General features: G+C 71.4%; 54 protein-coding genes and 1 pseudogene (2 of these 55 cut by a window edge). 30 read left to right on the top strand and 25 right to left on the bottom strand.

Annotated elements, in window-relative coordinates; translation table 11 throughout:
• The 4 genes from OHA21_RS22120 to OHA21_RS22105 form a co-directional block, all read right to left on the bottom strand.
• Window positions 1-61 carry the start of a chemotaxis protein CheW gene (locus OHA21_RS22120; protein ID WP_328476528.1) on the bottom strand. Its footprint begins 476 nt before the window's first position, so the window shows 61 of its 537 coding nt (coding positions 1-61); the start codon lies at window positions 59-61; its stop codon lies off the left edge, out of view.
• Entirely contained in the window at window positions 58-1455 is a 1398-nt protein-coding gene (locus OHA21_RS22115) for a CheR family methyltransferase (RefSeq protein ID WP_328476526.1), read from the bottom strand. Before OHA21_RS22115 ends, OHA21_RS22120 begins: the two co-directional genes overlap by 4 nt.
• Window positions 1452-1949, bottom strand: a complete 498-nt coding sequence (locus OHA21_RS22110; protein WP_328476524.1) for a chemotaxis protein CheW — start codon at window positions 1947-1949, stop codon at window positions 1452-1454. The genes OHA21_RS22115 and OHA21_RS22110 overlap by 4 nt, the downstream gene beginning before the upstream one ends.
• Before the next feature lie 120 nt (window positions 1950-2069).
• On the bottom strand, window positions 2070-3368 hold the full coding sequence (locus OHA21_RS22105) for an acyltransferase family protein (RefSeq protein ID WP_328476522.1): 1299 nt from the start codon (window positions 3366-3368) through the stop codon (window positions 2070-2072).
• Between the two features lie 303 nt (window positions 3369-3671).
• Here OHA21_RS22105 and OHA21_RS22100 point away from each other — a divergent pair, with 303 nt between their 5' ends.
• The 6 genes and pseudogenes from OHA21_RS22100 to OHA21_RS22075 all read left to right on the top strand — a co-directional run bounded on the left by OHA21_RS22100 (window position 3672) and on the right by OHA21_RS22075 (window position 9816).
• Complete coding sequence (locus OHA21_RS22100; protein ID WP_328476520.1) at window positions 3672-4529, top strand: CAP domain-containing protein; 858 nt, start codon at window positions 3672-3674, stop codon at window positions 4527-4529.
• Between the two features lie 185 nt (window positions 4530-4714).
• Window positions 4715-5428 (top strand): L,D-transpeptidase family protein, encoded by a 714-nt coding sequence (locus tag OHA21_RS22095; RefSeq protein WP_328478484.1) that lies wholly within the window; start codon window positions 4715-4717, stop codon window positions 5426-5428.
• A gap of 75 nt (window positions 5429-5503) precedes the next feature.
• Entirely contained in the window at window positions 5504-6838 is a 1335-nt protein-coding gene (locus OHA21_RS22090; protein WP_328476518.1) for an efflux RND transporter periplasmic adaptor subunit, read from the top strand.
• A pseudogene (locus tag OHA21_RS22085) lies at window positions 6835-7503 on the top strand (ABC transporter ATP-binding protein); the annotation flags it as partial. The gene OHA21_RS22090 and the pseudogene OHA21_RS22085, both read left to right, overlap by 4 nt.
• Before the next feature lie 20 nt (window positions 7504-7523).
• On the top strand, window positions 7524-8708 hold the full coding sequence (locus OHA21_RS22080; protein ID WP_328476514.1) for an ABC transporter permease: 1185 nt from the start codon (window positions 7524-7526) through the stop codon (window positions 8706-8708).
• Between the two features lie 76 nt (window positions 8709-8784).
• Window positions 8785-9816, top strand: a complete 1032-nt coding sequence (locus tag OHA21_RS22075; RefSeq protein WP_328476512.1) for a GGDEF domain-containing protein — start codon at window positions 8785-8787, stop codon at window positions 9814-9816.
• Window positions 9817-10170: 354 nt separating this feature from the next.
• On the opposite strand, the gene OHA21_RS22070 is transcribed toward OHA21_RS22075, so the two are convergent.
• Window positions 10171-10803, bottom strand: a complete 633-nt coding sequence (locus OHA21_RS22070) for a tetratricopeptide repeat protein (RefSeq protein WP_328476510.1) — start codon at window positions 10801-10803, stop codon at window positions 10171-10173.
• Window positions 10804-13343: 2540 nt separating this feature from the next.
• Window positions 13344-13586: a hypothetical protein gene (locus OHA21_RS22065; protein WP_328476508.1), complete on the bottom strand. Its 243-nt coding sequence runs from the start codon at window positions 13584-13586 to the stop codon at window positions 13344-13346.
• Window positions 13587-14130: 544 nt separating this feature from the next.
• Here OHA21_RS22065 and OHA21_RS22060 point away from each other — a divergent pair.
• Window positions 14131-14949: a hypothetical protein gene (locus tag OHA21_RS22060; RefSeq protein WP_328476506.1), complete on the top strand. Its 819-nt coding sequence runs from the start codon at window positions 14131-14133 to the stop codon at window positions 14947-14949.
• Window positions 14950-16786: 1837 nt separating this feature from the next.
• On the opposite strand, the gene OHA21_RS22055 is transcribed toward OHA21_RS22060, so the two are convergent.
• The 5 genes from OHA21_RS22055 to OHA21_RS22035 all read right to left on the bottom strand — a co-directional run bounded on the left by OHA21_RS22055 (window position 16787) and on the right by OHA21_RS22035 (window position 20424).
• Window positions 16787-17197, bottom strand: coding sequence for a hypothetical protein (locus OHA21_RS22055; RefSeq protein ID WP_328476504.1), 411 nt, complete (start codon window positions 17195-17197; stop codon window positions 16787-16789).
• Window positions 17198-17261: 64 nt separating this feature from the next.
• Window positions 17262-17669 carry a DUF6292 family protein gene (locus tag OHA21_RS22050; protein WP_328476502.1) on the bottom strand — a complete coding sequence of 136 codons (408 nt, stop codon included), beginning with the start codon at window positions 17667-17669 and terminating at the stop codon, window positions 17262-17264.
• Window positions 17670-17678: 9 nt separating this feature from the next.
• A complete protein-coding gene (locus tag OHA21_RS22045) occupies window positions 17679-18599 on the bottom strand; it encodes a pirin family protein (protein WP_328476500.1) in 921 nt (306 codons plus the stop codon).
• Window positions 18596-19006 carry a pyridoxamine 5'-phosphate oxidase family protein gene (locus OHA21_RS22040; protein ID WP_328476498.1) on the bottom strand — a complete coding sequence of 137 codons (411 nt, stop codon included), beginning with the start codon at window positions 19004-19006 and terminating at the stop codon, window positions 18596-18598. Before OHA21_RS22040 ends, OHA21_RS22045 begins: the two co-directional genes overlap by 4 nt.
• The gene (locus tag OHA21_RS22035) at window positions 19003-20424 is read right to left on the bottom strand and encodes a DUF2252 domain-containing protein (RefSeq protein ID WP_328476496.1); all 1422 of its coding nucleotides are present in this window, start codon (window positions 20422-20424) and stop codon (window positions 19003-19005) included. Before OHA21_RS22035 ends, OHA21_RS22040 begins: the two co-directional genes overlap by 4 nt.
• Window positions 20425-20593: 169 nt before the next feature.
• On the opposite strand from OHA21_RS22035, the gene OHA21_RS22030 reads away from it, so the two are divergent.
• The 6 genes from OHA21_RS22030 (at window position 20594) to mmsB (ending at window position 27527) form a co-directional block, all read left to right on the top strand.
• Window positions 20594-21577: a LacI family DNA-binding transcriptional regulator gene (locus tag OHA21_RS22030; protein WP_328478482.1), complete on the top strand. Its 984-nt coding sequence runs from the start codon at window positions 20594-20596 to the stop codon at window positions 21575-21577.
• A gap of 208 nt (window positions 21578-21785) precedes the next feature.
• Entirely contained in the window at window positions 21786-22004 is a 219-nt protein-coding gene (locus tag OHA21_RS22025) for a hypothetical protein (RefSeq protein ID WP_328476494.1), read from the top strand.
• A gap of 16 nt (window positions 22005-22020) precedes the next feature.
• Window positions 22021-23505, top strand: coding sequence for an L-arabinose isomerase (araA, locus tag OHA21_RS22020; protein WP_328476492.1), 1485 nt, complete (start codon window positions 22021-22023; stop codon window positions 23503-23505).
• Window positions 23506-23531: 26 nt separating this feature from the next.
• The gene (gene chvE / locus OHA21_RS22015; protein ID WP_442875117.1) at window positions 23532-24659 is read left to right on the top strand and encodes a multiple monosaccharide ABC transporter substrate-binding protein; all 1128 of its coding nucleotides are present in this window, start codon (window positions 23532-23534) and stop codon (window positions 24657-24659) included.
• Window positions 24660-24741: 82 nt separating this feature from the next.
• A complete protein-coding gene (gene mmsA, locus OHA21_RS22010; protein ID WP_328476490.1) occupies window positions 24742-26277 on the top strand; it encodes a multiple monosaccharide ABC transporter ATP-binding protein in 1536 nt (511 codons plus the stop codon).
• Window positions 26274-27527, top strand: coding sequence for a multiple monosaccharide ABC transporter permease (mmsB, locus tag OHA21_RS22005; RefSeq protein WP_328476488.1), 1254 nt, complete (start codon window positions 26274-26276; stop codon window positions 27525-27527). The genes mmsA and mmsB overlap by 4 nt, the downstream gene beginning before the upstream one ends.
• A gap of 86 nt (window positions 27528-27613) precedes the next feature.
• On the opposite strand, the gene OHA21_RS22000 is transcribed toward mmsB, so the two are convergent.
• The 3 genes from OHA21_RS22000 to OHA21_RS21990 form a co-directional block, all read right to left on the bottom strand.
• Window positions 27614-29170 (bottom strand): FkbM family methyltransferase, encoded by a 1557-nt coding sequence (locus tag OHA21_RS22000; protein WP_328476486.1) that lies wholly within the window; start codon window positions 29168-29170, stop codon window positions 27614-27616.
• Window positions 29171-29483: 313 nt separating this feature from the next.
• Window positions 29484-30686 carry a DUF1501 domain-containing protein gene (locus OHA21_RS21995; protein WP_328476484.1) on the bottom strand — a complete coding sequence of 401 codons (1203 nt, stop codon included), beginning with the start codon at window positions 30684-30686 and terminating at the stop codon, window positions 29484-29486.
• Between the two features lie 3 nt (window positions 30687-30689).
• Window positions 30690-32195 carry a DUF1800 domain-containing protein gene (locus tag OHA21_RS21990; protein WP_328476482.1) on the bottom strand — a complete coding sequence of 502 codons (1506 nt, stop codon included), beginning with the start codon at window positions 32193-32195 and terminating at the stop codon, window positions 30690-30692.
• 115 nt (window positions 32196-32310) lie between these two features.
• Here OHA21_RS21990 and OHA21_RS21985 point away from each other — a divergent pair, with 115 nt between their 5' ends.
• The gene (locus OHA21_RS21985; RefSeq protein ID WP_328476480.1) at window positions 32311-33360 is read left to right on the top strand and encodes an ROK family protein; all 1050 of its coding nucleotides are present in this window, start codon (window positions 32311-32313) and stop codon (window positions 33358-33360) included.
• Here OHA21_RS21985 and OHA21_RS21980 read toward each other — a convergent pair.
• Together OHA21_RS21980 and zwf are read right to left on the bottom strand one after the other, a co-directional pair.
• A complete protein-coding gene (locus OHA21_RS21980; RefSeq protein WP_328476478.1) occupies window positions 33357-33692 on the bottom strand; it encodes an STAS domain-containing protein in 336 nt (111 codons plus the stop codon). The genes OHA21_RS21985 and OHA21_RS21980 overlap by 4 nt on opposite strands.
• Before the next feature lie 82 nt (window positions 33693-33774).
• Entirely contained in the window at window positions 33775-35268 is a 1494-nt protein-coding gene (gene zwf, locus OHA21_RS21975) for a glucose-6-phosphate dehydrogenase (protein WP_328476476.1), read from the bottom strand.
• A 188-nt stretch (window positions 35269-35456) separates the two neighbouring features.
• Between zwf and OHA21_RS21970 the strand changes: the two genes are divergently transcribed.
• A complete protein-coding gene (locus OHA21_RS21970; RefSeq protein ID WP_328476474.1) occupies window positions 35457-36401 on the top strand; it encodes an exopolyphosphatase in 945 nt (314 codons plus the stop codon).
• Between the two features lie 257 nt (window positions 36402-36658).
• Here OHA21_RS21970 and OHA21_RS21965 read toward each other — a convergent pair whose 3' ends face one another.
• Complete coding sequence (locus OHA21_RS21965) at window positions 36659-37444, bottom strand: DUF1775 domain-containing protein (protein ID WP_328476472.1); 786 nt, start codon at window positions 37442-37444, stop codon at window positions 36659-36661.
• A gap of 91 nt (window positions 37445-37535) precedes the next feature.
• Here OHA21_RS21965 and OHA21_RS21960 point away from each other — a divergent pair, with 91 nt between their 5' ends.
• From OHA21_RS21960 to OHA21_RS21950, 3 genes are all read left to right on the top strand, one after another.
• Entirely contained in the window at window positions 37536-37748 is a 213-nt protein-coding gene (locus tag OHA21_RS21960) for an RNA-binding S4 domain-containing protein (protein WP_328476470.1), read from the top strand.
• Window positions 37749-37818: 70 nt separating this feature from the next.
• Window positions 37819-38691: a hypothetical protein gene (locus OHA21_RS21955; RefSeq protein WP_328476468.1), complete on the top strand. Its 873-nt coding sequence runs from the start codon at window positions 37819-37821 to the stop codon at window positions 38689-38691.
• The gene (locus tag OHA21_RS21950; RefSeq protein WP_328476466.1) at window positions 38688-38852 is read left to right on the top strand and encodes a hypothetical protein; all 165 of its coding nucleotides are present in this window, start codon (window positions 38688-38690) and stop codon (window positions 38850-38852) included. The genes OHA21_RS21955 and OHA21_RS21950 overlap by 4 nt, the downstream gene beginning before the upstream one ends.
• A gap of 130 nt (window positions 38853-38982) precedes the next feature.
• Here OHA21_RS21950 and OHA21_RS21945 read toward each other — a convergent pair whose 3' ends face one another.
• Entirely contained in the window at window positions 38983-39513 is a 531-nt protein-coding gene (locus OHA21_RS21945; protein WP_328476464.1) for a GNAT family N-acetyltransferase, read from the bottom strand.
• Window positions 39514-39674: 161 nt separating this feature from the next.
• Here OHA21_RS21945 and OHA21_RS21940 point away from each other — a divergent pair, with 161 nt between their 5' ends.
• From OHA21_RS21940 to OHA21_RS21920, 5 genes are all read left to right on the top strand, one after another.
• On the top strand, window positions 39675-40061 hold the full coding sequence (locus OHA21_RS21940; RefSeq protein ID WP_328476462.1) for a hypothetical protein: 387 nt from the start codon (window positions 39675-39677) through the stop codon (window positions 40059-40061).
• A gap of 291 nt (window positions 40062-40352) precedes the next feature.
• Entirely contained in the window at window positions 40353-42023 is a 1671-nt protein-coding gene (locus tag OHA21_RS21935; RefSeq protein WP_442875064.1) for an ISAzo13 family transposase, read from the top strand.
• A gap of 228 nt (window positions 42024-42251) precedes the next feature.
• Entirely contained in the window at window positions 42252-42596 is a 345-nt protein-coding gene (locus OHA21_RS21930) for a PadR family transcriptional regulator (RefSeq protein WP_328476460.1), read from the top strand.
• Window positions 42593-43303, top strand: coding sequence for a hypothetical protein (locus OHA21_RS21925; protein ID WP_328476458.1), 711 nt, complete (start codon window positions 42593-42595; stop codon window positions 43301-43303). The genes OHA21_RS21930 and OHA21_RS21925 overlap by 4 nt, the downstream gene beginning before the upstream one ends.
• Before the next feature lie 190 nt (window positions 43304-43493).
• The gene (locus OHA21_RS21920) at window positions 43494-44159 is read left to right on the top strand and encodes a hypothetical protein (protein WP_328476456.1); all 666 of its coding nucleotides are present in this window, start codon (window positions 43494-43496) and stop codon (window positions 44157-44159) included.
• Window positions 44160-44178: 19 nt separating this feature from the next.
• Here the strand turns inward: OHA21_RS21920 and OHA21_RS21915 are convergent, their stop codons facing one another.
• The 3 genes from OHA21_RS21915 to OHA21_RS21905 all read right to left on the bottom strand — a co-directional run bounded on the left by OHA21_RS21915 (window position 44179) and on the right by OHA21_RS21905 (window position 45217).
• Window positions 44179-44499, bottom strand: coding sequence for a hypothetical protein (locus tag OHA21_RS21915; protein WP_328476454.1), 321 nt, complete (start codon window positions 44497-44499; stop codon window positions 44179-44181).
• Complete coding sequence (locus OHA21_RS21910) at window positions 44496-44765, bottom strand: hypothetical protein (protein ID WP_328476452.1); 270 nt, start codon at window positions 44763-44765, stop codon at window positions 44496-44498. The genes OHA21_RS21915 and OHA21_RS21910 overlap by 4 nt, the downstream gene beginning before the upstream one ends.
• 83 nt (window positions 44766-44848) lie before the next feature.
• Window positions 44849-45217 carry an FKBP-type peptidyl-prolyl cis-trans isomerase gene (locus tag OHA21_RS21905; protein WP_328476450.1) on the bottom strand — a complete coding sequence of 123 codons (369 nt, stop codon included), beginning with the start codon at window positions 45215-45217 and terminating at the stop codon, window positions 44849-44851.
• 136 nt (window positions 45218-45353) lie between these two features.
• On the opposite strand from OHA21_RS21905, the gene OHA21_RS21900 reads away from it, so the two are divergent.
• The 4 genes from OHA21_RS21900 to OHA21_RS21885 all read left to right on the top strand — a co-directional run bounded on the left by OHA21_RS21900 (window position 45354) and on the right by OHA21_RS21885 (window position 48399).
• Window positions 45354-46247, top strand: a complete 894-nt coding sequence (locus OHA21_RS21900; RefSeq protein ID WP_328476448.1) for a lytic polysaccharide monooxygenase — start codon at window positions 45354-45356, stop codon at window positions 46245-46247.
• 92 nt (window positions 46248-46339) lie between these two features.
• Window positions 46340-46615, top strand: coding sequence for a hypothetical protein (locus OHA21_RS21895; RefSeq protein ID WP_328476446.1), 276 nt, complete (start codon window positions 46340-46342; stop codon window positions 46613-46615).
• A gap of 18 nt (window positions 46616-46633) precedes the next feature.
• Window positions 46634-48028 (top strand): DUF4331 domain-containing protein, encoded by a 1395-nt coding sequence (locus OHA21_RS21890; protein ID WP_328476444.1) that lies wholly within the window; start codon window positions 46634-46636, stop codon window positions 48026-48028.
• Window positions 48025-48399, top strand: a complete 375-nt coding sequence (locus OHA21_RS21885; RefSeq protein WP_328476442.1) for a phospholipase — start codon at window positions 48025-48027, stop codon at window positions 48397-48399. Before OHA21_RS21890 ends, OHA21_RS21885 begins: the two co-directional genes overlap by 4 nt.
• Window positions 48400-48442: 43 nt before the next feature.
• Here the strand turns inward: OHA21_RS21885 and OHA21_RS21880 are convergent, their stop codons facing one another.
• A complete protein-coding gene (locus OHA21_RS21880; RefSeq protein ID WP_328476440.1) occupies window positions 48443-49540 on the bottom strand; it encodes a LamG-like jellyroll fold domain-containing protein in 1098 nt (365 codons plus the stop codon).
• A 70-nt stretch (window positions 49541-49610) separates the two neighbouring features.
• On the opposite strand from OHA21_RS21880, the gene OHA21_RS21875 reads away from it, so the two are divergent.
• A complete protein-coding gene (locus OHA21_RS21875; protein WP_328476438.1) occupies window positions 49611-50624 on the top strand; it encodes an AraC family transcriptional regulator in 1014 nt (337 codons plus the stop codon).
• An 11-nt stretch (window positions 50625-50635) separates the two neighbouring features.
• On the opposite strand, the gene OHA21_RS21870 is transcribed toward OHA21_RS21875, so the two are convergent.
• The 3 genes from OHA21_RS21870 to OHA21_RS21860 all read right to left on the bottom strand — a co-directional run bounded on the left by OHA21_RS21870 (window position 50636) and on the right by OHA21_RS21860 (window position 54949).
• Complete coding sequence (locus tag OHA21_RS21870; RefSeq protein ID WP_328476436.1) at window positions 50636-51937, bottom strand: hypothetical protein; 1302 nt, start codon at window positions 51935-51937, stop codon at window positions 50636-50638.
• A gap of 93 nt (window positions 51938-52030) precedes the next feature.
• On the bottom strand, window positions 52031-53263 hold the full coding sequence (gene glgC / locus OHA21_RS21865; protein ID WP_328476434.1) for a glucose-1-phosphate adenylyltransferase: 1233 nt from the start codon (window positions 53261-53263) through the stop codon (window positions 52031-52033).
• A gap of 162 nt (window positions 53264-53425) precedes the next feature.
• The gene (locus OHA21_RS21860; RefSeq protein ID WP_328476432.1) at window positions 53426-54949 is read right to left on the bottom strand and encodes a GGDEF domain-containing protein; all 1524 of its coding nucleotides are present in this window, start codon (window positions 54947-54949) and stop codon (window positions 53426-53428) included.
• A 68-nt stretch (window positions 54950-55017) separates the two neighbouring features.
• Between OHA21_RS21860 and glgA the strand changes: the two genes are divergently transcribed.
• Together glgA and OHA21_RS21850 are read left to right on the top strand one after the other, a co-directional pair.
• Window positions 55018-56223: a glycogen synthase gene (glgA, locus tag OHA21_RS21855; RefSeq protein ID WP_328476430.1), complete on the top strand. Its 1206-nt coding sequence runs from the start codon at window positions 55018-55020 to the stop codon at window positions 56221-56223.
• Between the two features lie 47 nt (window positions 56224-56270).
• Window positions 56271-56785: the beginning of a glycoside hydrolase family 10 protein gene (locus OHA21_RS21850; protein ID WP_328476428.1), read on the top strand. The gene runs 1051 nt beyond the window's last position; only the first 515 of its 1566 coding nucleotides appear in the window; it begins with the start codon at window positions 56271-56273; its stop codon lies beyond the right edge, outside the window.

The following is a 56785-nucleotide window of genomic DNA, read 5'->3' as shown; positions in this document are numbered from 1 at the left end:
ACGAGCGGTCGAAGTCCGCGCGCAGCCGGGCCACCCGCTCGGCGACGTTGCGCCCGCTCACCGGTGCACCCCACAGGCCTCCAGCTCGGTGCGGCACAGGGTGGTCAGGGCCAGCCGCCCGAAGCCGCCGCCGAACAGCGTGATCCGCTCGTCGTCCTCGCGGTGCAGCAGCTCCAGGGCCGGCTCCAGGTGGGCCGCGGCGCCCCGGTGGTCGCCGCGGCGCCGGGCCAGCAGGCCCATCCGCAGCCGGGGCATCGCGAACGCCGGGTCCAGGTACGCCGCCAGCCGGTACTGCCCGGCCGCCTGCTCCGCGCAGTCCAGCTCGTGGCAGACGCCCAGCAGGTGATGGGCGTCCGGGTGCGGCCCGCCGATGTCCATCAGCCGGTGGGCCGCGGCCCGGGCCTCGGCGAGCCGGCCGACCTGGGCCAGCAGCACCCCGCGTACCAGCAGGTCCCGGGTGCCGGTCAGGCCGTGCCCGGCGAGCAGGTCCAGGGCGTCGGCGAACCGGTCCTCCTGCATCAGACCCAGCGCCCGCCCGCGGACCTCGGCGCCGTTCACGAGCGGGGCGGCGCTGTGCGTGAGCGGGCGGGAGTGCGGCGCCGGACGGGGTGCGGGCCGCGGCGGTGGGGCCGGCCGGGAGTCCGGGCGGCGGTAGTAGACGGTGCCGGCGTCGTACTGGATCTCCAGGCCCTCCGGCCGGCTGCCGAGCGAGTCGGTGTGCCCGAGGAACAGGTAGCCGCCGGGCGCCAGCGCCCGGGTCATCCGGCTGACCAGACCGGCCGCGGTCTCGCCGGTCAGGTACATCAGGAGGTTCCGGCAGAAGATCACGTCGTAGCGGCCGGCGTGCCACAGCTGCGGATCCTCCACGGCGACGTTGTGCTCGGCGAACCGCACCGACCGCACCACCTCGCCGGCCACGGTGAACCCGTCCGCGGTCTCGGTGAACCAGCCGCGCCGTGTCTCCGGCGGGGTCTCCCGCAGCGACCACGCCGAGTAGGTCGCGGTGTGCGCCCTGGCCAGCATCTGCCGGTTCGCGTCGACGCCGAGCACCGAGACGATCCAGTCCGCCGACGGGCGGGCCCGGTGGGCGACGATCGCCAGCGAGTACGCCTCCTCACCGGACGAGCAGCCCACCGACAGCAGCCGCAGCACCCGCTGCCCGGCCCGCGCGGCGATCCGCTCCGGCAGCACCCGGTCGGTCAGCACCCGGAACTGATCGCCGTGCCGGAAGAAGTACGTCTCCGTGATGCTGAGCGCCTCGGCCAGCTCCGCGGTCTCGGTGGCCCAGCGCCGCCCGCCCAGCCGGTCCAGGTAGTCGCGCACGGTCAGCCCGTGCGCCGCCGCCCGCTCGTCCAGCACGGTCATCGTCTGCCCGCCGTCGGAGTCGGCGAACGTCCAGCCCAGCCGCCGTTGCAGCAGCTCCCGGAACCGGATCAGCTCACCGCCGCTGATCATGCGGCAGCCTCGGTGGTGGAGTTGCCGGCCGCTTCCCAGACCTCGTCGGGGACGGCACGGATGCTGCGCAACAGCAGCAGCGGGTCGGTGCCGACCGTGCCGACCGCCGCGATCAGCGCCTTGGTCGCCCCGGTGAACAGCGCCGCCGGCCCCTCGGGCGGGGCCACCTCGATCCGCTGAACGCCGAGTACCGGACCGGTGGCGCAGGCGATCGGCCCGCGCCCGGCCCGCACCGCCACGTACCGGGCGATCTCGCCGTCCACCCCGGTGAGCAGCCGGGTCACGTCGATGACCGGGGCCGGAGCGCCGCGCAGGATAGTCAGCCCGCGGACGTACGGCGGGGTGCCGGCGAGCGGTCGGGTCGGCAGCGGCCGCATCGTCTCGACGACCTCGTCCAGGGGTAGCGCGCAGTACAGCGGGCCGGCCCGGAACACGAGCGCGACGACCCCGGCGTCGGACGCCGGAGCCAGAAGATCGTCGTACTGCCCCCCCACGCGCTCAGGCTAGCTAGGATTCGTCCCGGTTTCATGAGCTTCGCTCAACTCTGTGCCGGGTCCGCCGCAGGGGCCGGCCCCGGCGCGCGGCCGCCCATCCGCGCGCCGGGACCCGCCTGTTCAGTAGTGCTCGTTGCGCCCCGGCAGCGGGGCGGGTTCGTGTCCGGACCAGGGCACACCTTCGTACCCGGACCGCTGCTGGCCCGGCTGGTATCCGGCGCGCGGCGGGGGCGCGTACCCGGGCACCGGCCGCCCGGCCACCGGCAGGTCCGAGTCGCCCGGCGGGCCGGGGTCCGCGTCGCGAGGCGTCTCCGGCCAGCCGGCCGGGATCGGGCCGACCCAGTCCACCGCGGGTTTCACCGGCTCCGGCGCCGTCGCGGGCTCGCTGCCGGCCGGCCACAGCCGGGGCCGGCGCCGTGCGGCCAGGTCCTCGGCCCAGCCGAACATCAGCACCGAGACGGCGACCAGCGCGAACGTCACCGCCAGCGTGAGCGGGCCCTCGAGCTCGCCGAGGTCGTCCAGCCCGGTGCGTTCCAGGACCGGCCAGACCGCGGCGATCGCCACGCCGTGCCACAGATAGACGGTCACCGCCCGGGCGTTGAGCAGGGTGATCAGCCGGTGCACCGGCGCGATCCGCTCGATCCGGTCCATCGGCGGCTGCCAGCGCAGGAAGAGCAGCACGAAAGCGAGCGAGTACACCGCCTGCGCCTCGGAGACCTCGTTGAAGTCCCAGCCGGTCTCCGCGTGGTGCTGCCACAGCCAGTACAGCCCGGCGCCGGCCAGCGCGGCGAAGGCCAGGCCGGCCACCGCCGGATGCAGCCGGCCGAGGCGGCCGTCCCGGTGGGCGAAGCCGGCCAGCCAGCACGCACCATAGGTCGCCAGGTCCCAGAGCGCGGACTCGGCGCTCGCCGGCATGCCGAAGTCACCGTGTTCCAAGATCAACATCATCAGCAGGGGTACGCCGAGCAGCGGCCAGCCGACCCGCCGGAACAGCGGATACAGCAGCGGGGAGAGCAGCACGAACCACAGGTAGGTGCGCACGTACCAGAGGGCGTCCCAGACGAACGCCGCCTCGTCGCTGCCGGGCGGGTCGCCGAGCGGCAGCACCCAGAAGAGCAGCGCCGCCGGCCGGAACGGGTGCTGGCCGTCGGTCTCGGCCGCCCAGCCGAAGTAGAGCATCGCCGGCACGGTGATCAGCCCGAACAGCCAGACCGGGGGCAGCAGCCGCCGCATCCGGGACACCACCACCTGCCCGGCCGGGCGCCGCTGCAGGGAAGCCGCGGTGAGTGACCCGGCGACGGCGAACATGACGCCCATGGCCGGGAACACGATGGACAGCCAGGGCCATCCGAAGTGGTGGTAGACGATCACCCGGATGATGGCTGCGGCACGAAGCAGGTCCAGGTATCGATTACGCACCGCGAAACCGTAGCGACGGTGTCCCCGATGCCGGGACCGCCGGATCGGTCGGCAAAGTCCGGCTCGCCGGATTACCCCGGCCGGGGGAACCAGACGGATTTCCCGTGCGATTGTGCGACGTCCGTGCGTACCCGGAAAAGGTGTTCGCGCAGCTCAGCGCGTACCGGAAAGAGATCGTCGCCGTGACCGGGGGTGACGCCGGGCCCGGCGGCGAAGTGACCCGGTCTCCACTCGCGACGTTGGTCAACTCGCGAGCGCTCCGGAACGGCCGGGGCGCGCGGACCGATGGGAGAACGACCGGGCATGCGGAAACCTCTGGTAGCGCTCTGTGCGGCGACCGCGGTGCTGGCGGCGGGCGGTGTCACCGCGACCGCGCTGGCGCAGGAGTCACCGGACGGCGCGGATGCGTCGGACATCTGGATCTTCGAGGATCCGGTGGGGGAGGACCTGCTCGGCCCGTTCCCCGACGTGGACGAATGGGCCGGCGAACCGATGGTGGACCCGCCGACGCGACATCCCTCCGCTTCGCCCTCGCCCTCGCAGTCCGCCTCGCAGTCCGCCTCGCCTTCCGCGCTGCCGTCCGCATCGTCGGCCGTGCCCGCGCCGTCACGGTCGGTTCCGGCGCGGCGGACGCCGGTCCGGGAGACGCCCGACCGGGAAGCGCCCCGGCAGCGCCTGAACCGGCAACTGCCCGGTTTCGCCCGGCCGCAGGCCGACCCGTTCGCCGGCGCCCGCAGCGCGGTGTCCCCGTCCTCGATCTCGTCCAGCCCGTACGCCCCGGTGCAGCAGCAGGTGCTCGCCCTGGTCAACCGCAACCGCCGCAACCACGGCTGCGGGCCGCTGTCCGTGGACCGGCGGCTGATCGAGGCGGCCAACCGGCACGCGGCGGACATGGCCCGGCGCGGCTACTTCGCGCACGAGGGGCCGCGCGGCGACCGGGCCGGGCACCGGGTGGCCCGGGCCGGGTACGCGTGGCAGCGTTACGGCGAGAACATCGCCCGCGGCCAGGCCACCCCGTACGAGGTGGTGACCGACTGGATGAACAGCCCGCAGCACCGGGAGAACATCCTGGACTGCCGCCTCGACGAGGTCGGTGTCGGATTGGCGATCGCGCGCGACGACACCACGTACTGGGTGCAGGACTTCGCTACTCCCCGTTGACCCTGCGCTGACTCCCCGGAACCTCATGTCGACGACTGGGATGCCGATGGCATCCCAGTTTCGTGTCACTGTCCTTCCCTGCGCATCACTGGTGGGACGGCTGTGCTTCGATGTGCGGACCAACATTCCTGGGGAGGAAGACTTTGGCAGGGAGACGGGTTTCCGCCCGCCTCGCCGGCGCCGTCATGGCGGTGCTGGTGGGTGGCGGTCTCGGTGCGTTCGCGCTGACACCGGCGAGCGCCGGTGCGGCCGCGCCGGTGACCGCGGCCGTGGCCACCACGGTGGTCACCAAGGCGGCTGCCGCGTCGTGCGCGACCGGCAAGTATCAGAAGCAGGTCGAGGGTTACCTCAAACAACTGGGCGGCTACGGGACGGTTACGGTCGACGGCAAGCAGTCCGCCGCCGACTGCGCCGCGATCGTGAAGTTCCAGAAGCGGTTCGGCATCCAGCCGGCCAAGGGCCTGGCCGGCCCGACGACCTTCGACGTCGCCAAGCGACTGGCGGGGACGAAGACGTCGGCCTGCAAGGCCAAGAAGTCGGGCATCACCTTCTGCGTCAACCTGACCCTTCAGACGACCTGGGTGATGAAGAACGGGAAGGTGCACGTCAAGCCGACGGTCACCCGCACCGGGTACAAGGGTTACCGGACCCCGGCCGGCACCTTCAAGATCAACAAGCGGACGAAGAAAGAGTGGTCCGACCCGTACGAGGTGTGGCTGCCGTACTGGCAGCGCTTCATCGGCGGGCGCGGCTTCCACGAGACCACGACCTACATCCACGACAAGTGGCGCGGCTCGCACGGTTGCGTGAACCTGCTCCACCAGGACGCGAAGAAGTTCTACAGCATCGGCAAGATCGGCATGACGGTGAAGGTCTTCGGGCGCCGGCCCGGCACCTGATCCGCACGCTGTCGACGGGCCGCCTCCGACTCGCGGGGGCGGCCCTTCGTGATTTCGCGGCATAGAGTGGCGTCTGTGAAGCGCACGGTGATCATCGCGGCCGGTCTCCTGGTGCTGTTCGGAATGACCGCGGCCTCCTGTGACGACGAACCCACCGGGGTGCGGCTCGGCACCGCCACCATCGGCACGGTCGACGAGATCGTCGAGGCGCCCGGGACGGTCACCGCGCGTACTGCCGCGACCCTGACCGCACCGGCCGCCGGCACCGTCACCGACCTGCTGGTCGCCTCCGGCGACAAGGTCGCCGAGGGTGAGGTGCTCGCCGTCATCGAGTCACCCGAGCTGGAACGCCGCCGCGACGCCGCGAAGGACGCGCTCGACCAGGCGCCCTCCGGCGGCGGCCTGCCGTCCGGCGGCACCGCCGGGTTCACCGAGGTCCGCCACCGCACCGACAAGCAGGCGGCGAAAGCCTTCGACCAGGCCCGTGAGGCCGCCGGACAGATCGCCGACCCGCAGGTGAAGAAGACACTGAGCCACCAGATCGACGCGGCCGAGGAACAGTACGCGGCGGCCTCCTCCGCTGCCGCTGCCGCGGTGCGGCAGGTCCAGCAGGGCGTCGCGTCGCTGGGCCGGGCGATGGGCGCGCTGTCGGAAGCCCAGAGGTTGCAGGCCGAGCAGGCGTACGAGCTGGCCGACGCCGCCGTGGACGCGCTGACCCTGCGTGCCCCGGTGGCCGGGGTGGTGCAGCTCGGCGGCACCGCCCCGTCCGGTGGCGGCTCCCTCACCGACCTGCTGCAGAGCGGCGGCTCCGCACCGGCCAACATCACCGGCGCGAGCGGGACGGCCGGGGTGGACAGCGCCGTGCCCGAGGGCGGCTACGTGGCCGCCGGCACCCCGGTGCTGACCGTGGTCGACGTCAGCCGGCTCGGGCTGGCCGCCGAGGTCGACGAGACCGACGTGCTGCTGGTCGAGCCGGGTGTCCGGGCCGTGGCCGAGCTGGACGCCGCGCCCGGCGCCACCTATCCGGCCACGGTCCGCGCGGCCGACCTGCTGCCCACCACCTCCGCCCGGGGCGGCATCTCCTACCGGGTGCGGCTGGACCTGGGCGCGGGCACGTTCGCCGACGGCGGCGAGACCGCGCCCACCCCACGGCCCGGGATGAGCGCGGTGATCCGGCTGAACGTCCGGCAGGCCACCGACGCGGTCACCGTGCCCGCCTCGGCCGTGGTCAGCGCCGACGGCAAGGACACCGTCTGGACCGTGCAGGACGGGCGGTACGAGGCCGCACAGGTGCGCCTCGGGGTGCAGGGCGAGGACACCGTACAGGTGCTGTCCGGGGTCGAGGCCGGCCAGCAGATCGTGGTGGCCGGCGCCGACCAGGTGGAGGCCGGCGCCGAGGCGCCGCAATGACCGGTGCCGCGATCGTGGCGACCGACGTGTCGCGGACCTATGAGCTCGACGGGGTGTCGGTGCCCGCCCTGCGCGGCGTCTCGCTCACCGTCGGCGAGGGGGACTACGTCGCCATCGTCGGCACCTCCGGCTCCGGCAAGTCCACGCTGATGCACCTGCTCGGCGGGCTGGACCGGCCCACCGGCGGCACCCTGGTGATCGGCGGCCGCGACGTCGCCACGCTCAGCCCCAACGAGCTGGCCGAGCTGCGCAACACCACGATCGGTTTCGTCTTCCAGTCGTTCCACCTGCTGGCCCGCACGACCGCGCAGGACAACGTCGGCCTGCCGCTGGTCTACCGCGGCATCGGCCGCCGCGAACGCCGGGAGCGGGCCACCGCGATGCTGGAGCGGGTCGGCCTGGCCCACCGGATCGGGCACCGCCCCAACCAGATGTCCGGCGGCGAACAGCAGCGGGTCGCGATCGCCCGGGCCCTGGTCACCGGACCGTCGGTGCTGCTCGCCGACGAGCCGACCGGCAACCTCGACTCGGCGACCGGCCAGTCCGTGCTCGCCCTGCTCGAGTCGCTCAACGCCGACGGGGTGGCCGTCGTGCTGGTCACCCACGACCGGGAGGTGGCGGCCCGCGCCCGGCGGCAGATCGTGATGAAGGACGGCCTGATCGTCCTCGGCGGCGAGGAAAGCGGATGAGGCTCGCGGAAGCCTGGCGGGTCGCCCTGGACGCGCTGCGCGCCAACCGGCTGCGCAGCATGCTCACCATGCTCGGCGTGATCATCGGGGTGGCCGCGGTGGTCGCCCTGGTCGCGATCGGCACCGGCACCAAGGAACAGATCGAACGGCAGGTCGAAGGGCTCGGCTCCAACCTGCTGATCGTCGTACCCGGCCGGCTCGAAGCGGGCGCCGCGCCGACGTCGTCGCCACTCACCCTCGACGACGTCGAGGCGGTCGGGCGCATCGTCGGGGACCGGTCCCGGGTCGCGGTCACGGTCAGTTCGGGGGAGACCGTCCGGGCCGGCCAGCGGTCCGGATTCGCCAGCATGCAGGGGGTCACCGAGAGCACCCCGACCGTTTTCGTACGCCGGCTCGACCGCGGCGCCTACCTGACGCGCACCGACGTGAGCACCGGGCGGCGGGTCGCGGTCCTCGGCGCCGGGGTGGCCCGTGACCTGTTCGGCGAACGGGACCCGATCGGGCGGCAGCTGACCATCGGCGGGGTGCGGTTCCGGGTGATCGGCACGTTCGAGGCGCTCGGGCAGAGCCTCGGCGTGGACCGGGACGGCGAGGTACACGTACCGGTCACCGCCGCGCAGCGGCTGCTCGGCACCAACCGCATCGACGGCCTGGCCATCCGCGCCCCCGACCGGGACCGGATCGACCAGCTCAGCACGGACGTGGTCGCCGCGCTCAGCGAACGCCACCCGGACACCGACTTCAGCGCGGTCACCCAGGAACAGATCCTCGGCGTGCTCGGCGACATCCTCGGCGTGCTCACCGGCGTCCTGGCCGCCATCGCCGGGATCAGCCTGCTGGTCGGCGGTGTCGGCGTCTCCAACATCATGCTCGTCTCGGTACGCGAGCGGACCAAGGAGATCGGCCTGCGCAAGGCGGTCGGCGCCCGGCCCCGCGACATCGGCGTGCAGTTCCTGCTCGAGGCAGTGCTGCTGACCACCACCGGCGGGGTGCTCGGCATGCTCCTGGGCGGGTCGGCGGCGTTGCTCGTCGACCGGCTCAGCCCGGTGCCGGCCGCGCTGACCTGGTGGTCGATGGCGCTCGCGTTCGGGGTGTCGGCCGCGGTCGGCATCGTCTTCGGCGTGGTCCCCGCGCAGCGGGCCGGACGGCTCGACCCGGTGGTGGCGTTGCGTACCGAGTGAGGCGGCCCGCCGGGGCCAACCGCTCAGAAGGTCAGACGGCGAGCCGAAGAAGAGACGGACCCCGGAGGAGGGCGCTTTGCCGTTTCAGATACGCGACCAGCACGGTGCCGCCCGTGCCGTCGCCTACCTGATGCTGGCCGCCGGCGTCTACAACCTGGTCACCGGCGTACTCATGAAGATCGGCGCGCCGATCCTCGAACTCGTCGCCCTCGGCGTCGCCTCCGTCGCCTTCCTGATCATCGGCTGGGTCTGCCTGCGCCGCCCCGGCTCGCTGCCCCGGCCGTTCTGGCTGTCCGTGCCGTTCCTCTCGGCCGCCGTGGTCACCGGCCTCAACCTGGTCACCAAGGACACCACCACCGGCGCCCAGCTGTTCTACCTGTGGCCGCTGCTCTACGCCGCCTCCTTCCTCAGCCGCCCGATGATCATCGCGACGGTCCTGTCGATCTCCGCCGGGCACGCCGGCGTGGCCTTCAGCTACATGGAGACCGGCCCCGCGGTGAACGACTGGATCGCGATCACGGTGGCCATGGCGATGACCGCGATCGTCGTGGCCTCCCTGGTCGAACGCAACGACCGGCTGCGCGAGGTTCTGCAGGTCCAGGCAGCGTCCGACTCGTTGACCGGCGTCGCCAACCGGCGGGCGTTCGACGAGCGGCTCGCCCGTACCGTCGCGGCCGGCACCGGCCAGTTCGCCCTGATCATGATCGACGTCGACCACTTCAAAACCATCAACGACACCTGGGGCCACGCCACCGGCGACCGCGCGCTGCGCACGGTCGCCGACGCGCTGCGCGCCGCCGCCCCCGCCGGCGACCACCTGGTGGCCAGGCTGGGCGGCGACGAATTCGCGGTGCTGTTGCAGGCCGGGCCCTTGACCGCTCTGGGGTACGCCGAACAGGCCCGCAACCTCGTCCTGGCCACCGAGGACCTGCCCTCCGGCCCACCCCAGCTCAGCATCGGCATCGCCGTGCTGCCCGACCACGCCACCACAGCGGAAGACCTCCAGCGGGTCGCCGACGCCGCCCTCTACCAGGCCAAGGCCGACGGTCGTGGCCGCAGCCACTTGGCCGCCCACCCCAGCCCGCACAACGTGGGCGCCCTCTACTGAGGGCCTACCACCCGGCCACCTCACCCAGCTCCGGCCAACCCCCTCAGTCCGCCGGCCACCGCGCGCCGGCCTCGCCCGGCTTCCGCCCACCCATGCCCTTGCGGCAGCGCGCGGGAAACGCTTCTCCCGCCGACCGTCCCTACTCGGTCGCCCGCGCGCGTGAGCCGCCCTCCTCCGGCGTCTGCCGACCAAGCCCTTACCGCCCGCCCTTTCCCGTCCGGCTGACGCTGAGCGTCGTTTCCGGGCGTCTGAGGGTGTTCTGGCTGTCAGCCGGGCACCTCCGGCTGACAGCCAGTGTTGCTTCCGGGCCGTTGAGGGGTGTTCTGGGCGTCAGCCGGCGAAGATCGATCGCTGCTATTGGCGGGGGTGGACGACCGGCTGTTCGGCGGTGGGTTCGTCGATGCCACTCGGGTTCCGACTGCCGTCGGGTTCCGCATCGTCGGTGGCACGCTCGCTCAGCAGGCCGAGAATCTCCGGGGACCGCCTCGGGTACGGGCCCCAGCCGTCCCGCAGCACGTGGATGTAGACCGACTCCAGGCAAACCCCGATCCGCTCCACCAGGTCGGTGTCCTCCGGATCCCCGAGCCTGATCGCCCGGGCGAAGTGATCCAGGGCCTCCATGTGCCGCCCCTGGTCGTAGCAGCTCCGCCCGGCGTTCTCGTGCACCACGCTGCGCACCGCCGCCGGCACCTCCGCGTCCACCGCCCGCTGGAACAGCCGGTCCGCCTCCAGGTAGTCCCCACGCAGCCGCAGCACGTGCGCCAACTCCGCCTGAGCGATCACCATCGACTGCAGATCCTGCGCCGACTCAGCGTGCGCCAGAGCCAGCCGGCTGGCCGCCGCGGCCATCCCCAGCTCGCCGAGCAGACGGTAGACCTCCGCGCGTACGCTGAGCAGCCCCGCTTTGACGATATTGTCAGCCTCGTCCGCGAGGGGCCCGTCGAGCCGCTCACCCAACTCGCGAAGCGCGTCCCGGTTGTCGACCACCTCACGCAGCGACGCACCATCCAGCCGCCACCGAATCGCCGAAAGGTCCGCCGCCGTGAGCGGCAGATGCGGCGCCAGCTCCGGCCCCGGCTGCGCCTCCGCGCCACCCGTCCGCTTCCCGTCCGCGGCCGCCCCGGCATCCGCCTGCGACCCGGCACCAGCCTTGTCAAGCGGCCCGGCACCAGCCTGGTTTCCTGCGTGCGACCCGGCACCAGCCTGGTTTCCTGCGTGCGACCCGGCACCAGCCTGAGCTTCTATGTGGGACCCGGCACCATTCTGAGCTTCTGCGTGCGATCCGGTACCAGCCTGAGATCCTGCATACGACTCAGCACCGGCCTGAGCCCATGCTTCCGACCCGGTGCTGGCTTGAACTGCTTGCGTCCCAGTTCCAGCTTGAGCTTCCGCCCGCGACCCGGCGCCGGCTTTGTCGCCCGCGGTCGCCGCCTCGCCGGTCTGTGATCCAGCCGCGGCCTGATCCACCTGCGGTCCGGCATCGCCCGTTCCATCGGCTTTCGGCCCGGCTCCGCCGTTCTCGCCGGCTTGGTGCCCGGCACCAGCCCGGTCGCCCGGCTGCGGCTCACCCGGTCGCGCCACCGCGCTGCCGTCCGTCGTCAGTCCCGCCGCGCTGGCCCCGGCCGAGCCGCCCTCATCAGGCTGAGACGCTGCCGCCGGCGTCTTCGTGACAAACCACCCGCTGCCCAGCGCCGTATCGGAGTATCGGCGCGGCTCCGGATCCGGCCCAACCACGTCCAGCCGCGCGACAGGCCGCAGGTTGTGCCAGACACCCTCCGCATCCTGGTACGGCGCGTCCGCACCCGGCCGCGCCACCGGCATACCGATCTGCTCGCGCCCCGCAGCCCCACCGGCAGCCGGCTGCTGCCCGCCGCTCGACGAAGGGGAGCCGGAACCCGCCGCTGGCGGCCCGCTGACCTGCGTCGGCCCGCCGGCTGAGCCCGGCTGACCGACCGAACCCGGCTGAGTGGCTGAACCCAACCCACCGGCCGATCCCGCCTGACCAGCTGAGGCTGCCCGACCGGCCGATCCCGGCTGGCCGTCGAATCCCGGCTGGGTGGCTGAAGCCGGTCCGTCGGCCGCACCAGGCCCACCGGGCGAACCCGGCTGCATGCCCGAACTCGGCTGACCGAGTACCCCCGGCCAGTCAGCCTGTGCCGGCATACCTGCCGGCGGCGTCGGTGCCGCCCACGAGTTGCCTGGGTCGTCCGCGAGCGAACGTGCGTCCGACCGACCTGAGTGGCTTCCGGGCACCTCTCCGCGCGGGGCCGCCGGAACGGAGATCCGTTCGGCATCGCCGTTCGCAGGCACATCCGAACCGGTCCAGCCCTCCCCGCGCGGCGTCACCGACTCCGCCGACCGGCCTTCGGCCGAATGCCGCGGAGTCGGCGGCTGCACCGGTACCGGGACTACGGCCGGCGGCTGAGCTGCGGCCGGAACCGAAGGTGGCTGAGCGGGCGCCGAAAGCACCCCCGCCGGGAGCGCCGCCGGAGGTTGGACCGCGCCCGGCGCCGAATGAGATACCGGCGACTGCGGCCCGGCAGGCTGGCTGGCAGGCTGTGGCCCGGCAGGCGGCTGGCTGGCAGGCTGTGGCCCGGCAGGCGGCTGGCTGGCAGGCTGCGGCCCAGCAGGCGGCGAAGCCGGAGACGACGGCTGAAGCCCCACCGGCGGCGGCACCGCGGCAGGGGGCCGGGCCCCGGCAGACGGCGAAACCGGCGCCAACGGCTGGAGCCCTGCCGCAGCGGATGCTGACGGCTGCAGCCCGGCTGGTGGCGGGATCGGAGATGACGGCTGGAGCCCTACGGGCGGCGGAACCGCAGCAGGCGGTCGGGGCGCGGCCGGCGGGTTCACCGGCGTCCTCTGCTGGACCGGCGTAGGCACCGACCGCGAAGCGGCCGGCGAAACCGGCTGTGCCGACTCGGTCATCGACGGCTGTGCCGACGACGCTGTCGGAACCGGCTGCGCGGACGCGGCCGGTGAGATGGCCCCGGGCTGCTGAACCGCCTCGACCGGCTGTGCCGGCGCGATCGCCTGATACGCCGCAGGCGACTGTCCCGGCTGGGCCGTTGGCTGAACCGGCTGAACTGGCGGCTGGACCAGTTGCCCCGGCTGGACCGGCGGCTGAGCCGGCTGACCTGGCGGCTGGACCTGCGGAATGGCCGCAGGCTGCTGAACCGGCGCAGGCGGCCAAGCAGTCGCCGCTGCCGGCTGTCCGGAATCGGTCGCCACTACAGGCGGCGCCGGCGGCTGACCAGCCGGCGGCCAAGCCGCGGCCGGTGCCGGGCGTGCTCCCGCCGGATCCTGCGACGTGGGCGCCCAGCCAGGCGGAACCGGCGGCCGCGCCGGCGAAACCGGGCGAGCGCCGGCCGGCGGGTTGGCATCCGGGACCATCGCCCACGGACCATCGCCTTCGGCGAGAAAGACATGCGCGGTACGCGGTGAACGCCGCGACCGCTGCTGCGGCACATCAGGCCCGTAACCGGCGTTCTCTCCCGGGTAGCGGTTCCCGTCCGTACGGATCTCACCGGTCACGTGCGGCGCAGGAACAGTCGGACGCCCGGCAGCAGACTGCGGACCATCCGGCCGAGACGACCCGACATCCCGCTGACCCGGCGCACCCGCGTACCCACCGGCCGGCGCCCAGGGGCCACCCTGCCCAGCGCCTCCGACGACGGGAGGTAGGCCGGAAGCGCCCTGCTGTCCGGCTGCGGCAGGTGCTTGCCCGGGAACACCTGGCTGGCCGCCGGGGAGGGACTGCGGTCGCCCGTCATCGGGGCCGGCGAGGGACTGTGACCGTCCGTCATGGGGGCCGGCGAGGGACTGCGGCTGCCCGTCTCGGGGGCCAGCGGCGGGGGATTGCGGCCGGACGTCCTGAACCCCGTCCACCGGTGCCTGCGGGCCTCCAGCGATGCCGGCGGTCGGGTTGACCGGCACGCCTGGGCGACCGTCGGCAGGCGCGAGAGGACCGCCGGAGCGCCCGTCAACCGGGGTCGCCTGGCCGCCGGAGGCACTGGCCGCGGGAGCAACGGGCCGGCCATCAACCGGAACTGGAACGCTGGTCCGGCCGTCGGCCGGGACAGGAACGGCGGAGCGGCCGTCCGCGGGGGCCGCTGGGCCGCCGGGGTGACCGGCAGCGGGAGGAATGGGGGCGCCGGAGCGCCCGGAGGCGGGAGGGACGGGGGTGCCGGAGCGCCCGGAAGTGGGAGGGACGGGGGCGCCGGAGCGCCCGGAAGCAGGGGAGACCGGCCGGATCTCGCGGGAGCCCTCGCCTGCGCCGGGCTGGCCCATCGGCCGGACTTCGAGGGTGGCTTCCGCGTGCGCAGCAGGCTTCGCGCCCGAACGCTGGGGTCCGCCGATCACCCGCGCCGGAGGGACCGGCGCCGGGGCAGCGACTACGCGCGGCGTGACCGGCGGGTCGGCCTTGATGACGCGCGGCTGCGGTGGCGGGTCGGCACGCCTGACAACCTTCGGGGGTACGGGAGCGTCAGCGCGCCGCAGCACCCGAGGCCCCTGGTCGCCGGTGCGGTTCCCCGGCTCGGCCTCGGGCGCACGGGTCTCGCCGGGCGTGCCGTCCTCGGCGGTCTCCGGCTGCCGGGCAGTCTGGTCACCAGCACCGGTGTCCCGGGCAGCCCATCCGCCGGTCCCGGCGACCCGCTCGTTCGAGTCGACAGCGCCGGCACCGGCGTCCTGCGGAGCAGCCCATTCGTCCTGCCGGGCAGCGAGCTCGTCGGGACGCGGGCGACCCGCAGGCTCTGCCGGTCCGGCCGCGATCGCGGCGGCATCCCCGGGCTGGCCGCCCGCCGCGGGCGGACCGTCCAGGGCGCGCTCGTCCTCCCAGCGCTCACCGTCCCAGCCCCGAGCCGGCGCGACCGGGCGGCCGTCCTCCGGGAATCCAGCGGCTGTGCGGCTGTCCTCCGGGAATCCAGCGGCTGTGCGGCTGTCCTCCGGGAACCCAGAAGCCGAGCGATCGTCCGCCGGGAAGCCGGCGGCCGGGCGGCGGTCCGTGCCGCGCTGGCCACGTTCAAGTTCCGGGTAGTCGCGGTACTGACCGTAGGAGCCGGGCTCGTCGTAGGAGTCGGGCTGGGCCGGGACCTGGGCACGCCCGGCCACCGACCGGTCGTCGCGGCGGAGTGAAGCCGGACGGCGGGATTCGGCCTCGTCGCGGCGGGTGCGGCGGCCGCCCGGCGGGCGGATCGGGCCGAAGTCCTCGTCCTCCCAGGCCGGTTCGCGGCCGCGGAGGTCGCGTTCGTCGTCGTAGCGGACCACCTCGTCGCGCCGGGACGGGCCGCGGCCACGACGGCGGTCGGCGGGCTCCTCCCAGTACTCGTCGGAGCGCAGTTCGATGGTGCGGCCGGTAGGGGGCACGCGGCGGTCGTCGTCGTCCCAGTGATCGTCGGCGCGGATCTCGGCCGGGTGGCGGCGGCCGGTGTCGCGTTCGTCCTCCCAGCGCTCCTCAGCCGGACGGCGGCCCCGGCGGTCGTCCGGCCGGCGACCGGGCGAATCACCGTAACGGACAGAAGCCACATCCCGGTCCGAAGAAGGACGGTCCGAAGAAGGACGGTCCGAAGATGGGCGGCCCGACGAAGAACGGTCCGACGAAAAACGGTCCGAGGAACGGTCGGAAGAGAACCGGTCCGGGGAGGGGCGATCCGAGGAAGAGCGGCCCGCCGAGGAACGGCCCGACGACGGACGATCCGAAGAAGGGCGGCCAGACGACGAACGTCCGGACGAGGAACGACCAGAAGAGGAACGACCAGAAGACGAAGGACGGCGCAACTCAGGCCGGAACGCCGGATCATCAATCGGAAAGTCCGGTTTGTCGAAGTCGACCCCGAGCTCCGGCCGGTTGAAGTCCACGTCGTCGAAGTCGTCGCCGGCGAGGTTCGGCGCCGACGTGTCGATCGGCACGAAGTCGGGGTCGTCCAGCCAGCTGGGCCGCTGCGAGTCGAAGGCAGCCCGGCGTGCAGCGAGCTCGTCGGCGTCGGGGGAGCCGGAGCGGCGCCGGGTCGGGATGACCGGGTCCGGAGCGGTACGCCGTTCGTAGTGCCTTTCCTGGATGACCGCGGACTGCGGCATGAACGAGTACTCGCTGTACTCGTCCTCCCAGTACTCGTCGTCCTCGTAGCTCATGAGGCGGCCCCGAGCCGGCTGGGGGTGTACCCGCTGCCCCGTCGCCGCATCCGTGCCACCGTCCTCACCCCTGTTCCACCTCCGCGCACCGGTGCCCGCCCCTCGCGCTCCGGTCGATCCCTGCCACGTGGTGGATGTGGAAGGTTAATCACGGATTTGCGTAGTGCGCCACCGTCCCGCGGAGCCCTGCCACCGGTCTCGCGGTGGGCCCGCGAGGATCGGCCGTCCCGGTGCCGCAGCCCACCGGAGGTGGCCGATCAACCCGGTATACGTCTGGGTGGTGCCCCCGGTTCAATGCTGTACGCAGTCACTATGGCGGGGATCCGACAGTTCGCGCGGGCGCGCGGAACCGCCTGGTCCGATCAACGAGGGTCGTTCTCCGCAGGTGACGGCCCGGATGTCGACTTAAGAACCTTTTAAGCTTCTCTTCAGCGCAGCTAAGAACTTGTGGAGGACCCGGAAAGGGTGACGCCGGGAGTGTCGAAGGACACCCCGGACAACTGCGGATCAAGGTGTGAGGATCTGTCACGTTTGTTGTGCGCCAAGGTTCCGAAACAACGGAAGACCTCGGACTCCCCGGCAGGCGGCCACAGCCCCCCAGCTCCAGCGGCCGCCACACGCCAGAGACGATCCGCGGGGGACGACGCCCCCCGATGTTCCTTCGCGGATGATGTTCGGCGGCGTGATGCCGGGACGAGAGACGGCGGCGGGACTACCGTCCCGCCGCCGTTTCGCATCAGCGGCCAGCGGGCAGCCGCCAAAGGCAGCGGTCAGCCAGCAGCCGCCAAAAGGGCAGCGCCAGAGGGCAGCAGTCAAAAGGGCAGCGGCCAGAGGGCAGCAGTCAGAGCCGACCGTCCAGGGTGAAGTGGCCGATCCGGCCCGGCAGCACCAGCCCGGCCGCGGTCAGCGCGTTCAGCAACCCGGACAACTCGGTGCGGGTCAGCGACGAAGCCGCCGACGGATCCGGATGCGGAACACCCAGCGCGACCGCCGCCTCGATCGCCCGCGCGCCGATCGCCGCCTCCACCGCCCACACCCGGTGCGCGCAGAGCGCCGAGTGCGCGGAGACAGTCAGTTCACCGTGCAGGCGCAGCAGCCGGCGCAGGTCGGCGGCGAGTTTCTCGATCGGTGGGCCGACCGGGACCAGGCCGGGTTCGCGGCGGTCGCGGACGGCCGTCCAGCAGCGTGGCAGCACGGCGGCGGTGACGGCGGCCGCCGGCAGGGCGGCGGCGAGAAGGGTCCGGAGGGTCACGGCGACGCTCCTCACGGCGGGAGTGCGGTTCTAGCTTCGACCTTCCGCCGCGTCTCGCGGCACGTCAACCGAATTGCGCATAGCGCTGCAAAGCGGCCTCGAAGGCGGGTCCCGGGGCCGGGTCGAGGTCGGGGTGCGGTTCCGCGGCGTCCGGCACGGCGAGGCCGGCCAGCCGCGCCACCGCGCTGACCACAGTGCCGGGCGCGGCGACCGCCGCAACTTCAAGGTCCTTTTCGGTACGCACACCGCGTCCGGAAACCGTGAGCAGATGCCATCCCCGGTGCTCGTCCCATCCGAGCCCGGCCTGGTCGTGATCCCAGACCGGTCGTCCGTGCAGCCTCACCTGCCGGACGAGGTCGAACGGGATCCACCCGTCGCGCGGCGCCCGGTCGTCGGCCCGGCAGTCGGCGACCGGGATCCCGGCGGCTTCCAGGGCGGCGGCGACGGCTCTGAGGTAGGCGGCATGGCTCACCCCGTACCCCTAATAGGTCTTGCCGTGCCGGTCGCGCGCCTTCAGGCGCACAGTGGGCAGTTCTGGTGCCGGGAGTGGATCGGCCTGGCAGCCGGTGACCGCGCCGAATCGCTCGCCCGCCATCCACGCCGCGCGGGCCTCGACGATCTCCTGATGGGTACGGCCGACGAAGTTCCACCACATCACCAGCGGTTCGGTGAAGGGCTCGCCGCCCAGCAGGAAGAGCCGGGCCGGCCCGTCGGTCCGGACCGTGACGCTGGTGCGGTCGTTGCCCAGATAGAGCAGTGAGCCGGTCTCGAGGGTGGCGCCGGCGACCGTGGCGGTGCCGGACATGACGAGCAGGCCGTGTTCGAAGCCGGGGTCGAGGCTCAGCGTGTGGCTCGCGGCCGAGTCGGTGAGCAGTTCCGCGCCGAGCAGCGGGGTGTGCACCGTGGCGGGGGAGCGCAGCTCGCCGAGGCGTCCGACCACGACCGTGACGGTGAATGCGCCGTCCCGGTGGGCGGGCAGCTCGGCGTGGTGCTCGAAGCTCGCCGGGCCGTGCCGTGCGCTGTCCGGCAGGGCGACCCAGAGTTGCAGGCCGTGCATGCCGTCGGGATGCTCGGGCGGGGTGAACTCGGAGTGCGCGATGCCGTGCCCGGAGGTCATCAGGTTGAGCTGGCCGGGCGCGATCATCTGGTGGCTGCCGAGGCTGTCGCGGTGCTCGATGATCCCGTCGACCAGCCAGGTGACCGTCTGCAGGCCGGTGTGCGGGTGCGGCGGGACCCGCATGCCGGGCCGGCCGCTGACGTCGTCCGGGCCGAAGTGGTCGACGAAGCACCACGCGCCGATCATCCGGAGTTCCTTGTGCGGCAGCAGGCGCCGCACGGTGGTCCAGCGGCCGAGCGGCACGTCGTGGCCGGGGAGCAGCACGCTGTCCACGGTCTGCGTCATGCCGACGACTCTAGTGATGCCGAGCCCAGAACCTTGGTGATCGTGACCTCGATGACCACCCGTTGCGGGTTCGGGCGGGGGGTGCGGTACCGCTCGGCGTAGCGCCGTTCGGCCTCGGCGACCGGGCCGGGGTCGTCGCGGACCACGGCGAGGCCCTCCACGGTGCTCCAGCGGCGGCCGTCGACCTGGCAGATGGCGACCCGCTGCTGGCCCCGCCGGATGTGCCGGACGTGGGCCGAGCTCACCGAGGAGATCACCCGGGCCAGGCCGCCGGGCACGTCCAGGGAGGCGCCGACCGCGACGACGTGCGGCGAGCCGTCGGCGCGCAGCGTGGTCAGGGTGCAGAGATGCCGCTCGGTCCAGAACTCGAGGAGCGCTGCGGAGTGCAGCGGGATCAGGCCGCTCACGCCGGCTCCGCCGGCAGTTCGCCGCGGCGCACGGCTTGCAGCAGTTCAGCGTGGTCGCTCTCCACCTGATCCGCGTACGCGCGAGCGAACCGGCACAACGACTCGTCCAACTTGTCCCCGCTCCCTACATAGCCGGCGATCATCGAGGCGCCGCTGGTCCGCGCGTGCGACTTGGCGAGCAGGTAGCCGCAGATCCCGGCGTAGTCGGCGAGCGCCCCGGCGTTGATGTCCTCGACCAGGATCGCGCCCTTCATGTCGCGGAACTGGCGCACGTAATACTGCCGGGTGCCGACCGTGGTCCAGCCGAGCAGCGGGTCGCTGACCGTCTGCAGCGCCTGCTGGTACTCCACCACCCGCTGCCCCTGATGCCGGTGCCAGGCCAGCGCGCCGTGCTGATGTTTCGCGATGACCGACCGGCGGGCCTGCTTGAGCTGCAGGAACACCACATCGTCGGGGCTGCTGCCCTCGCACAGCGCGACGTACGCCCGCAGCCCCACCGATCCGACCCCGACCACCTTGTGTGCGATGTCGACGATCCGGTAGCCGCCGAGGATCCGGGCCCAGTGCGGTTTCAGGGTGTTCAGGTAGCCGTCGAGCGACTCGGCGAGCTGTTCACGTTCCTCGGCCGGCAGCCGGGTGATCAGCGGCGGCTCCTCGACCAGGCGGGCGGTGCCGTCGTGCCGTTCGGTGAAGCGGGGCAGCGCCCGGTCACTGGTCCGGCGGCGGGCCCGGCGGGCGGCGCGCTCGATCTCGTCGCGGAAACTGGCCCGGCTGGCGGCCGAGCGCATCGCCTGGACGTCGAGCTGGTCGAACGAGCGGGCCAGCAGCGGCTGCTCGGCCAGGTGGGCGATCTGCTCGCGGTACTCCTCGACGCAGTGCTGCACGGCGTCGGCGCACGCGCTCTCCCGGAACCCGTTCTGCCGGCCGGCGACGTGGACGCTGACCACCAGCCGGCGCAGGTCCCACTCCCACGGGCCGGGGTGCGCCTCGTCGAAGTCGTTGAGGTCGAAGACCAGCTCGCGTTCCGGCGAGGCGTAGAAGCCGAAGTTGCCGAGATGGGCGTCGCCGCAGATCACCGGGGTGATGCCGGTGCACGGCAGGGCCGCGAAGTCGTCGGCCATCAGGCCGGCGGTGCCGCGCAGGAACGCGTACGGCGAGGCGGTCATCCGGCCGATCCGGACCGGGATCAGGTGCTCGAGGCGGCCCTCGTGGGAGGCGGCGACCTGGCGTACCGGGTCGATGCGGTTCTCCGGCGCGCGCCAGTGCGCCATGTCCGAGCGGGGTGAGCGGTCGCGCAGCGATCGGCCGATCTCATAACGTTGCGCTCGCGGCGCGGCGGTACGGCGCAGCGAGGTGAAGCCCTCGTCGTTTAGGCTGCCGAACACGACGGGTCCGCTGATCGTGGGTGACGCTTCCATCGCTGCCGAGCGTACGTGTTCCGCGAGGGACCGCACGCGGGGCTTCTGGAATGCTGGTTGTTATCGATAACATTCCCGTTACGGGCGCCGGATCGGCTATCCGTCACGCTCCATCAGAACCGGACCGGACCGAGGTGCGCAAGTGGACAAGATAACCCGTAGCCCGGCGATGACCGATGTCGCCCGGCTGGCCGGCGTCTCGCACCAGACCGTCTCCCGGGTCCTCAACGATCATCCCAACGTCAAGGAGCAGACCCGCATCCGGGTCCGGGCCGCCATCGCCGAGCTCAACTACCGGCCCAACCGGGCCGCGCGGGCGCTGGTCACCGGCCGCTCCCAGCTGATCGGCGTGGTCGCCCGCAACAGCACGCTGTACGGGCCGGCCTCGATGCTGACCGAGTTCGAGCAGGCCGCCGCGGACGCCGGGTTCGCCGTCAGCGTCGGCAGCGTGCGCGAGCTCGATCGCTCCTCGATCGCCTCGGTGGTGGACCGGCACCTCGATCAGCGGGTGGCGGGCCTCGTGGTGATCGCCAACGTGGCGTCCGCGGCCGAGGCGCTCGCCGAGATCCCGGGCGACGTGCCGGTGGTCTTCATCGACGGCGACCCGGCCAGCGGCCGGCCGCTGGTGACGGTGGATCAGGTGGCCGGCGCGCGGGCCGCCACCCGGCACCTGCTGGACGCCGGCCACAAGACCGTCTGGCACGTCTCCGGGCCCACCGACTGGTTCGACTCGCAGGGACGCATCCAGGGCTGGCGGCAGACCCTCGAGGAGGCCGGTGCGGAGGTTCCGCCGCTGCTGTCCGCCGACTGGTCGGCCGCGGAAGGCTACCGGGCCGGGCAGATGCTGGCCCGGATGCCGGAGGTCACCGCGATCTTCACGGCGAACGATCACCTGGCGCTGGGGATCCTGCGCGCCCTGCATGAGCGGGATCGTCGGGTTCCGCACGACGTGAGTGTGGTCGGGTTCGACGACGTGCCCGAGGCGGCGTACTTCATTCCGCCGCTGACCACCGTGCGGCAGGCTTTCGGTGACGTCGCCCGGGCCGCGTTGACGCTGCTCCTGGGCCAGATGCGGGAGGAACCGGACAGCCCGGACCACATCGTGGTGCCGCCGCAGCTGGTGGTTCGGCAGAGTGTCGGGCGCCCCTCCTAGGGGGTGCTGTCGTGTGAACTTCCGTGGGGTTTAGTGTGCACCCGTGAGTGAACGGGTGTGCGCCTCGGTAACCCTGCTGGGTTGCGCGGCCGTTACCGCGTTGTTGCCGACGGCCGTTGACACGGCAATTGTTAGCGATAACACTGAACTTGCGACCGCCGGTGTGTGGCTGCCGCCACCCCTTCGGCCCCCCAGCGGAGGTACCCCCGTGACGTACGGCGACCATGCACCCGGAAACCGGCCGTTGATCGAGGTTCCGGCGTTCGGCGCACGTAAGATCATGGAGAATCGCCTGCTCTGCGCGGATATTTCCGACATGCCGTTGTCGCCGCCCGGTGCCGGGCGGAGGCCCAGCCGGCGTCGCGACTGCCGCACCACCACGGCGATGCGCAAGCCGCACGCGTTCCCGCGCCGCGCATCCGCTTGAGAACAGAGGAAACGAAATGACACCGCAGATCTGGTTCCTCACCGGTAGCCAGCATCTCTACGGCCCGGAGACCCTTCAGCAGGTCGCCGACCAGTCCGCCGAGATCCAGCGGACCCTGGCCGCAGGTCTGCCGTCCGCCGAGATCGTCGGCAAGCCGGTCCTGACCGACTCGGGCGCCATCAAGCGCCTGATGCAGGAGGCCAACGCCGACCCGGACTGCATCGGCATCATCGCCTGGATGCACACGTTCTCCCCGGCCAAGATGTGGATCGGCGGGCTGGACGCGCTGCGCAAGCCGCTGCTGCACCTGCACACCCAGCACAACGTGTCGCTGCCGTGGGAGTCCATCGACATGGACTTCATGAACCTCAACCAGGCCGCGCACGGCGACCGGGAGTTCGGGTTCATCCAGGCCCGGCTCGGCGTGCCGCGCAAGGTGGTCGCCGGGCACGTCTCCGACCCGGCGATCGTGTCCCGGATCGACGCCTGGGCGCGCGCCGCGACCGGCCTGCAGCATCTGCGCGGCCTGCGGCTCGCGCGGTTCGGCGACAACATGCGCGACGTGGCGGTCACCGAGGGCGACAAGGTCGAGGCCGAGCTGCGCTTCGGTGTCTCGGTGAATACGTACGGGGTGAACGACCTCGTCGCGGTCGTGGACCAGATCGCCGACGCCGAGATCGACAAGCTGGTCGCGGAGTACCAGGACGCCTACGAGATCGTGCCCGCCCTGCTCGGCGACCGGCTCGACTCGCTGCGATACGCCGCCCGGATCGAGGCCGGCATGCGGCAGTTCCTCACCGAGGGCGGATTCGGCGCGTTCACCACCAACTTCGAGGACCTCGGCGGGCTGCGCCAGCTGCCCGGCCTGGCCGTGCAGCGGCTGATGGCCGACGGCTACGGCTTCGGCGGCGAGGGCGACTGGAAGACCTCGGTGCTGGTCGCCACGGTGAAGGCGATGGGCGCGGGAACCGGACGCGGCACCTCATTCATGGAGGATTACACCTACCACTTCGGCCCGGGCGAGCCTAAGATCCTCGGCGCGCACATGCTCGAGGTCTGCCCGTCGATCGCGACGGCACGGCCGCGGGCCGAGATCCACCCGTTGGGCATCGGCGGCCGGGAGGACCCGGTCCGCCTGGTGTTCGACGCCGCTTCCGGCCCGGCCGTGGTCATGGGCATGGCCGACATGGGCGACCGGTTCCGGTTGGTGGCCAACGAGATCGAGGTGATCGCGCCGGACGAGCCGCTGCCGAACCTGCCGGTCGCCCGCGCGGTCTGGAAGCCGGCCCCCTCGCTGTCCACGTCCGCGGAGTGCTGGATCACCGCCGGTGGCCCCCACCACACGGTGCTCACCCAGGCTGTCGGCGCGGAAACTTTGCGCGATTTCGCCGAAATGGCGCAAACCGAGCTTCTAATGATCGATAACCGCACCACCCCGGCCGACTTCGCCGACCGGGTGCGCTGGAACCAGGCGTACTACCGCCTGGCCCGGCCTCTGTAGTACCGCTCTCGAAGAGGAGAAAGATCGTGAAATACCCCCGCCTCGCGGCGATTCTGACCGCCGCGTCCCTGGCCGCCACGATGGCTGCCTGCGGCTCGTCGGAGAAGACCACCGACAAGGAGGCCGCCAGCGGCGACAACGCCGGCGCCCTGGTCGGCATCACCATGCCGACCCGGTCCTCGGAGCGGTGGATCGCTGACGGCGACAACCTGAAGAAGCAGCTCGAGGGCCTGGGCTACAAGGTCGACCTGCAGTACGCCGAGGACAACATCCCGACGCAGACCCAGCAGCTGGACAACCAGATCACCAAGGGCGCCAAGCTGCTGATCATCGCCTCGATCGACGGCACCGCGATCACCACCCAGCTGGAGAACGCGAAGGCGAACAACATCCCGGTCATCGCCTACGACCGGCTCATCCGGGACAGCCCGAACGTGGACTACTACGCCACGTTCGACAACTTCAACGTCGGCGTGCAGCAGGCCACCTCGCTGCTGACCGGCCTGAAGGTGCTCAACGCGGACGGCAGCGAGGGCACCGCCAAGGGCCCGCTGAACGTCGAGCTGTTCGCCGGCTCGCCGGACGACAACAACGCCACGTTCTTCTTCAACGGCGCGATGAGCGTTCTGCAGCCGCAGATCGACAAGGGCACCATCGTGGTCAAGAGCGGCCAGACCAAGTTCGACACCGTGGCCACCCTGCGCTGGGACCCGGCCACCGCGCAGAAGCGCATGGAGAACCTGCTGACCTCGACCTACAAGAGCGGCACCAAGGTCGACGGCGTGCTGTCCCCGTACGACGGCATCTCGATCGGTATCCTCTCGGCGCTGAAGTCGGGTGGTTACGGCACCGGTTCGCAGCCGTACCCGATCGTCACCGGCCAGGACGCCGAGGTCGCGTCGGTCAAGTCGATCGTCGCGGGTGAGCAGTACTCCACCATCTACAAGGACACCCGCCAGCTGGCCAAGGTGACCGGCGAGATGGCCGACGCGGTGCTCAAGGGCCAGACCCCCACCACCAACAACAACAAGGACTACGACAACGGCGTGAAGGTCGTCCCGTCGCAGCTCCTCGAGTCGATCATCGTCGACAAGAGCAACTACCAGAAGGAGCTCGTCGACAGCGGCTACTACACGGCCGACCAGTTGAAGTGATCCAGGCTCCGCGCCCCGCCCGACCCCAGCGGGCGGGGCGCGGTCTCTGGCTCCAGTGCTTTACCGGCCCATAGGAGGGTCTATGACCGACACGATCCTGCGGATGAGCGGCATCACGAAGACGTTCCCAGGCGTCAAGGCGCTGCAGGACGTCAACCTGGAAGTTCGCAGGGGTGAGATCCACTCGATCTGCGGCGAGAACGGGGCCGGCAAGTCGACCCTGATGAAGGTGCTCTCGGGCGTTTACCCGCACGGCACCTACGAGGGCGACATCGAGTTCGAGGGGGAGCCCGGCAGGTTCGCGGGCATCCGAGACAGTGAGCACCGCGGCATCGTCATCATCCACCAGGAGCTGGCGCTGGCGCACAACCTTTCGATCGCCGAGAACATCTTTCTCGGCAACGAGCAGAGCAAGCGCGGCTGGATCGACTGGAACAAGACGAACCACGCGGCCGACGAGCTGCTGCGCCGGGTCGGCCTGGCGGAGAGCTCGGTCACCCCGGTCGTCGAGCTCGGTGTCGGCAAGCAGCAGCTCGTCGAGATCGCCAAGGCGCTCTCCAAGCAGGTCAAGCTGCTGATCCTGGACGAGCCCACCGCGGCGCTGAACGACGAGGACTCCGAGCACCTGCTGGGCCTGCTGCGCGGGCTGCGGGACGAGGGCATCACCTGCGTGATCATCTCGCACAAGCTCAACGAGGTCATGAGCATCTCGGACCGGGTCACCATCCTGCGCGACGGCAAGACGATCTGGACCGAGGACACCGCCGACCTGAGCGAGGACAAGATCATCTCGGGCATGGTGGGCCGCGACCTCGAGCACCGCTACCCGGAGCACGAGCCGACCATCGGCGAGGAGGCGCTGCGCATCGAGGACTGGACGGTGTACAGCCCGTCCCAGCCGGATCGCGCGCTGGTCCGCAAGGCCAACTTGACCCTGCGTCGCGGCGAGATCGTCGGCCTGGCCGGCCTGATGGGCGCCGGGCGCACCGAGCTCGCGATGAGCATCTTCGGCCGCTCGTACGGCGTGAACATCTCCGGGCGCCTGATCAAGGACGGCAAGGAGATCAAGGCGCGCACCGTGCGGGAGGCGATCGACCACGGCATCGCGTACGCCACCGAGGACCGCAAGCGGTACGGCCTGAACCTGATCGAGGACATCAAGCGCAACGTCTCGGCCGCCGCGCTCAGCAAGCTCGCCAAGGGCGGCTGGGTGAACGGCAACGAGGAGTTCAAGGTCGCCGACGAGTTCCGGGCGAGCATGAACATCAAGGCGCCGAGTGTCGAGGCGGTCACCGGCAAGCTGTCCGGCGGCAACCAGCAGAAGGTCGTGCTGTCCAAGTGGATCTTCACCGATCCGGACGTGCTGATCCTGGACGAGCCGACCCGCGGTATCGACGTCGGCGCGAAGTACGAGATCTACACGATCATCAACCGCCTGGCCGATGAGGGTAAGGCGATCCTGGTCATCAGCTCCGAGCTGCCCGAACTGCTCGGCATCTGTGACCGCATCTACACCCTGTCGGCGGGCCGGATCACCGGCGAGGTGCCGCGCGCCGAGGCCACGCAGGAAAGCCTGATGACCCTGATGACGAAGGAAGAACAGGAGGTCGCGCCGTGACGGTCGCACCCACCAACGCCGACCTTAGTGTCGGGGGCACCGGGCCGTCCGCGCCCAAGCCCGGCAAGGCCGGCTTCAAGCTGGGCTTCGACATGAAGTCGAGCGGCATCTACATCGCGTTCGCGCTGATCGTCCTGCTGTTCACGGTGCTGACCGGCGGCGACATGCTCCAGCCGCAGAACATCAGCAACATCATCGTCCAGAACTCGTACATCCTGGTTCTGGCGATCGGCATGATCCTGATCATCATCGCCGGGCACATCGACCTGTCGGTCGGCTCGGTGGTCGCCGCCTGTGGCGCGTTCGCCGCGGTCATGATGGTCAACTGGGACCTGGCCTGGCCGATCGCGCTGATCGCCACGCTGGCGTTCGGCGCGCTGATCGGGGCCTGGCAGGGCTACTGGGTGGCGTACTTCGGCATCCCCGCCTTCATCGTCACCCTGGCCGGCATGCTGCTGTTCCGCGCGATCACCCTGATGATCCTGGGCAACCAGGGCATCGGCCCGTTCCCGGAAGAGGTCCGCACCCTCGCGAACGGCTTCACCAACGGCTTCCTCGGCAACGTCGGCCTCGGCCCGCTCGGCGGCGCCGACCTGTTCAGCATCCTGGTCGGGCTGGCCGTGGTGGTCGGCATCGTGGTCGTGCAGTGGCGCGCCCGCGCCGGCCGGGTCCGCTACCAGCAGGCCGTCGACCCGATGTGGCTGTTCGTGCTGAAGGTCGCCGTCCCCGCCGTACTGGTCATGTTCGTGATCGTGCAGCTGGCCCGCTTCCGTAACCTGCCCTGGGTGCTGGTGCTGCTCGCGGTCCTGGTCGTCGGCTACACCCTGGTCACCAACCGGGCCGTCTTCGGCCGCCAGATCTACGCCGTCGGCGGCAACCTGCAGGCCGCGACGCTGTCCGGCGTCAAGGTCAAGTCCGTGGTGTTCTGGCTGTTCGTCAACATGGGCGTGCTCTCCGCCCTCGCCGGCATCATCTTCGCCGGCCGCCTCAACCAGGCCAACCCGACCGCCGGCAACAGCTTCGAGCTGGACGCCATCGCGGCCGCGTTCATCGGCGGCGCCGCCGTCCAGGGCGGTGTCGGCAAGGTCGTCGGCGCCATCACCGGCGGTCTGATCATGGGTGTCATCAACAACGGCATGAGCCTGATCGGCGCGCAGAGCGAAGAGGTCATGCTCGTCAAGGGCGCCGTCCTGCTCGCCGCGGTCGCCTTCGACGTCTGGTCCAAGCGCCGCACGTCGGCGGCTCGCTGAAAGACGTGTCGCCCTGGTCCAGGGCCTTGGCGGGGTGACACGAACGGGGCCGGTGCGCAAGCACCGGCCCCGTTCTTTCGTCTCGGTCAGGAAGGCGTGCACTGCTCCAGGTCGACGGTCCGGGTACGCACCGCGGCCCAGAACCGCTCGTCCGGCACCTCCGGCGTGAACAGCCACATCAGGTGCTCGTAGGTGCGGTCGCCCTCGATCTCGGTGCGTTCCTGGTACGGCACCTCGGAGGTGACGTGGAACCAGTGGTAGCCGAACTGGGCCATCACCGCGGCCAGCCGGTCCTCGCCGCGGCCGGCCAGCACCTCGCACAGGATCCACGGCCGGTGCTCGAGGATGGTCGCGGCGCCGCCGGCGAGCACGTCCGGCTCGGTGGTCTCGGTGTCGACCTTCATGACCGCCGGAACGACGCCGGTGCGTGCGGCGTACGAGTCGAGCGTCTCCACCGTGACCTGCAGCTGCTCGGACGACTCGCGGAAGCCCTCGGCGAGCGAGTTCGACGTGTCCGAGCTGTCGGACATGTAGAAGGTGGCCGTCCCGTTCTCCGCGCCCAGCGCCAGCGACTCGACCGTGTAGCCGAGGCTGTTGTCGGTGGCGACCTGCTGGGCCACCCCGGCCAGTTCCGGTGCCGGCTCGAACGCCCGCACCCTGCGGTTGGTCAGCGCGCTCGCCACGGCGGCGTAGATCCCCACGTTGGCCCCGATGTCGAGCACCTCGCCGGGGCCGGCGACGTCGAGCGCGGCCAGGAAGCAGGCCATGGCCGACGGCTCGTAGGCGGCGAGCCCGGACTCGGCCAGTTTGCGCGGGACCAGCATGCGGGCCGGCGCGGTCATGGTGATCCGCGCGGCGGCCTGCGCCCGGTCCGGTGAGGCCGACGGCAACGCGATGGGGACGACCCGCGGCTGCGGCGGGGCGGGCTTCGGCGGTGGCGGTTTCGGCTTGGGCTTCGGGATCGGCGGGGTCGGCTCGGGCTGGGGCTCCGGCTGGACCGGGACACCGGCGCGGCGCTCGCGCCACAGCCGGGCCAGCCCGGCCGGCACGCTGACCACGGCCTTGGCAGGATGCTTGCCGCCCTCCACCAGCACCCGCCCGGCCTTGTACGACGTCGAGGCCTGGATGGCGGCGAGCTGCTTGCGGGTCTTGGCGAGCTGACGCGCCCGTTTGACGGCCAGCTGGCGAAGCTCGGTGATCCGCGCTTCCCGGTCGTCGTCGGCGGCCGGCACCTCGGGCAGGTGGACGTCGACCCGCTCCACGACCAGCGCGTAGTGCACGCCGAGCCGGCTCGCCTCGTCGATCAGCAGGGCGGCCGCGACCTGGCAGCAGGAGTCGGCCAGCGGCCCGAGGAGTCCGCGGGGCAGGGGCTCGGCCGCCGGCCAGGCAGTCAGCAGCAGGGCGCGCGCGCCGGGCTTCATCTGCCGCAGCACCGCGGACAGCTCCGAGGTCTCGTCGCTCACCAGCGCTATCAGCAGGCTGCCCGGGCCGAGTTCGAGTTTCTCCGCCTCGGCCAGGCTGTGCCGCTGCTGCTGGAACCGCTCGGGCACGCCGAGGTGCCGGGACAGGCCGGCCGCCTCCGGGGTGACGTCGACGAGTTCGCGGAACTCACCGATGAACGGTAGGACTTCGGAGATGAGCATGGAGTTGCAAATCCTCTCAGCCGATTAGCCGTTCTTCGGCCAGCTGTGAGGGCACATCCTATGACGTATCTCGAATTAGTAAAGTCCGAGCCGCGCCTGTTTTTAACACTTTTTAAATTCGCCAGGATCCGTGAACCAGCCCGCACCCGCACCATGCCCGCAAACCCGGCTTCGATGCTCCCCAACCGGACAAAGTGGCCCGGCCTCACGCTCAGCGCCTGAGCGGGCGTGACCGGGCCTCGCGGGGCGAAAACGCAATTCGCAAACCGTCAGACTTATTGACGTAAACGGGGTCGCTGCGCGTACCCGGCAATTAGCGCGCCGTGACCAGGTGGAAAGCGGACGGCTTGATGCCCGGGAAGACCGAGTCGAGAGCACCCAGGCCGCAGCGCTTCTGCAGGATCTCCCCGATCACCGCGCGATAGTCGGTGGTGGCGGCGAGGTCGCCGGCGACCAGCGCGCCGGGCGACAACCCGGGCCAGTTCGTGTAGACCTTGCCGCCGCGGACGCCGCCGCCGAGCAGCAGCATGGCGTTGCCGTGGCCGTGGTCGGTGCCGTGCGAGCCGTTCTCGGCGACCCGCCGGCCGAACTCGCTGATCGTCAGCACGGTGACGTTCTTCATGGCGTCCGGGCCGAGGTCGGTGACGAAGGCGGCCATGGCCTGGGCGAACTCGGTGAGGTTGTCGTACATGCGCTGGCCGGCCACGGCGGCGCCGAGGCCCTCGTGCATGTCCCAGTCGCCGCTGTCCACGGCCGCGGTGACCAGCCCGGCCTTCGCCTTGATCAGCCGGGCCACGTCACGCAGCGCGGCGGCCAGCTCGGTGTCCGGGTACTCCGCCGCGGGCCGGTAGGCGGTGGCCGCGACCTTGCTGGTGGCGGCGAGCGCCCGGTCGGCGGCCTGTGCGGGGGCGGCGAGATGGGCGGGGGCGTCGGCATACATGGCCCGCAGCGCGGCGGCCATCGGGCGCTTGCCGTCGCCGGCCAGGGTGACGTCGTCGATGGCGCTCATCGACATGTCACCGGTCGGGCCGGCGAAGAGCCGGGCCGGCATGGCCTTGCCCACCGAGACGCCGGCGAGCGGGCCGGTGGCGCCGGTCAGGCCGAGCATGCGGTCCAGCCAGCCGCTGCGGATCGACGTGCCGGGCGCCGCGTTCTCCATCGCCTCCATGGCGGCGAAGTGCGACCGCGTCGGGTCCGGGTGCCCGACCGCGTGCACCGCGGCGAGCCGGCCGGCCTTCCAGTGCGGCAGCAGCGGCGCGAGGGCGGGGTGCAGACCGAAGGTGCCGTCGCCGGCGATCACCCGCGCCTTGGGCAGGGCGATCGACGGCCGCGCCTTGTAGTAGTCCGGGTCGCCGATCGGGGCGATCGCGGACAGCCCGTCGAACCCGCCGCGCAGCGAGACCACCACCAGGGTGTCCCCGGTGTAGCCGCCGGCGGCATAGGCGAGCCGGGTGCTCAGCGTGGCGGTGGCGAGTCCAGCGCAGGCGCCCGCGAGGATGCTACGACGGGTCGTCATATTTCACCTCAATGCGAAAGACGGCGAGTCCAGGACGAGTGCGATCAGGTACGGCGCGGCGCCGGCGAGCGACTTGTCCTTGGCGGTCAGAGGACTGGTCGGCACCTTGCCCGCGACACTGAGCACCGCCGCGGTGTGGTTCGCCGGCAGTTTGTTGCCGGTCAGCCGTACGGCCAGCGCGTCGACGAGCGCGCCGTAGGTGGCCGGCAGCACCGGGACCAGCGATTTCAGCAGGTCAGCCGGGCGGGTGAGCTGCTTCGGGTACCAGCCGGTGGCCAGGTTCAGGTGCAGGTTGCAGCGCATCAGGAACGCCGACGGGGAGGCCCAGACGGCGGCCACATCGGGAAAGCCGTTCGGCGGGCTCCAGCGGAACGGCGCGTTGCCGGCGTCGACCAGGTTGTTGTAGAGGGCGTCGAGCGACTTCACCCCGGCCGCGTCGGGCTGCAGGCCGAGGGTGCGGACCGTGGCGACCAGGTCCTCGAACGGCGTACGGGTCTTGCGGCCCACCGAGGCGGCGAACTCCGGCGAGGTGAACAGGGCGCGCAGCACCGGGACGATCGCGGTGTCGTTCTTCAGGTAGACGTCCGCGAGCCGCTCGACCAGCGACGCCGGCACCTCGTCGGCGACGAAGCGGACACACAGCTTGGTGGCGATCCGCGTCGCGGTGGCGCGGTGCCGGGCCAGGTGGTCGAGGAAGGCGAGCGCGGCGGCCTCACCGTCGGTGGCGGTGTTGGCGTGCTGGAAGCCGAGGATGTCGACCGCGCCGGTGGCGTGCCGGGAGGCGTCGTAGACGTAGCCGCCGGACTTGCCGACCGTCATGCCGGTGAGCAGCCGGGCCGCGGCCAGCACGTCCTTCTCGCTGTAGACCATGCCGACGGTGTGCAGCTCCATCAGCTCGCGGGCGTAGTTCTCGTTCGGGTGCGCCTTGGTCGACGAGCGCTGGTCCAGGTAGGTCAGCATGGCCGGGTGCCGGGCGCTGGCCTTGAGCATGTCGGCGAACTTGCCGAACGCGTGTTTGCGCAGCACCTGCGCGTCGTAGTCGCCGCGGGTGTCCCAGACGCCGCTGGAGGGCGCGGCGATGTGCAGGTGGTTGGCCCAGAACGCGACCGCCGACTCGAACAGCTGCCGGTTGCTCCACGCCGCCCGGGCGATCGCGGCCCGGCCCAGCTGCCCGAACGCCTCGTAGGAGTGCACCGGCAGTTTCGCCCGCACGGTGGCGGCCGGGGCGTTCGCCAGCGGCAGGCGGGCGAGGACCTTGTCGCAGAGCGCGTCGTCGATCTTCGCCGGCGCGAACTGCCGGTCCAGCCAGCCGGCCACGCCGAGCTTGCGGGCCTCGGCCAGCGACTGCGGGGTGGCGCCGAAGGTGGCGCGGCGCAGCAGGTGCGCGATCGGGTCGTCGCTGACCAGCTTGACGTCGGCGGCCGCCGACGCGGGCGAGGAGACCCCCAGACCGGTTGCGGTCAGAGCCACGGTGGCGATGGTCCCGGCGAGCACGGTACGGCGCGTCATGCCCAACGGTTCGGCCCGGCCGGCGCACCTCCGCGCCGCTGCAACCGTGACTAACGATCCCGCAATCCGACCGCACCCGTGACCGCGGCGGGCCCTCGCACGTACTCTCAAGACCGTGGATCAGGCTGAAACCGTACGCACCCCGGCGTCCTGGGTCGTCGTAGGACTCGACAACGGCGGCACCTGCAACAACGCCACCGTCCTGGACGCGACCGGGCAGTTCCTCGTCAGCAATCTGGTGGAGAACCCGAGCCGCGTGCTCGACGGCCCGGAGTCGGCCGTCGACTCCCTCGCCGCCGCGTTCACCGGGATCCTGGAGCTGACCAGCACCCCGCTGTCCCTGGTCCGCGCGGTCGGCCTGGACACCCCCGGCCCGGCCAGCGCACACGGCGTGATCTCGTCCAAGGGCGCCACCAACTTCAACCAGGTGTCCTGGCACGGTTTCGACATCCGCGGCGCCCTGGAGGCCCGGCTCGGGCTGCCGGTCATCTACAACAACGACGCCAACGCCGCCGCGCTCTACGCGCACCACCGGCACTTCGGCACGTCCGCGCTGGAGAAGTCCTCGGTGTCCGCCATCGTCGGCACCGGCCTCGGCGGCGGCGTCGTCGAGAAGGGCAAGGTCATCCGCGGCGCGGCCGGGATGGCCGGCGAGCTCGGGCACGTGCAGATCCCGCTGCTCGGCGTCCTCGAGGAGGACCAGTTCGTCCCGGAGTGCAACTGCGGCTTCGCCGGCGACGTGGAGAGCATCGCCTCGCTCACCGGCATCAAGAAGAACCTGCTGCCGTACTGGCTGGGACGCTTCCCGGACCACCCGCTGGCGAGCGAGCCGGTCGACCGGGCGGCGAAGATGCTGCGCGGGCTGGGGGAGAAGGACGACCCGCTGGCCGTGGCGGTCTTCACCCAGCAGGCCAAGGCGATCGGCAAACTGTTCACCATCGCGGCGAACTTCACCGACCCGGACGCCTACTTCCTCGGCGGGGGAGTGGTGGAGGCCGCGCCGCACTTCCGCCAGTGGTTCCTGAACACCGTGCGGGAGAACACCCAGCTGCGCGACGAGCAGGCCCGGGCCGCGACCTTCGCCCTGGTGCCGGACCTGGACATGGCCGGCGCCCGGGGCGCCGCGGTGGCCGCCCTGGACGCGGTGGCGGCCGGGACCCGCTAGTCCTCCTTCAGGGCGGTCGCGACGTCCGGGAACATCGGCAGGTAATCGCTGAGCCCGAGGGTGTCGAAGAGACGTCTCAGGAAACCGGAGGGCGCGGCCAGGCGGACCCAGCCGCCGCGTTCGGTGGCGCGGCCGTGCGCGGTGACCAGCACCCCGACGCCCATCGAGTCACAGAAGTCGAGGCCGGAGACGTCCACCACGACGCGCGGGGTGGGCCGCTCGACGAGGCGGCCGAGATTGGCCTTGAGGGCGGGCGCGGTGTCGATGTCGAGCGAGCCGCGCAGGACGAGAACGGCCGTGTTCGGTGGATGATGGGCGACCGATACCTGCATAGGCGTGTTTCTTTCCGGGGGAGCGGGGCGGGCTTGCGAACCACCCTATGCGAGCCCGCCGAGCTCCGCAGGAATCGCGAGGTCAGGTCGCGTTTCGCCACTTGCGGCCGTGGCGGCCGATCAGCCGGTCCGCGTCGGTCGGGCCCCAGGACGCCGCCTCGTACGTCGGTATCGGCGAGTTGTCCTTCTCCCAGTGCTCGATGATCGGGTCGACGATCCGCCAGCACTGCTGCACCTCGTCGCTGCGGATGAACAGCGACGCGTCACCGATGAGCGCGTCCAGCAGCAGCCGCTCGTACGCCTCCGGGGACTCCTCGGCGAACGTCGACTCGTATGAGAAGTCCATGCTGGCCGTGCGCACCCGGAACGAGTGACCCGGCACCTTGGCGCCGAAGCGCAGCGAGATGCCCTCGTTGGGCTGGATCCGCAGGATCAGCGCGTCCGCCTCCAGCCCGGTGAGCTGGTCGTTCGGGATCGGCAGGTGCGGCGGCCGCTGGAACTGCAGGGCCACCTCGGTGAGCCGGGCCGGCAGGCGCTTACCGGTGCGCACGTAGAACGGCACACCCGCCCAGCGCCAGTTGTCCACGTTCAGGCGCATCGCCGCGTACGTCTCCGTGCGCGACAGCGGGTCGACGCCGACCTCCTCGCGGTAGCCGGCCATCAGCTCCTCGCGGGTGCCACCCCGGGTGTACTGCCCGCGGACCGCCGCCTCGGCGATGTCGCGGTCGGTGGGGAGCCGGATCGCCTGCAGCAGCTTCACCTTCTCGTTGCGCAGGCCCTCGGCGCCGAACGACGCGGGCGGCTCCATCAGGGCCAGGGCGAGGACCTGGAGCACGTGGTTCTGCACGATGTCGCGCATCGCGCCGGCGTGCTCGTAGAAACCGCCGCGGGTGCCGACGCCGAGCGTCTCGGCCACGGTGATCTGCACGTGGTCGACCCAGGAACGGTCCCAGATGGGCTGGAAGATCGAGTTGGCGAAGCGCAGCGCCAGCACGTTCTGGACGGTGTCCTTGCCCAGGTAATGGTCGATCCGGAAGACCTGCGGCTCGTCGAACGCGCTGTGCACGACGGCGTCCAGCTCGCGGGCGGTGGCCAGATCCCGCCCGTACGGCTTCTCGATGACCAGACGGGCGAAGGAGCCCTCGCGCGGCTGGTTGAGCCCGGCGCCGGCCAGCCCGTTGATCACCGGCTCGAACGCGTTGGCCGGGGTGGACAGGTAGAACAGCCGGTTGCCCGAGGTGCCACGCTGCGCGTCCAGCTCGTCGAGGGTCTCGGCGAGACGCTTGTACGTCTCCGGGTCGTCGTAGCCGCCGGCCACGTACCGCACGCCACCGGCCAGCTGGCGCTTCTCGGCGAGGCTGCGGCCGCCGAGCGCGCTCTCCGCGAACTGCTCGTCGCTCATCCCGGTGCGCGCGACACCGACCAGGGCGAACTGGTCCGGCAGCCGGTTGTGCCGGGCCAGGCTCTCCACCGCCGGCAGCAGCTTGCGGCGGGTCAGGTCGCCGGAGGCGCCGAAGATCACCAGCGTGGCTGGTGGGGCGCTGCGCTCCTGGATGAGCTGAGGTGCGTGGTCCATCTTCTGCGTGTCCTCCGGTTCGATGCCGTCCGTCTGAACCTTACGCAGAGCAGCCCTTGAGCGGTTCACCCGCTTCCTGGAAAGCGGGACGAAGTGGCGGTGAACACGTCCATACGTCGATGCGACCCGGGCCTTCCCGAAAAAGGTGGCAAAATGGGCGCAAAGGTCTGGCAACCGAGGGGGACCCCGTGAAGTACCGGCTCGTGACCCGTAGCGACTTCGACGGTCTCGTGTGTGCCGTGCTGCTGCGTCACCTGGACATGATCGACGCCGACAACATCCTCTTCGTGCACCCCAAGGACGTCCAGGACGGCGTCGTCGAGATCACCGACCGGGACATCCTCACCAATCTTCCGTACGACGGTCGCGCGTACATGGTGTTCGACCACCACCACTCGGAGACGCTGCGCAACGACGCCGGCGTCGGCAACCACGTGATCGACGCCGAGGCCCCGTCCGCGGCCCGGGTCATCTACGAGCACTTCGGCGGCAAGGAGCGGTTCCCGCAGGTCTCCGACGACCTGATGCGGGCCGTGGACCAGGCCGACTCCGCCGACTACTCGCTCACCGACATCCTCAGCCCGACCGGCTGGACCCTGCTGAACTTCCTGATGGACAGCCGGACCGGGCTCGGCCGGTTCCGCAACTTCCGGATCTCCAACTACCAGCTGATGATGCAGCTCATCGACGCGTGCATCCAGATCCAGGACGTGCACGAGATCCTCGCCCAGCCCGACGTGGCCGAGCGCGCCCAGCTGTTCCACGACTGCTCGGCCCGCTTCGTCGACCAGCTGCACCGGGTCTGCCGGCTCGACGGCGACGTGGTGATCGTGGATCTGCGCGACGAGGAGGTCATCGAGGCCGGCAACCGGTTCATGGTCTACGCGCTGTTCCCGGAGGCCCGCGTCTCGATGCACATCATCTGGGGCCGGGGGAAGCTGAACACCGTCTTCGCCTGCGGCAAGTCGATCATCGACCGCAGTTCTCCGGTGGACATCGGCGAGGTGATGCTGCGCTACGGCGGCGGCGGTCACCTCGCGGCCGGCACCTGCCAGGTCCCGCACGACGAGTCGGACCGGGTGGAACGCGAGATCATCGACGCGCTGCGCACGGAACGGGTGGTGCCGGTCTGAAGGCGAGGCGGGCGGAGATCTCTCCCCGCCCGCCCCACAAGCGGATCACGGGCCTTGCCCGGGGCCCCACCCGCCGGTCGTGGTTCGCGCCCCACGCGCTTACCCACGACGCCTCACGCCCACCCGCGTGAGGTGAGGGTTGTTCACGACCGGCCTTGAGTTGTGTGGCCCGCGAGCGAGCCGCATGATCTCCACCGTCGTGAACAATCCTCATTTTTCCCGCTGCAGGCGCCCGGCCTGCGTGGGAGTCTCTGTTGTCAGCCCTTGAAGCTCCACTTGCTGTCACCGGCGCCGACTGCGACGGGCTCTTTGTCCTCGTCGCCCGGCTCCTCGTCCGGCTCCTCCTCGGTCGTCGCGCGGTGCCGGTTGCGCAGGACCACCCAGCCGGCGCCGAGCAGGGCCAGCGCGGCCACCACCCAGCCGGAGATCGCGAGCATCGACGGGCCGCTGTCGGCGTCCTGGAGGATCTTGTCGAACGCCGCCTGCTCACCGGGCGTCAGCTCGCCGGCGGGAGCCTGGCCGGTGTTGCTGTGGTGAGCCGGAGCTTCGCCGACCGACGGGGTCAGCGACAGGGTGGCCGCCATGGCCGGGCCGGCCTTGCCGTCGGCGTACTTCGTCTCGATCGGGAACCGCAGCGAACTCAGCGTCGGCAGCGGGCCCACCGCGACGGACAGGTCGGTGGCCGCGCCGGGAGCCAGCGGCTTGCCCACCGCGAGCCAGACGATCGCGCTGGTCGCCTGATCCACCGGTGTGCCGCCGTGGATCGTGTCGAGCGGCTGGGCGAGTTTCTGCCACTCGATCTTCGGCGCCCACGAGTCCACCGACAGCGGATAGACCTCGGCGATCGGGCTGTCCTTCGGAATCCGCAGGGTCACCTCGGTGACCGGCGCGGTGCCGGAGTTCGTCACCCGGAAAGTCAGGTTCACGCCGCTGGCCTGCGGCGCGCTCGCCGGGCTCACCGTCACGTCGGCCGCCGCCGGAGCGGCGGCGGACAGCACGACAGCAGCGGTCACAGTGGCCAGCACGCCCGCGCGGCGGGCCATCCCCAGAAGCCTCACGAGATGTAGTTCGGATCACGGGCCCCGATGGTTCAACGTGTTCGCAGAACTTTTTCCGATCCCGCATGATGAGCGGATGCGTGACGTGCCGATCGACGGCGACATGATCCGGCTGGGCCAGTTCCTCAAGCTGGCCGACCTCATCGACACCGGCGGCGAGGGCAAGATCCTCATCGCCTCCGGGGACGTGACCGTGAACGGTGAGGTGGACCTGCGACGGGGCCGCCAGCTGCACCCGGGTGACGTGGTCGAGGTGCAGGGGCGGACGGCCCGCGTGGTCGCTGAGTAGGGCGAACACTTTCGGCGGGAAAGTCGCGAACGGTCGGAACCGGGGTGACGGCCGTCTCGTCGTACCAATCATGACCCGAACCCGCGGCCTCCTGATCACCGCCGCCATCCCCGTCCTGCTGCTGGGCGCCTGCGCCCGGCCCGGCACCGCGGCTGATGCCGGCGCCCCCGCCGCCGGCGAGCCGATCACCGAAAGTGCCACCGCCGACCCGGACAGCGTCGCCCTGCGCGTCGAGTATCGCGGCGGTTTCGTGCCCCCGCAGTACCTTCTGGGCCGGCTGCCGGTGGTCACCGTCTACGCGGACGGCCGGGTGATCACCGACGGGCCGGTGCCGCTGATCGCGCCCGGCCCGGCCCTGCCCAACCTGCAGGTGCAGCAGATCACCCCGGAGCGGGTGCGGAAACTGACCGCCGACGCGGTCGCCGCCGGCGTGAAGACCGGGACCGATTTCGGCTCACCCGGCGTCGCCGACATTCCCAGCACGCGGATCACCGTCGCCACCGGCTACGGCACCGAGACCGCCGAGGCGATCGCCCTCAACGAGGCGCAGGCCGACGACCCGGCGCTCACCTCGGCGCAGAAGACGGCCCGGGCGAAGCTGAAGAAGTTCGTCGAGCAGCTGACCGCGCTCGACGACGCCACCGAGCCCTACCGGCCGGCCGAGGTGGCGGCGCTGGCCCGGGCGTACGTGGCCACCGGCGACGGGCTCGAGGGCAAGCCGGTCGACTGGCCCGGCCCCGCGCTTCCCGGCGACGCCCTCGACAAGGACCTGGACATCCGCTGCGTCAGCGTGACCGGCGCGGAGAAGGACAAGGTCTGGGCCGCCGCGGAGAAGGCCAACCAGCAGACCCCGTGGGTGTCCGGCGGCAAGCAGTGGAGCGTGCTGTTCCGGCCGCTGCTGCCCGACGAGTCCGGCTGCGAGTCGCTGCGGAGCGCCGGATGAGCCCGTTCGACGACCCGTTCGACTTCGGCATGCCGGGCGGCGGGGACGATGCCGACGGTGGCGGCGGGCCGGCCGAGCCCGTACCGGTCCGCCCCCTCTGCCGGTCGCGCAGCACCGCCTCACGCGCCCGCCCACGCCGGCGCGGCGACCCGCCACGCTGAACCGGCCGCGAGCGCGGCGATCCGCTGCGCTCAACCGGCCCCGGCGCGGCGATCCGCCGCGCTGAACCGGCCGCCGGCGCCGCGGGGACGTCCGCGGCGCCGGCCCCGGTCCTACCAGACGTCGCCGGTCCTACCAGACGTCGCCGTCGCGCCAGTCGCAGATCAGCGTCGCGGTGTGCCGCAGCGGCACACCGCCCGGCACCTCCCGGACGAAGGTGCTGTCGTCGTCCTCCTCGGTCCGGACCACCCCCTCCGGCGCGAGCACGGCCGTCGCCCCCTGCCACGGCGTCCACCCCCGGGCCAGGTAGAGAGCCCGCCCGGCCCCCGACGCCGACAGCGCCCCCAGCTGGTACCCGCCGTCGATCACCCGCTCGGCCCTGCTCATCACCGCCGCCCCGAGCCCTCGCCGCTGCCGCTCCGGATGCACCGCGACCGCTTCCACATAGCCGCACCGCAGCGACCGCCCGTCGTGCAGAAACCGGCGCTGCACCACCGAGGCGTGCGCGACCGGCACACCCTCCTCGATCACCATGAAGTGCACCCCGCCGAGCGAATGCTCCCAGTCCTCGTCGCTGAACTCCCCGTCGAACGCCACGTCCAGCAGCCGCCGCACCGCAGCCCGCTGCCCACCCGTCAGGTCAGCTGTCAGTACCGAATCCACACCGCATGGTAAGCATGTCGTTTCGGAGCGTCCCCGTTGGACGACCAGCGTATTGACCCATGATCGAGTGCCCGGTTAGCGTCTGCCACCTGGGGGAACATGGCACGCATCGGGGGAGGGTCCATGTCCGTGGAGCGGATCGTCCACCGTGTGCCGCGCGGGTGCCCGCTTCGGTGATCAGCCAGGACGACTTCATCTGGTTCACCAGCCAGGCAGCGCGGGTCTACCAGGTCGAAGAGGACGCCATCGCGGCAGCCGCGGCCCGGCTGGAACCCTCCGGCCACCGGCGCCACGCCCGCGAGATCTGTGAACTGCACATCGCGCTGATCAACGTCGCCGCCGCGCACCAGTGGTGCCGGGCCGGCTGCGAGACGTGCGTCGCGATCCGCGAGTCGGTCACGGTGGCGATGGCGGTACTGCGCACCGAGGTGGACACTCAACTGGAACAGATGATCGACGGGCCTGCGCGCGGGGTCGCGCTCCCCAGCGCGGGGTCCTGGCCCCAGCCCACCACGGGCGGCGTCTACAAGAGCGCAACAGCCGATTGACGGTACGAGAGCCCGCCGTCCCCAACCACAGCTACACCTCCCTGCGCTACGACGCGACCACCTGGGCCGTCCCGGCCCCAGCGCGCCCGCCGGGAAACAGCGCGCCGTCACGCCACGCCCGATTACCCGCGTAGGCGACGGCTCGCGCGGTTCAGCCGTAGCTGAGGCTGGTCATCGGCCCTTGATAAGCCGCTTGGGCGACGGCTCGCGCGGTTCGGCCGTAGCTGAGGCTGGTTAGGGCTCGTCGAAGAACAAGCCGTTGCTTGGCGGATTTCGATGCGTTGATCTGTTATGGCGGTATCGGAGGAGGAACGGGGCAGGCTGGCAGCGAAGTTTGAGGTGATCTTGCCGCATCTGGACGAGCGGCAACGCCGGTTGCTGCTGGGTGCTGAGGCTCGGGTGCTGGGGCATGGCGGGATCCGGGCGGTAGCGCGAGCTGCCGGGGTCCGGGAGGGCACGGTGGCTGCGGGCGTCGATGAGTTGGAGGCCGGGGTGGCGCCGCTGGGCCGGGTCCGCCGTGCCGGTGGCGGCCGGAAGCCGGTGACCGAACATGATCCCGCTCTGATGCCGGCGTTGTTGGGGCTGGTCGAGCCGGACGAGCGGGGGGACCCGATGTCGCCGCTGCGATGGACGACGAAGTCGTTGCGCCACCTTGCGCAGGAACTGGCCGGGCGGGGTCATAAGGCCGGGCCGGACACGATCGCTGCTCTGCTGCACGGTGAGGGATTCAGCCTTCAGGGCAATGCCAAGACTCTGGAAGGCAGACGCCATCCCGACCGCGACGCCCAGTTCGGCTACATCAACGAGCAGGTCAAGGATTATCTGTCCAGCGGTGACCCGGTCGTCAGCGTCGATACGAAGAAGAAGGAACTCGTCGGCGCGTTCGCGAACAAGGGCCGCGAGTGGCGGCCTGCCGGTGAGCCGGCCGTAGTCCGCACCCACGACTTCGCCGATCCGCAGCTGGGACAGGTGATCCCCTACGGGGTCTACGACCTGGCCGCCGACACCGGCTGGGTCGCCGTCGGCACCGACCACAACACCGCCGCGTTCGCCGTCGCCACTCTGCGCCGCTGGTGGGACGGCTACGGCCGTGACCGCTACCCGAACGCCGGACGGCTCTTGATCACCGCGGACGCCGGCGGATCCAACGGCTACCGCACTCGCGCCTGGAAAACGGATCTGGCCGCTCTCGCCGCCGAAATCGGGCTACCGATCACCGTCTGCCACTTCCCGCCCGGCACCAGTAAATGGAACCGTATCGAGCATCGCTTGTTCGCCCACATCTCGATGAACTGGCGGGCACGACCCCTGACCAGCCACGAGACCATCGTCCACACGATCGCCGCGACCACCACCAGCAGCGGGCTGCGCGTGCACGCCGAACTCGACACCGGCCACTACCCGACCGGCGTCGTCATCACCGACGAGCAGATGAGCACCCTGGCCATCGACCGTCACGACTGGCACGGCGACTGGAACTACACCCTGCGCCCCGACCCGGCCACACCCGCCGGCGAACCCGCGACAGCCCTACCACCGCTGCATCACCTGGCCGCGCTGGTGCACCCGGCCATCACCGGCATGCCCGACAGCGCATGGAACGACCTGATCAACCGGCTCACCGTTCCCCATCAAGCCCAACACGAAGCGTTCCTGCACAACCTGCGCGGCCACGCCCGGCCCCGCGGCGGCGGCCGCAAGATCCGCGTCACCCTCAGCCACCAACTACTGGCCACCTTGCTCCACGACCGCTACCAACTGCCCCGCAAGGTCATCGCCGATCTGTTCGGCGTCGCCGGCACCACCATCAACGTCGCCATCCGCAACACCCGCACCCTGCTCACCCAAATCCAGCACCCCATCGAACCCAGCAACATCCGCCTCACCAACCACACCGACCTCGCCGCTCACACCCGCGCCGCCGGATTCACCGCACCCGCCTTGATCAAAACAGCGAGTTAAAAATCGACGAGCCCTTATCGGCCCGCATAGCCCGCGTGGGCGACGGCTCGGGTCGGTTCGGTAGTCGCTCGGGTGGACCCCGTGGTGTTTCCCGGCGGGCGCGCTGGGGCCTGGAGCGGCTGATGACCTCGCGTGGTAGCGGGGGACGGGGTAGTTGGGTTTGGTAACGGCGCATACCCGTACCGGGACTAGGTTGTCTAGCCATCTAGATGGCCTTACTATCTAGCAATGGATGACACCCGCTGGCCCGCTGAATGGCTGCGGGGTGCGCTGGGGCTGTGCGTGCTGGGGGTGCTGGCCGGCGGGCCCACCTACGGCTATGCGATCAGCCGCCGGCTCGCGGAGGCCGGGCTCGGTGCGGTGCAGGGCGGCACGCTCTATCCGCTGCTGGCCCGGCTGGAGAAGGACGGGCTGGTCGAGTCCTCGTGGCAGGCGGGGGATGCCGGGCCGGGCCGGAAGTACTTTGCGCTCACCGAGGCCGGGCGGGCGGAGCTGGCGGAGCGGTCCCGGCAGTGGGAGCGGTTCGTCGGCGTCACCCGGCAGGTGCTCTCGACTACGCAGGAGGCGACATGATTCCGGCTCGTCATCTGATGGATCCGTGGCGGGACACGCTGCTCACCGAGTTGCGGCTGGCCGAGGTGCCGGGGCAGCGGATCGGTGAGGTCCTCGCCGAGGTGGACGGCTTCTGTGCGGACAGCGGGCAGACGCCGCAGGAGGCGTTCGGCGACCCGGTGGCCTATGCGCAGGCGCTCATTGCGGCTCATCCGCCGGAGGTCGAGCGTGGGGTGCGGCGCTACCTGGTGCCGACCGCGCAGATGTTCGGCACCATCGCCGGGGTCTTCGCGTTGCTCAATGGGGTGGATGCGGTGGCCGGCGGCGAGCGCGGCGTTCTCACGGCCGGGGAGCTGGTCTGCATCGCACTGGGCACGGCGTTGTTCCCCGGAGTGCTGGCCCTGGTGTTCCGTCCGGCGCTGTTCCGGCGCCGGGTGGCCTGGACGGCCTTCCTGGTCGCGGTTCCGCTGGTGCTGGCGATCCCGCCGCTGCTCTGGCGGACACCGGCGCTGCACCTGCCGGGGTGGGCGCTGCTTACCGGCGGCCTCTTCCTGCTGGCGGTTGCCTGGTGGCCGACCGTCGCCGGCAAGGTCTTCGCTGATCGGGTGATCGACCCGCGGACCGGGCGGGAACCGTTCACGCCGCCGCGGGTGCTGATCGCTGTGGTCCGGTGGTGGCTGCCGGTCGCGTTGCTGGTCGCGGTGGTGGTGACGGCCGTCATCCGGTGATGGCTGCCTGATCCAGGCGCTCGCAACGGCCCGGCCCTCGCGACGGCCCGGCCCTCGCAACGGCCGGACTCTCGCCGCGGCTGGGACTCTCGCAGTGGCTGGGTTGGCAGTGGTTGGGCCGCAACCCCGCGCCGGCCGATCGAGTGTTGCGTTCGGTGTAGGTGAATGCCGCGAGGGTATGGCTCGGCCCATGAGATTGATCGCGACCGTGGCTGTTGTGGCGCTCGGCGTGCGCGTCGTGCGGTCCCGCCACCGCCGCGCTTTGCATCCGGCGGGCCGCTCGTTCACCGGCGAGCTGGAGATCTGGGGCGGCGCGGCGACCGGCTCCCAGCTGCTCGACACCCCCGGCACCTACCCGGTCACGGTCCGCGTCTCCAAGGGCGCCGGAACGCGCCGGGACTGGCCGGACGTGCTGGGCCTGGCCGTCCGGGCAGGCGGCACGGACCTGTTGCTCTCCACGGCCGGCACCACGCGCTTGACCAGGCACTTTCCCATGCCGCGGCGCGCCTTCGGCACGCACTACGGCAGCATCACCGCTTACCGTACGGCCGACGGCCGCAAAACCTACCTGTCTGCGGGCCCGGACGAGAAGGGCGCACCGCTGGGCCGCACGCTCGAGTCCGTCGTGCTCGCCGCCGCAACCGGACGAGCGGGTTTCCTGCTGTACGCCGGCGCGCAGGAGGTCGGCCGGGTGAGGTTCGGCGCTGTTCTGAGCCCGGCCGCCGACGCCGCGCTCGCCTTCGACCCGGTCCGCAACTGCACCGACGACCTGTACCCGGTCGGCGCCATCCAGACGGCGCGAGCCCTCGCCTACCGGGCCAGCCGCCACTGGCGCGGCGTGCGCCTTGCGGCCTGATCACGCCGCACGGCGTGCGTTACGCGGCGTGACCGCTCTGCGCGGCGTGGGCGATCGCGCGCCGCAGCACCGCCACCGACACCGTCAGGTCGCCGGCCATCTCGGTCAGGCCCAGCTCGATCCATTCCCGGACCAGCTGCGAGTACGGCACGCCGGCCTGGTCGGCGGCGTCGCGGACCCGCTGGGCGAGGGCGGGCGGCACCCGTACCCCCAGCGCCACCATCGGCTCGGTCTCCGGGACCGGCGGCAGCGCCACGATCTTCGACTCGTCGTAGGTCACCTGGCCGGCCGCGAAGGCCGTGGCCGCGGCATTGAGCTGCTCGTCGGTGTACGGCGTCATGACGCCTCCCATTTCTCGAACCGCGCCAACTCGTCCGGTGTCATCTCGCGAGCCCCGATGATCTGCTGCTGGTGCCCGCCGAGCAGACGGACCGCGACCACCAGTGGCCGCCCCGCCCGGGTGCGCCCACTGATCGTCAGGAAGTGCACCCCGGCACTCTCCGCGGCCAGCGGCAGCCGCCGCCCGGCGGAGAGCACCTCGAACGCCTCGTAGGGTTCGACGTCACGGAGAGCAGCCAGCGCCGCTGTCAGCCACTCGTACCCCACCCCGCCAGCGTAAAACGATTGTCGAACAACGTCGAGCGGCCCGGTCCGGATCCGGACCGGGCCGCTCGATCAGCGACGACCGCTCAGTGGACCTGGAGCAGGTCCACCACGAAGATCAGGGTCTCGTTCGGCTTGATGGCGCCGGCGGCGCCGCGGGCGCCGTAGCCCAGGTGCGGCGGGATGATGAGACGGCGGCGGCCGCCCACCTTCATGCCGGCGACGCCCTGGTCCCAGCCGGCGATGACCTGCTGGCCCGCGACCCGGAAGCCGAAGGCCTCGCCCCGGTTGTAGGAGGCGTCGAACTCCTTGCCCGTGGACTGGGCGACACCCACGTAGTGGACGCTGACGTAGTCCCCGGCTTTCGCCTCCTGGCCCTCGCCCACGACGATGTCCTCGATCACCAGTTCGGTGGCGGGAGCGTCGGGGATGGTGCCGACGTCGGGCTTGCTCATGAATCCTCCAAGTTGTTACCGGATTCGGCCATGCAATCACAGCAGGCTGTCCGCTGAACGAGCGGTGCCCGAAGTACGTACCACCGGGTGGCCGGGAGACTCCCGGTTGCGCCGAAAGCCGTACCCGGGAGAACCAGTGCTCGTCCGCCGCCTCGCCATAGTCGGCCTGCTGGCCGCAGTGTCCGTGCCCGCCGTACCCTCGCCGGTCCTGGCGCACGGCGCCCCGATGACGCCGATCAGCCGTAACGCCGCCTGCGCCGGCAACGGCACCGAGCGCGGGGCGGCGGCCTGCAAGGCCGCGCTCAAGGCCACCGGGGGATTCCTGGGCGCGTACGACAACCTGCGGCTGGCCGGCGTGAACGGTGACGACCGGGGACGGGTGCCGGACGGGAAGCTGTGCAGCGGCGGCATCGAGACCTACCGGGGACTGGACCTGGCCCGCGACGACTTCCCGGCGACCGAGGTGAAGTCCGGGCAGCGGCTCGCCGTGTCCTACCGGGGGACGATCCCGCACCAGGGGTCGTTCCGGATCTTTCTGACCCGCTCCGGCTACTCCCCGGAGAAGAAGCTGACCTGGGACGACCTCGGTGCGAAGCCGATCGCCGACATCAAGGACCCGCCGCTGCGGGACGGCGCGTACCGGATGCGGGTGACGTTGCCGGAGCGGACCGGGCGGCACCTCCTCTACGTGGTGTGGGAGACGTCGAGCACCCCGGACACCTACTACTCCTGCTCCGACCTGATCTTCCCCGCCGAGGTGAAGGCGCCCGTGAAGGCGCCCCCGCCGTCGACGGCAGTGGCCACGCCGAAGAAGGCCGTGCCGACGAAAGCGACGACGGAGCCCAGCGCGGCGCCGGCCACCGCGCAGAAGACGGAGCTGGCCGCCGCGGAAAAGGCGGAGAGCCCGGAGGCGGCCGAGGACGGCATGGTCACTTTCGGGCACTGGCTCGTCGTGGGAGCGCTCGCAACAGCCGCCCTGGTAGCGGCCGGTGCCGGCGTCTCGAGGCTGCGCCGGCGGCGCGAACCCTGAGAATTCGTTGAACCCCGCGCCGGTGGATCTCGTACTGAGGGTCGTCGACATGCACCGCCCGTCCGGCCCCCAACGACGACGAAAGGCCAAGCATGAGTCGTGTTCGTTACCGTGCCCAGGGACGTAACTGGTTGTCCCGCCGCCGGGTCCTCGCCCTCGCCGCAACGGGCGTCGGCGTGTCCGCGGCCTCCGTCGCGGGACTGAGCCTGGCCGGTGAGAGCGAGTCCGCAGCGGGCGACGGTTCGCCGCTGGTGGTCTCGGTCCGCGACGCCAAGAAGGGCACGATCGACGTCTTCTCCGGCGAGAAGCGCAAGACGATCACCGACAAGAAGCTCGCCGCGAGCCTGATCCAGGCCGCCGGCCGCTGACCCGGAGGAGAACACACCATGTCTTCCCACCGCGAAGCGCCGGAGATCAGCAAGGATCCGGTCGCCGACAGTTCCGACCTGTACGCCTTCGTCAGCCCCGACGACCCCGACACCGTCACGCTGATCGCGAACTACGTGCCGCTGCAGCTGCCGGCCAGCGGCCCGAACTTCTTCGAGTTCGGCGACGACGTGCTGTACGAGATCCATGTCGACGCGAACGGTGACGCCCGCCCCGACGTCACCTACCAGTTCCGGTTCCGCACCGAGCTGCGCAACGACCGCACGTTCCTCTACAACACCGGCCCGATCGAGTCGCTGGACAGCGAGAACTGGAACCGCCGCCAGTTCTACTCGGTCACCAAGGTGGATGCCTCCGGCAAGAGCACGGTCCTGGCGAAGAACCTGCCGTGCCCGCCCTGCAACGTCGGCCCGCTCTCGATCCCCGATTACGAGAAGCTCGCCGCCGACGCCGTGCACAAGCTCAAGACCGGCGAGAAGGTCTTCGCCGGGCAGCGGGCCGACGCCTTCTTCGTCGACCTGGGCGCCATCTTCGACCTGGGCACGCTGCGCCCGTTCCAGGACAAACACCTGGTCGGGCAGAACCTGTTCAATTACGCCGGCAAGGCGGTCAACGCCACCGACAAGACCAACGTGCACAGCATCGCGGTGCAGATCCCGCTGCACATGGTCCGCCGCGACGGCAAGAAGCGGGTCCGCGGGCGTGACCCCGGCGCGGTGATCGGGGTGTGGACCTCGGCCAGCCGCCGTCAGGTCGAGGTGCGCGGCGGCGACGGCAAGGCCGGCGACGTCGTGGTCGGCCCTCCGGTGCAGGTCTCCCGGCTGGGCAACCCGCTGTTCAACGAGGTCATCGTGCCGATGGCGGAGAAGGACAGGTGGAACAGCCTGCCGCCGGCCGAGGACAAGCGGTTCGCCGAGTTCGTCGCCACGCCCGAGCTGGGCGCGCTGCTGCCGGTGCTCTACCCGGGCCTGTTCGACAACCTGGCCGCGCTCAACGAGACCAAGGAGCCGCGCGCCGACCTGCTCGCGATCCTGCTCACCGGCATCCCGGACGGGCTGATCGACGGCTTCCAGAACAACACCGGTGAGCTGCAGGCCGACATGCTGCGGCTGAACACGGCGATCCCGCCGGCCGAGAAGGAGAACAAGTTCGGCGTGGTCGGCGGCGACGTGGCCGGGTTCCCGAACGGCCGGCGCATCGGCGACGACGTGGTCTCGATCTCGCTGCGGGCCATCGCCGGGGCGACCGTGCCGCTGGTCAACGCCGAGTTCGAGCCGGACGCCGCGGCCGCCCTGGTCGAGCAGGGTCTGAGCGTGAAGGACTCCAGCGCCAAGCTGCTCAAGAAGTTCCCGTACCTCGGCACGCCCTTCGACGGATTCGGAAACCCCGCATGACGCACAGCCACGGGCACGGCCACCATCACCACCACACCCTGGCCCCGTCCGGGCAGGGCACGGTGATGCTGAACATCGGTGGCCGGATCGGCGCCCTGATCATCGACACCCCGGCCGAGTGGCACGGGCACGAGATCGAGGTCAGCCCGGCCGGTGCGCCGGACGAGCGTACGCATGCCGCGGTCCGGGCCCGGTTCGTGCGCGGCGGCGTCTCCTACTGTGTGGTGCTCGACGCCCTGGCCGAAGGCCGGTATCTGATCTGGCAGGACAGCGCGGAGCCGCTCGCCGAGGTGGAGGTCCGCGGCGGCGCGGTCACGATGTTCACCTGGCCCGCGCACGCGACCCCCGGGCGGGTACCGGTTCTGGCCTGATGAGAACGGTCCGCCGGGGAGATCCCGGCGGACCGCCCTTCAATCAGTCGCCGGAGCTGTACAGCGAGCGGATCTCGTCGGCCGAGAGCATCCGGTCGTAGAGGTGCACCTGGTCGGCCGTGCCGTCCAGGTAGTCGACCGGGTTGCCGCCGAACCTCCCGCGCCCGATGACCGTGTTGCCGGTCGGCGCTCCCTGGGGCAGGCAGGCGTCGGCCCGGCCGGCCTGCTCGCCGTCGATGTAGAGCCGCAGCTCACCGTTGACCGTGTCGCGGACGCCGACCAGGTGGTACCAGCGGCCCACCTCCGGCTTGGCCGGCCCGAGCGCCCACACCCCGGCGAAGCTCATCGCCATGTGAAAGAGGATCTCGCCGTTCAGGGCGAGCCGCAGCTTGCCGTCCTCGCCGGGTTTCGTGCCGATCGAGCGCATCCCGAAGTAGGAGCCGACCCGGTCGACGACGGTCCGGCCGTCGAGCAGCTGCACGTCCAGGTTGTAGAGGTACGGCGAGTCCGGCGACCAGAGCTCGGCCCGGGGGACCGGGAGCGCGAGTTCCGTACCGGAAGCGCCCTGGATCTTGCCGGCGACCGTGCCGGAGCCGCGGGCGGTGGCCCGGACCTGCAGATCCTCGCGTCCCTCGACGTCGACCGTGAGCCTGAGGACGCCGGCCTCGAGGTCGGGCGTCATCTGCAGGCCGGTGATGCTGGACGCCGGCACCGGTTCCATCCAGACGGTCCGCCAGATGCCGGAGCTGCCCTGGTAGAAGATGCCACGGTCGCCGGTGCGGCGCTGCTTGCCGATCGGCTGGCCGGTGGCGTCGGTGAGGTCCTCGGCCCAGAGGATCAGCTTCCGCTCGCCGGTGCCGCTGAGCGCGTCGGTGACGTCGACCTCGAACATCCGGTCCTCGCGGCGCTGGATGCCGGAGAGCGCGGACTCGATCGGATAGGGCACCAGGACACGCTCGGCCAGGCTCTGTCCGGCCGGGACAGCCTGGCCGGCGGTGGCCCGTGCGAACTGCCAGACGCCGTTGAGGTTCTGCCATCTGTCCCGGGTGAGCTGGGGCCGCGGGTATTCCGGCAGCGCGTTGTCCGGCCCGACCCGGGCGGTCCACGGGGTGGCGATGGGCGGGATGGTGCAGCCAGTCAAGGTCCTCGATGGAATTACGGCACCCGTTCGGGGTCTGCCCGGATCACCTCGCGGGACTAATCTGATTCGCATGGCAGGCAGCCGGCTCAGCGCTCCGGCGGCGCCGGGTGCCGACATCCCGGTCCACATCGGATTGCGCACGACCGACATGGAGGAGGCACGGGCGTTCTGCCGCAAGCTCTACTACGGTCCACTGCGTATCGAGCCGGTCGGTGACCCGCGCACCTTCCATTTCACCGCGGACGTGGTGCTGCTCGGGCCGATCACGCTCGGTGAGGTGGGCTACGGCACCGACATCCGGGTCAGCATCGGGGCGCTCGAGACGTCGTACCACGTACTGGTCCCGCTCACCGGCATGCTGCGCTCCCGGCACCGTGGCGCGGTGGTCGACGCCGACCCGACCCGCGCGGTGGTGTACCGGCCCACCGGCGACATCGAGCTCGACTGGCCCGGCAGCTGCCGGCTGCTCAGCGTCAAGGTCGAGCGCGCCGCCCTGGAGCGCGAGCTCGATGCCGCCCTCGACCAGCGTGTCGTCTCCCCGCTTCCGCTCGGCGCCACCTTCGACCTGGTCGACGGCCCGGGCCGCACGTGGGTGTCGATGGTCCGGCTGCTGCTGACCGAGCTCCGCGGCGCCGACGGCCTGGCGAGTCAGCCGCGGATGGCCGCCCGCTGGCGCGACATGGTGGTCAGCGGGCTGGCTCTGACCGTCGAGCATCCGTACGGCGAGGAACCCGCCGGCCTGCAGGGCCCGCATCGGCCGCGCACGGTGAAACGCGCCCTCGACGTCATGCACGCCGAGCCGTGGCGGCCGTACACCGTCGGTGATCTCGCCGACGTGGCCGGCGTCGGCGTCCGCGTCCTGCAGGAGTCGTTCCGCCAGCACGTCGGCATGCCGCCGCTGACCTACCTGCGCCGCCTGCGGCTCGACGGCGTGCACTCGGAGCTGTCGCGCGGCGATCCCGGCCTGGTCAGCGTCAGCGAGGTCGCCTATCGCTGGGGCTTCACCCATCTGGGCCGCTTCGCGGGCGCCTACCGGGACCGATTCGGCATGTCACCCTCGCAGACGCTTCGCGGAAGAGACTGACCGGGTACGCGCTACGCCGTCCCGCCGGAAACGTGGCCGTCCCCGCTCACCCGGGGCGGCCGGCTGCCCGGTCGCGGCCCCAGGGCCGCCGCCGGGGCATGCGCTTCGAGCAGGCTGCGTACCGCGTCGAGCACCTGCCGTTCGATCAGTCCCCGGTGTTTGGCGATGTCCGGGTACCGCGTGTGGTCGCTGGACCCGCCGGCCAGCTCCCGGACCGCCACCCGGGCGCCGTGATCCAGCCCGACCCGCAGGATCCGGCCGAGGTCGGAGGGGCCGCGGTGGGGCCGGCGGATGAAGGCGTGCCGGTCCGGGACGGCGTCACCGAGCGCCCGCACCAGCCGCAACGGCGCCCGCACTACCCGGACCGGAAGCGTGGCCACCCCGTCGCCGACGGCCCGCAGCCAGGCCCGCGGACCGGACGCGTCCGGCAGGTCGACGACGTGGTAGGCGTCCGGGCAGGGCATCAGTGCCGTGGTGGTGACCTCCAGGTAGAGCACCCCGCCCTGCACCGCGACGTGGACGTGCACCGTCGTCACCACCTCGCCACCCCGGGACGGGATCTGACAGGCCAGGTAGTGCCGGGCCGCCGCGGTCGGCCGGCGGATGATCTCGGCGACCAGTCCGGGCGGGGTGACCGGGTCGAGCCGGCCGACCTCGGTGCCGGCCAGGTGCACCCGGTCGGTGACGGTCAGGCCGGCGATCGTCTCCTCGGGGACGGTGCCCGGCCCGCCGACCAGGGCGCCGAGATGCCACTGCAGGTGGGCGACGACCTCGGCGGCGTCGAACGGCACCGGGCCCGGCCCGAGCGGCTCGGTGAGGTTCCAGGTGCCGACGACCGGTCCGGCACCGAGGAACTGGCGGTGGCCGGAGTGCACGACGGTGTTGCCGTACTGCTGCAGGTCGATGTCGCGCAGCCGCTGGTCGTCGGTGGGTGCGGCCGGGGTGCGGCCGGGCCGGAACCGGTCCAGCTGCGCCTGCCGCCACAGCGACCAGGCGAGCGAGCAGACCAGCAGCGCGACCAGCGTCATCGCCGCGGTGGCCGCGGGCGCGTCTAGGGGAGTGGCGCAGAGCGCGATCAGCAGGACGGTGATGATCAGGGTGTCGCGGAGCAGGGCGGCGCTGCGGGCGCGCAGGCAGTGCGCCAGCACCGGGGTGAGCGAGTAGCCGTACGACAGGGCGACCGCCCGCGCGGGCCGGTGGTAGACCTCGCGCAGGGCGGTGTCGCGGAAGCGCTCATCCAGGTAGGCGCCGGCGCACAGATGCCGGGTGGCGGTCGTCGGATCGTCCGGATAGGGAGGCGCCCAGGACCCCATGACGATCCCCGTTCGCGCAGGTGGCGGGCCGTTTCCTCAGCCTAGAAAGGCCGAACGGAACCCGTCAATGCGTCCACCGGGTGACGGCCGGGCTCAGAGCTCGACCCGCTGCCCCTTGCCGATCACCACCACGCCGTTGTCGCTGACCGTGTAGAGCTTGCGGTCGCGCTCCAGGTCGACGCCGATCTGCGCGCCCTCCGGGATGACCACGTTCTTGTCGATGATCGCGTTGCGGATCACCGCCCGCCGGCCCACCGAGACGCCCTCCATGATCACCGCGCCGTCGACGTGCGCCCACGAGTTGACCCGCACGTTCGGCGAGATGATCGAGCGTTCCACCAGGGCGCCGGAGACGACCACGCCGGGGGAGATCATCGAGTCGATGGCGCGGCCCTGGCGGTCGTCGTACCCGTGCACGAACTTGGCCGGCGGCCAGGAGCCGTAGTTGGTGAAGATGGGCCAGTCGTGGTTGTAGAGGTTGAAGATCGGCAGGGTGGCGATCAGGTCCTGGTGGGCCTCGTAGAACGAGTCCAGCGTTCCCACGTCCCGCCAGTAACCCCGGTCGCGCTCGGTGCTGCCGGGCACGTCGTTGTCACGGAAGTCGTAGACGTTGGCCTCGCCGCGCTCGACCAGCATCGGGATGATGTTGCCGCCCATGTCGTGTTTGCTGTCCGGGTTCTGCGCGTCGGTGGAGACCGCCTCGCACAGCGCCCGGGTGGTGAACACGTAGTTGCCCATCGAGGCGTAGACCTCGTCGGGGGAGTCGGCCAGCCCTTTCGCGTCGCGCGGCTTCTCCCGGAAGGCCTGGATCTTCTTACCGTCCGGCCCGACCTCGATCACGCCGAACTGGTCGGCCAGCGACAGCGGCTGGCGGATGCCGGCGACGGTGACCGCGGCGCCCGAGGCAATGTGGTCGTTGACCATCTGCTTCGGGTCCATCCGGTAGATGTGGTCGGCGCCGAAGACGATCACATAGTCCGGAGCCTCGTCGTTGATCAGGTTGAGGCTCTGGTAGATCGCGTCGGCCGAGCCGGCGAACCAGCGTGGGCCGAGCCGCTGCTGGGCCGGCACCGGCGTGACGTAGTTGCCGAGCAGCGTCGACATCCGCCATGTCTTGGAGATGTGCCGGTCGAGGGAGTGCGACTTGTACTGCGTCAGGACGACGATCTTGAGATACCCCGCGTTCGCGAGGTTGGACAGCACGAAATCGATCATGCGATAGATGCCGCCGAACGGCACGCCGGGCTTGGCCCGGTCCGCCGTCAGGGGCATCAGGCGCTTGCCTTCTCCACCAGCCAGAACAATCGCAAGCACCTTGACAGCCATGGGAAGGACGCTAATGTTCCGGCCGCCCGTTCGCCACCCGAAAGGGCGCTTCGAAATATCTTGCTCGTGCTGCTTCGGTCTTACCGGTCCCGCTACCGCCACGACGGCGGAGCGCCGCGGCGCTCCGGGACGTCGACGAGCGCCGATGCGGCCGGGATCCGGTCAGTTGGCGGCCGGCGCGGCGGCGAAGCGGTAGCAGGCCCGGCCCGCGCCCTTCGCGGCGTACAGCGCCATGTCGACATCGTGCAGCGCCCGCGCGACCGTACCGGCCTGATCCAGGTCGAGCAGCCCGAGGCTGGCGGAGACCTGCACCGGATGCCCGGCCACCCGGCGGGCCAGCGAGGCGACCCGCAACAACGCCGCGGCCCGTTCCTCCACCGTCTCGGCCGTGGCCGGGCCCAGCACCACCGCGAACTCGTCGCCGCCCAGCCGGGCCACCAGCCCGTCCGGCGCCACGGCCCGGAAGTCGTCGCCGAGGGCCACCAGCAACTCGTCACCGACCGGATGGCCCAGGTTGTCGTTGACCTGCTTGAACCCGTCCAGGTCGAGCAGCACGAGCCAGCCGCGGGCGCCGGGTGGGCGGGCGGTCGCGGCCTCGATCGCGGTGGTCAGCGCGGCCCGGTTGGCCAGGCCGGTCAGGGAGTCGTGCGTGGCCCGGTGCTCGAGCTCCGCGCGCAGTTCGTCCTGCTGCCGCAGGGCGGCGTCGAGCGCCTCGGCACGCCGCTGGACGAGCCCGCCGAGCACCCCCATCCGGACCACCAGCAGCAGGGAGAGCACGGCGGAGAGCAACACCGGCACGAAGGTCGTGGTGGACCCCGGCCGGAATCCGCCGGACAGCAGCGGGCAGGCGACGGCGAGCAGGACGAACACGACGAGCCGCAGCCGCGACATCCGCCCGTCGGTGCTGCGCGCAACCGCGGGCCGCGCCATCGCCGGGTGCAGCGCCGCCGCGCCGATCAGGACCGAGCCGAACACCCAGAGCAGGTCCTGCAGCTCGGTGATCCGCAGCCCGGTCAGCAGAGCCGGGTCCCAGCCGTAGACGTTGCGGCCCGCCTGGGCGGTGGTGAACACCACGTCCCCGACGATCTGGGTGAGCGTGCCGCCGAGCATCAGGCGCTCCGCGGTGCTGCGCCGGCCCGCGGACAGCACCACCATCCCGGCCAGCGAGATGCGGATCAGGTCGAGGATCTCGTAGGTGCCGAACAGCAGCACCGCGGAGGCGTTGCCGTCGTGCCCGACCAGGAACGGCTCGGCCGCGACCGTCCAGGTGACACCGGCCATCCCGACGAAGACGATCAGCCCGTCGAGGCCGTCGGCGCGGCGTTGCACGGGCGGGACGTAGCGGCCGGCGAGCACCAGCAGGGCCGCGGCCGAACAGCCGAAGGCCAGGAAGAACAGCAGGTCGTCGTAGCTCTCGGTGGGGATGTCGGGCCGCGTTCCGCCGAACCCGATCCGCCACCAGGCCTGGGCGGCGGCGTAGAAGCCGAGCCCGGCCGCGGTGAGCCACCAGAACACCGGCCGGGCCGGACGGTGGCGAAGCAGCCCGTAGAGCACCGCGAGCACCGCGGAGACCTGCAGCGCCGTCGCCCCGGCGACCGTCCAGCGCTGGCTGAACAGGGTGGTTCCGGTGATCGCGGCGCCGGCCAGCAGGTACGCCAGCCACCCACGATTCCCGAGCCGATTCACACCCACGCTTATCGTCCGGTCGGCGCACGACTTGAACGGCGCGCGCCGAACCCGACTATCCTGCGGGCGTGGCCGACTCTCATGCACTGCGCGCCGACCTGATCACCCGCGAGTACCCGCCGGAGGTGTACGGCGGCGCCGGAGTCCACCTGGAGTACCTGACCCGCGACCTGCGCCGGCTCGCCGAGGTGCGGGTGCACTGCTTCGGGGCCGAGCGCGACGAGCCGGGCGTCACGGCGTACCCGGAACCGGCCGAGCTGGCCGGGACGAACGCGGCGCTGCGCACCATGGGGGTGAACCTGGCGATGGCGGCCGGGTGCGCCGGCGCCGACGTGGTGCACAGCCACACCTGGTACGCGAACTTCGCCGGGCACACCGCCAAGCTGCTGCACGGCGTCCCGCACGTGATGACCACGCACAGCCTGGAGCCGCTGCGCCCGTGGAAGGCCGAGCAGCTCGGCGGTGGGTACGCGCTGTCGTCCTACTGCGAGCGGACCGCGATCGAGAACGCCGACGCGATCGTCGCGGTCTCCGGTGGGATGCGGCGGGACGTGCTCAAGGCGTACCCGGCGGTGAATCCTGACAAGATCCACGTGGTCTACAACGGCATCGACACCGAGCTCTACTCCCCGGACCGCGGGACCGACGTGGTCGACCGGCTCGGCGTCGACCGCAACCGCCCGAGCGTGGTGTTCGTCGGCCGGATCACCCGGCAGAAGGGCCTGCCGTACCTGATGCGGGCCTGCCGTGACCTGCCCGCCGAGGCGCAGATCATCCTGCTCGCCGGCGCGCCGGACACCCCGGAGATCGCCGCCGAGGTGGAGGGCCTGGCCCGCGAGCTGCGCGAGGTCCGCGACCCGCAGGGCGTGATCTGGGTGCAGGAGATGCTGCCCAAGCAGGAGGTCATCCAGGTCCTCACGCACGCCACGGTGTTCGTCTGCCCGTCGGTGTACGAGCCGATGGGCATCGTGAACCTGGAGGCGATGGCCTGCGAGACCGCGGTGGTCGCCACCGCGACCGGCGGCATCCCCGAGGTGGTCGCGGATGGCGAGACCGGCCTGCTGGTCCCGATCGAGCAGGTCGAGGACGGCACCGGCACGCCCGTGCATCCGGAGAGGTTCGTCGCTGATCTGGCCGCCACGCTGTCGCGGGTGCTGCGTGACCCGCAGCTCGCCGAGACGATGGGCCGGGCCGGCCGCCGCCGCGCCGTGGAGCACTTCAGCTGGTCGCGCATCGCCGAGGACACTCTCGAGGTCTACCGGTCGGTGCTGTGACTTTGCTCCGCAAGCCCCCCGTACAGATAGCTCTGCTTGTCGCGGTTGTGCTCTTCGTTGTCGCGGTGCTCGGCCTCGGCCTGATCCGGGCCGCGTTCTACCAGCCCGAGGCGCTGCGCAACAACGACGTGCCGGCGGTGGAGGCGCCGGCGCCGGCCTCCGCCGGCAAATGCGGGACCCAGCCGGTGCGGGCCGTCCGGGAGCTGCGCGGCATGTGGCTGACCACGGTGTACAACATCGATTTCCCCAGCAAGCCGGGGCTGCCCGAGGCGCAGGTGAAGGCCGAGTACCTCAGGTGGCTCGACCTGGCCGTCGCCCACAACCACAACGCGATCTTCGTGCACGTCCGGCCGAGCGGGGACGCGTTCTGGCCGTCGAAGTACGCGCCCTGGTCGAACTGGCTGACCGGGAAACTCGACGGCACCGATCCGGGCTGGGACCCGATGGCGTTCATGATCGACGAGGCCCACAAACGCAACATCGAGTTCCATGCGTGGTTCAACCCGTACCGGGGGACCCAGCCCGCGCCCAGCGGCGCCGGCACCGACCTGGCCAAGCTGGC

It is taken from the genome of Actinoplanes sp. NBC_00393 (genome assembly GCF_036053395.1).
Classification (GTDB): Bacteria; Actinomycetota; Actinomycetes; order Mycobacteriales; family Micromonosporaceae; genus Actinoplanes.
This window is presented reverse-complemented; position numbering and strand designations above follow the sequence as displayed.

Excerpts from the sequence above, each read along its gene's own strand:
- glgC (WP_328476434.1), bottom strand. The coding sequence starts at position 53,263 with ATGGCTGTCAAGGTGCTTGCGATTGTTCTGGCTGGTGGAGAAGGCAAG.
- OHA21_RS22080 (WP_328476514.1), top strand. The coding sequence starts at position 7,524 with ATGAGGCTCGCGGAAGCCTGGCGGGTCGCCCTGGACGCGCTGCGCGCC.
- OHA21_RS21990 (WP_328476482.1), bottom strand. The coding sequence starts at position 32,195 with ATGACGCGCCGTACCGTGCTCGCCGGGACCATCGCCACCGTGGCTCTG.
- mmsA (WP_328476490.1), top strand. The coding sequence starts at position 24,742 with ATGACCGACACGATCCTGCGGATGAGCGGCATCACGAAGACGTTCCCA.
- OHA21_RS22035 (WP_328476496.1), bottom strand. The coding sequence starts at position 20,424 with ATGGAAGCGTCACCCACGATCAGCGGACCCGTCGTGTTCGGCAGCCTA.
- zwf (WP_328476476.1), bottom strand. The coding sequence starts at position 35,268 with ATGGACCACGCACCTCAGCTCATCCAGGAGCGCAGCGCCCCACCAGCC.
- OHA21_RS21965 (WP_328476472.1), bottom strand. The coding sequence starts at position 37,444 with ATGGCCCGCCGCGCGGGCGTGCTGGCCACTGTGACCGCTGCTGTCGTG.
- OHA21_RS22065 (WP_328476508.1), bottom strand. The coding sequence starts at position 13,586 with ATGACGGGCGACCGCAGTCCCTCCCCGGCGGCCAGCCAGGTGTTCCCG.
- OHA21_RS21925 (WP_328476458.1), top strand. The coding sequence starts at position 42,593 with ATGATTCCGGCTCGTCATCTGATGGATCCGTGGCGGGACACGCTGCTC.
- OHA21_RS21950 (WP_328476466.1), top strand. The coding sequence starts at position 38,688 with ATGAGCCCGTTCGACGACCCGTTCGACTTCGGCATGCCGGGCGGCGGG.
- OHA21_RS22000 (WP_328476486.1), bottom strand. The coding sequence starts at position 29,170 with ATGCTCATCTCCGAAGTCCTACCGTTCATCGGTGAGTTCCGCGAACTC.
- OHA21_RS21870 (WP_328476436.1), bottom strand. The coding sequence starts at position 51,937 with ATGGGGTCCTGGGCGCCTCCCTATCCGGACGATCCGACGACCGCCACC.
- OHA21_RS22100 (WP_328476520.1), top strand. The coding sequence starts at position 3,672 with ATGCGGAAACCTCTGGTAGCGCTCTGTGCGGCGACCGCGGTGCTGGCG.
- OHA21_RS21935 (WP_442875064.1), top strand. The coding sequence starts at position 40,353 with ATGGCGGTATCGGAGGAGGAACGGGGCAGGCTGGCAGCGAAGTTTGAG.
- OHA21_RS22045 (WP_328476500.1), bottom strand. The coding sequence starts at position 18,599 with ATGACGCAGACCGTGGACAGCGTGCTGCTCCCCGGCCACGACGTGCCG.
- OHA21_RS21890 (WP_328476444.1), top strand. The coding sequence starts at position 46,634 with ATGTCTTCCCACCGCGAAGCGCCGGAGATCAGCAAGGATCCGGTCGCC.
- OHA21_RS21960 (WP_328476470.1), top strand. The coding sequence starts at position 37,536 with ATGCGTGACGTGCCGATCGACGGCGACATGATCCGGCTGGGCCAGTTC.
- OHA21_RS21875 (WP_328476438.1), top strand. The coding sequence starts at position 49,611 with ATGGCAGGCAGCCGGCTCAGCGCTCCGGCGGCGCCGGGTGCCGACATC.
- OHA21_RS21920 (WP_328476456.1), top strand. The coding sequence starts at position 43,494 with ATGAGATTGATCGCGACCGTGGCTGTTGTGGCGCTCGGCGTGCGCGTC.
- araA (WP_328476492.1), top strand. The coding sequence starts at position 22,021 with ATGACACCGCAGATCTGGTTCCTCACCGGTAGCCAGCATCTCTACGGC.
- OHA21_RS21995 (WP_328476484.1), bottom strand. The coding sequence starts at position 30,686 with ATGACGACCCGTCGTAGCATCCTCGCGGGCGCCTGCGCTGGACTCGCC.
- OHA21_RS21885 (WP_328476442.1), top strand. The coding sequence starts at position 48,025 with ATGACGCACAGCCACGGGCACGGCCACCATCACCACCACACCCTGGCC.
- OHA21_RS22095 (WP_328478484.1), top strand. The coding sequence starts at position 4,715 with ATGGCGGTGCTGGTGGGTGGCGGTCTCGGTGCGTTCGCGCTGACACCG.
- OHA21_RS21915 (WP_328476454.1), bottom strand. The coding sequence starts at position 44,499 with ATGACGCCGTACACCGACGAGCAGCTCAATGCCGCGGCCACGGCCTTC.
- OHA21_RS21895 (WP_328476446.1), top strand. The coding sequence starts at position 46,340 with ATGAGTCGTGTTCGTTACCGTGCCCAGGGACGTAACTGGTTGTCCCGC.
- OHA21_RS22115 (WP_328476526.1), bottom strand. The coding sequence starts at position 1,455 with ATGATCAGCGGCGGTGAGCTGATCCGGTTCCGGGAGCTGCTGCAACGG.
- OHA21_RS21980 (WP_328476478.1), bottom strand. The coding sequence starts at position 33,692 with ATGCAGGTATCGGTCGCCCATCATCCACCGAACACGGCCGTTCTCGTC.
- OHA21_RS21955 (WP_328476468.1), top strand. The coding sequence starts at position 37,819 with ATGACCCGAACCCGCGGCCTCCTGATCACCGCCGCCATCCCCGTCCTG.
- OHA21_RS22030 (WP_328478482.1), top strand. The coding sequence starts at position 20,594 with ATGACCGATGTCGCCCGGCTGGCCGGCGTCTCGCACCAGACCGTCTCC.
- OHA21_RS21905 (WP_328476450.1), bottom strand. The coding sequence starts at position 45,217 with ATGAGCAAGCCCGACGTCGGCACCATCCCCGACGCTCCCGCCACCGAA.
- OHA21_RS21930 (WP_328476460.1), top strand. The coding sequence starts at position 42,252 with ATGGATGACACCCGCTGGCCCGCTGAATGGCTGCGGGGTGCGCTGGGG.